Origin of the sequence: Nonomuraea monospora, from assembly GCF_039531895.1 — a bacterium.
Classification (GTDB): Bacteria; Actinomycetota; Actinomycetes; order Streptosporangiales; family Streptosporangiaceae; genus Nonomuraea; species Nonomuraea monospora.
In genome coordinates this window covers 1-56007 of sequence record NZ_BAAAQX010000020.1, presented here as the reverse complement: position 1 = coordinate 56007, position 56007 = coordinate 1, and the positions used below count along the sequence as shown (strand labels likewise).

The following is a 56007-nucleotide window of genomic DNA, read 5'->3' as shown; positions in this document are numbered from 1 at the left end:
GAGCCCGACGCGCGGGCGCTGGCCGTGCGCGCGGCGGGCGAGAGCGTGGTGTGGCTGTCGGAGCAGGACGGCGAGGACTTCATGCGCGCCGTCGGGCACGCCGCCGTCGCGCTCGACGAGCCGCCGCTCATCGAGGTCGTGCCGGGGTCGTACGACCTGCCGGGGGCGCGGGTGCTCGACCTGGTCGCGGTGATGGACCGGCTGCGCACCGAATGCCCGTGGGACCGCAAGCAGACGCACGAGACGCTCGTGCCGTACCTGCTGGAAGAGGCCTACGAGGTGCTCGAGACGATCGAGCAGGGCGACTACCCGGCGCTCCGCGAGGAGCTCGGCGACCTGCTGCTGCAGGTCGTCTTCCACGCGCGGGTCGCCGAGGGCTTCGACATGGACGACGTGGCCGCCGGGATCGTCGAGAAGCTCGTCCGCCGCCATCCCCACGTGTTCGGCTCCGTGCGCGCCGAGAGCGCCGACGAGGTCAACGACAACTGGGAAGCGATCAAGGCCGCCGAGCGGGCGGCCAAGGGCCGCGAGTCGGTGCTCGAAGGCGTCCCGATGGGGCAGCCGGCGCTGTCGCTGGCCGCGCAGCTCATGCGCAGGGCCGAGCGGGCCGGGGCACCGGAGTCGCTGTCGGCCGCCATCGGGCAGGGTGTCGCGCGGGAGCTGTTCGACCTGGTCCGGCGGGCCGCCGAGGCCGGGCTGGACGCGGAGGCGGAGCTGCGGGCCGCGGCGCGCTCCTACCGCGACCGGGTCCGTACGTGGGAGTCCACGACCGGCTGAGGCCGTTACCCAGGGGGACTTTTCGGTGGAGCTGAGACGGCTGCACTCGGGGGAGCCGCGGCACGTGGCGGGCTACCGCCTGCTCGGCGGGCTCGGCGACGGCGGGCAGGGCTCCGTCTTCCTCGCCCGCGACCCCTCGGGCACCCGCGTGGCCGTCAAGATGCTGCACATGCGGCTGCTGGGCAACGCCAAGGCCGAGCGGCGCTTCCTGCGGGAGAGCGCCATCGCGGCGGGCGTCGCCGGGTTCTGCACGGCCAGGGTGCTGGACAGCGGGGTCGTCGAAGGGCGCCCGTACATCGTCAGCGAGTTCATCGACGGGCCCTCACTGCACGACCAGGTCGCGAGCGGCGGGGCGCTGGCCGGGGGCGAGCTGGAACGCCTGGCCGTCGGGACCATCACCGCGCTGACCGCCATCCACGGCGCCGGGATCGTGCACCGCGACTTCAAGCCCAGCAACATCCTGATGGGGCCGGACGGGCCGCGGGTGATCGACTTCGGGATCGCCAAGGGCATGGACGCCTCGACGACGTCCAGCAGCGTGGTCGGGACGCCTGGGTTCATGGCGCCCGAGCAGATCGCGGGGGAGAGCATCACGGCGGCGACGGACGTCTTCAGCTGGGCCTCGACGATGGGGTTCGCGGGGACGGGGGAGCCGTTGTTCGGGCGCGACTCGATCCCGGCCGTGATGCACCGCATCCTGAACGCCGAGCCTGATTTGGACGGGGTGGCTGAGCCGCTGCGGTCGGTGTTACGGGCTTGCCTGGCCAAGGAGGCCGGGGTGCGGCCGACGGCGGACGACGTGCTGATGCGCCTGCTGGGACGCCACGCCGCCACCGCGCCCATGCCGCCCGTCGCTGAGCCCGTCCCGGCGAGCACGGCCCCCATGCCCCCGGTGGGCACGGCACCCCTGCCTGCGGTGGGCACGGCTCCCATGCCCGCGGTCGGCGCCGCCTCTTCGCCTGGGAGCGGCGCGGCCTCTTCGCCTGGGAGCGGCGCGGCACCTTTGCCTGGGGGCGGCACCGCACCCATGCCGCCTGTGGGCACGGCCCCCCTCCCCTTGGTGACTGACCCGCCCTCTTACCTCACCGACGACCATGAGGAGCCGCCGGGCCACGACAGGGCCAAGCGGCTGGCCATCGCGGGCATCGGCACGCTGCTGGCCGCAGGGCTGGCGATCGGCCTGCTGTGGCGGGGCTGGGCGGCGTCCGGCGGCGACGACACGCAGCCGCGCACCTCGGCGACCGCGACGTTCGGGGTCGAGCTGGGCCCCGCGTTCGGCCCGGCCGAGGGCGCGAACATCACGGCGATGGCGATCGGGTACCACCGCGGCACCCCCGTGGTCGCCTATGCCGACCGCAAGGACAACTCGATCAACGTGTGGGACGCCAGGGGCGGCAAGCGGCTGGGCAGGCTGGCCGACCCCGGCGAAGGCCCCGTCCTCTCGCTGGGACTGGCCCTGGTCGGCGGCAAGCAGACCGTTGTCTGGACCGGCGCCGACGGCCGCCTGCGGCGCTGGGAGATCGGCCGGCCGAAGCAGGGCGCCTGGCACAGCGGTTGCGCGTCGGACGCCGTCATGGGCCTGGGCACCTGGCGCGGCCACGCCGTCGCCGTGGTCGGCTGCCCCGACGGCAAGGTCGAGACCATCGACCTGGTCACGGACGACCTCGTCGGCGACGTCCAGAACGTCTCCACGCCCGTCAACGCGGTGGCGTGGCACGAGGGGAACGGCCGGCCGCTCATCGGCACCGACGACGGGGTGCTCGGCGGCGGCCGGCGCGTCATCGCCGAGGGCCGCGTCAGCTCGCTGACCACGCTGGGGAACGACCTGGCCGCCGTCACGTCCGGCACCACCACGGGCCTGTACGACCTGAGCACCGGAGAGCTCGTCCGCTCGCTCGCCACGGGAGGGAAGGCCGTCGGCGGCACCACGGCCGGGGGACGCAGGATGATCGCCGCCGGGGCCGGCGGCGTCAGCGTGTGGAACGCCGACGCCGGCACCCGGCTGGGCCGCCTGCTGGGCGCGGACGCGGAGGTGACGTCACTGGCGGCGGGCGACGGTCTTCTGGTGGCCCAGAGCTCCGGCCGCCTCAAAGCCTGGAGCCTGACGGGCGGCATCTGACGGCGGCACCTCAAGGCCTGGAGCCTGGCGAGCGGCACCTGACCACACCCACCCCGCGCGCAGCCGTACCGATAGGCTCTGATGGCATATCACCTTTCGATTTAGGAGCGCATCCCGTGGCTACCATCGAGGTCGTATACGCTCGCGAGATCCTCGACTCCCGGGGCAACCCCACGGTTGAGGTCGAGGTCGTGCTCGACGACGGCAGCAGCGGCCGCGCGGCCGTGCCGAGCGGAGCGTCCACCGGCCAGTTCGAGGCGGTCGAGCTGCGTGACGGCGGCAAGCGGTACGGCGGCAAGGGCGTGGAGAAGGCCGTTCTCGCCGTGACCGACGAGATCCAAGAGGAGATCAACGGGATCGAGGCCGAGGACCAGCGCATCATTGACCAGATCATGATCGATCTGGACCGCACGCCCAACAAGGCCAAGCTCGGCGCCAACGCCATCCTGGGCGTCTCGCTGGCCGTGGCCAAGGCCGCCGCCGACAGCGCCGACCTGCCGCTGTTCCGCTACCTGGGCGGCCCGAACGCGCACGTGCTCCCCGTACCGATGATGAACATCCTCAACGGCGGCGCCCACGCCGACACGAACGTGGACATCCAGGAGTTCATGATCGCGCCGATCGGCGCGGAGTCGTTCCGCGAGGCGGTGCGCATGGGCACCGAGGTCTACCACGCGCTGAAGGCCGTGCTGAAGGAGAAGGGCTACGCCACGGGCCTGGGCGACGAGGGCGGCTTCGCGCCCAACCTGCCCTCCAACCGCGACGCGCTCGACCTGATCCTGGTCGCGATCGAGAAGGCCGGCTACGTGCCGGGCGAGGACGTGGCGCTGGCGCTCGACGTGGCCGCCTCCGAGTTCCACAAGGACGGCGTCTACACGATCGACGGCAAGGGCCTGTCGGCGCAGGAGCTCATCGCGTTCTACGAGGACCTGGTCGCCAACTACCCGCTCGTCTCCATCGAGGACCCGCTCGACGAGGAGGACTGGGAGGGCTGGAAGGCCATCACCGCCTCGCTCGGCGACAAGGTGCAGCTCGTCGGCGACGACCTGTTCGTGACCAATCCCGAGCGGCTGGAGCGCGGCATCGAGCAGGGCGCGGCCAACGCCCTGCTGGTCAAGGTCAACCAGATCGGCACCCTGTCGGAGACGCTCGACGCGGTCGACCTGGCCCACCGCAGCGGCTACCGCTGCATGATGAGCCACCGCTCCGGCGAGACCGAGGACACGACGATCGCCGACCTCGCGGTGGCGGTCAACTGCGGCCAGATCAAGACCGGCGCGCCGGCCCGTTCCGACCGCGTGGCCAAGTACAACCAGCTTCTGCGCATCGAGGAGCTCCTCGATGACGCCGCCCGCTACGCGGGTCGCGCGGCTTTCCCGCGTTTCCGGCGCTAGTTTCGAGTACGGCTCGCGGCGCCCCGTAATCCGGCCGCGAGCCGTACTTGAGGGGGTGTGCAGCAATTGGCGAAAAGGCCGCAGCTCACCGGGAGGGCCGCCATCCTGGCCGTCGTGGTGTGCGCGATCGCGATGAGCCTGGCCTACCCTGTGCGCGAGTACATCAGCCTGCGCCGCAGCATCTCCGAGCTGCGCGCGGAGAAGGCCAGGGTCGAGGCGGAGAAGCAGGCCTTGCTGGCCCGCGACCGGCAGAGCGACGATCCGAACTGGATCAAGAAGACGGCCAAGGAACGGCTGCACTACTGCGGTCCGGGCGAGAAGTGCTATGTGGTGATGGAGCCCGAGCAGGGCAAGGAACAGACGGCCGTGAAACAGCCGGCCGCGGTGCCGCCATGGTACGAGACGCTCTGGGAGTCGGTGGAGGCCGCCGACAAGGGCACCGGGCGGCGGGCGGTGACAGGGAAGGAAAGTGTTGGACAGTAAGGACGTCAAGGTCGTCGAGAAGCAGCTCGGCCGGCCGCCCAGAGGGCTGCGCGGGGTGGCGCACCGCTGCCCGTGCGGCAACCCCGACGTGGTGGAGACCGCGCCCCGGCTGCCCGACGGCTCGCCCTTCCCGACCCTGTACTACCTGACCTGCCCGAAGGCGGCCTCGGCCATCGGCACGCTGGAGGGCTCGGGCCTGATGCGGGAGATGCAGGCCAGGCTGGCCACCGACCCCGAGCTGGCGGCGGCCTACCGCAAGGCGCACGACGACTACGTCGCCAGGCGCGACGAGGCCGCCGAGCAGGAGGGGCTGGCGCCGCTCCCGCGTGACATGCAGAGCACGGGCGGCATGCCGGAGCGGGTCAAGTGCCTGCACGCGCTCGTGGCGCACGAGCTGGCGGCCCCCGGGGTGAACCCGTTCGGCAGGGAGGCGCTCGACGCCCTCCCCGACTGGTGGAGTGACGGACCATGCGTGTAGCCGCCATCGACTGCGGCACCAACTCCGTACGCCTGCTCATCGCCGACGTCGGCGAGAGCGAGCTGACGGACGTCGAGCGGCGGATGGAGATCGTCCGCCTGGGTGAGGGCGTCGACAGGACGGGCAGGCTCGCGCCTGACGCCCTGGCGCGCACGTTCAAGGCCATGCGCTCCTACCAGGAGCTGATCGAGCGGCACGGCGCCGCCGCCACCCGCGTGGTGGCCACCAGCGCGACGCGCGACGCGGCGAACCGGGACGAGTTCGTGGCGGGCGTGCGCGAGATCTTCGGCGTGGATCCCGAGGTGGTGTCGGGGGCCGAGGAGGCGGAGCTGTCGTTCACGGGCGCGACCAGGGGGCTGCTGCGCCTGTCGCCCGAGACGGAGGTGCCGCAGGGCCCGCTGCCGCCGTACCTGGTGGTGGACATCGGCGGCGGCTCCACCGAGTTCGTGGTCGGCGCCGAGCACGCGCAGGCGGCGCTGTCGGTGGACATCGGCTGCGTCCGCCTGACCGAGCGGCACCTGCGCGACGTGGGCGACCCGGCCCCCGCACAGGCCCTGGAGGCCGTGGTGGCCGACGTCGAGGCGGCGCTCGACCGGGTGGAGGCCGAGGTCCCGGTGCGCGATGCGCACACGCTCGTGGGCCTGGCCGGCTCGGTGACGACGATCGCGGGCATCGCGCTCGACCTGCCGGAATACGACTCCGAACGCATCCACCACTCGCGGATCTCGGCCGAGCAGGTGCACGAGGTGACGCGGCGGCTGCTGGCGATGACCCATGGTGAGCGCGCCGAGGTGCCGGTGATGCATCCGGGCAGGGTTGACGTGATTGGCGCGGGTGCGCTAATTCTTGACCGGATCGTCCGCCGTTTCGCGTTTTCCCAGGTCGTGGTGAGCGAACACGACATCCTCGACGGAATCGCGTGGTCTCTCGCCTCGGCCACCTGAAGAAATCCGGACATTTCCGATCTGCGGGTCGTGTTGAGGGCGCATTCAGTATTGTGATTAGGTAAAGGGGCATTACGGGGGCTTTGCCATATCGCTGTGCGCGAAAGGCGCCGGCGTGGCGACCGTTCCCGAGCGCGTCTCTTCCCTCACGGAATGGAGCACTCTCACATGATGTCTGTTGGGTTAGCACGTAGGGCGGCCGCGTTCGGCGCGTCGGCTGTGGTGCTGGCCGGCCTGTCCGCGGGTCTGATGTCCAGCCCCGCCCAGGCGGCTACCAAGGCGGCGCCCAAGGTCTCGGTGTCCGCGCCGAAGGCCACGCCGGGCGACTATGAAGGTTCCTGCCCGACCAAGGTCAACTTCTCGGCCCAGATCAAGGTGCCCGTCAAGGGCAAGACGGAGCTGGCGTACCGGTGGCTCCACGGCGACGGGTCCAAGAGCAAGGTCAGCGTGATCAAGCTCAAGGGCAAGGGCGTCAAGACGGTGACGGTCAAGCAGGCCATCACCTTCAAGGAGAACGTCAAGGGCTGGGAGGCCGTTCAGGTCCTCGGGCCGAAGAAGGTCACCTCCAAGAAGGGGTACTTCTCCGTCTCCTGCAAGAAGCCGCAGGATGATGTGCGTACGCATCTGGACGTGTCGGTTTCGGCTCGCGCTTGGGCCAGCCCCAGCTCGTACGCCGGCCGGTGCGACACCTACGGTGACAAGATCGACTTCACCGGTGTGATCAAGACCGACCGTCCCTCGTGGGTGCGGTACCGCTGGGTCCTCAACGGCGAAGTGGTCGACTACGGCAAGATCAAGGTCCGCGACGCGCGTAAGGTCGGCTTCGGCATCAACCCGCGTCACAGCCAGCGTGGCTGGGCGCAGCTTCAGGTGCTGAGCCCCGACTCCACGTCCTCGAACCGCGCCTACTACAAGGTCTGGTGCAAGGACGAGCGCAAGGACGACCACCGCGACGACCACAAGTCTCCTGAGGCGCCCGACACCAAGGTGTCCGCGTCCGCTTCGGTGACGAACAGCGCGAGCTGTGCACTCACCTCGACGGGCTCCATCACCTCGACGGGTGCGGGCAAGGTCCGCTACCAATGGTCGCTGAACGGCACTGCGGTCAAGAGTGGCGAGGTCTCTTTCGACGGCAAGGGAACGAAGTCCGTCGACGGCCTTTCCCTCACGCTGACCGGTGACGCGACCAAGGGCGGCACCGTGAAGCTCCTGGTCGTGGGTCCGGGCAACAGCGACGTCGCGAGCCAGTCCTACGCGGCGTGCGAGACTCCTGCCCCCTCGGAGTCCGCGTCGTCGTCGGCCGCCTGAGCGATGTGCAGTTGATCGACTGAACCGGATGGCTCCTTCGGGGCCATCCGGTTTCTTGTTGCCGCTATTACGCTTAGCACAGTAGTATGCTTAGCGTGGACAGTAGCCAACTCCTCAAAGGCGTCCTGGACCTGGCAGTCCTCGCCGTACTCAACGACAGGGACGGCTATGGCTACGACGTAGTCCGCAGGCTCAGGGAAGCCGGCCTGCAGGACGTCGGCGACGCCTCCGTCTACGGCACGCTGCGCCGCCTGTTCAAGGCAGGCGCCCTGACCTCATACGTGGTGCCCTCCGACGAGGGCCCGCACCGCAAGTACTACGGGCTCAACGACGTCGGCAGGGAGATGTACGCCGCCTCGGCCAAGACCTGGGCCGCCTTCTCGGCCACCATGGCAGCCCTGCTCAAGGAGGGACAATCATGACCCCCGCACAGTACGCGCAGGCCGTACGGGATGCTCTGTCCGATCATCCCGAGCGCGAGGAGTTGCTGGAGGACCTCGACGACCACCTGGCGGAGATCGCAGCGGAGGCGGAGTCGCCGCTGGAGGATCGGCTGGGGCCGCCCGGGGTGTACGCCGAGGAGCTGGCCTCCGCCTACGGGGAGCGGCCTGGGGGCGCCGGGAAGCGCCGCGTGGGGCCTCGCGGGTGGATCCTGGGGGTGCATGCCCGGCTGATGGGAAACGGGCCTTATAGGGGCTTCACGTGCTTCCTGCCGGAGTTGCGGCCGGGCTGGTGGGTCTTGCGGGGCTATGTGCTGGCCATGGTGCCGGTGTCCATGACGGGGGAGGCGGCGCTGGTGCCGATGACGCCGCCCGCGTGGGTCGTCGTCGCGGCCGGGATCTGGGCGTCGGTGTGGTTCGGGCGGCGTGGCAGGGGGTGGGTGGTCGCGTCGGCGGCGGTGGCGGCGAACGTGGTGGCGGCGCTGGCGTTGTTCGCGGGCATGGCGGAGGCGGGGCGGGTGACGGCGGCACCTGAGTCCTCGGTCGCCAGTCGCACGTCCGCATCCGAGGCGGCGCCGGAGTCGTTCGCTGTGAGCCGCACGCCCGCGCCGGAGTCGTTCGCTGTGAGCCGCACGCCCGCGCCGGAGTCCGGGCGCTGATCGGGCACCATCGGTGTCATGAGCTTCGTACCTCCTGGCACCGGCTGGCCCGACGACCCCGCGACCCCTGACACCCCGGTCGCGCTGGACCCCGCCGACGTCAGGCGGCTGGCCGCGGAGAGCTGGACCCTGGCGGAGCTGACGGCGCGGCAGTCGGTCTGCCGGGCGTGCCCGCGCCTGGTGGAGTGGCGCGAGGAGGTGGCCGAGGTGAAGCGGCGCATGTTCGCGGACGAGACGTACTGGGGCCGTCCCGTTCCCGGCTGGGGCGCGGAGGAACCGCGGATCCTGCTGGTGGGGCTGGCGCCGGCGGCGCACGGGGGCAACAGGACGGGGCGGATCTTCACGGGCGACCGCAGCGGCGACTGGCTGTTCGCCTCGCTGCACCGTTGCGGGCTGGCGGCGCAGGAGACGAGCACGTACGCGGGCGACGGGCAGGAACTGCTCGGCACGCGGGTGGTGGCGTCGGTGCGGTGCGCGCCGCCCGCGAACAAGCCGCTGCCGGAGGAGAAGGCCGCGTGCTTCCCGTGGATGGCGCGAGAGGTGAGCCTGGTGGCGCCGTACGTGCGGGTGGTCGTGGCGCTCGGCGGGTTCGCCTGGCAGGCGATGTGGCCGGCGCTCAGGGAGGCGGGGTACGCGCTGCCGCGCAGCCGCCCGCCGTTCGGTCACGGGGCGGAGGTCGAGGTCGCGTACGGCGAGCGGCCGGTGACGCTGATCGGCTGCTACCACCCGAGCCAGCAGAACACCTTCACCGGCCGCGTCACCGCCCACATGCTGGACGAGATCTTCGAAAGGGCCAGGTCACTGGCTGTGTGACGCGTCCCACCACGTCTGGATTGGCTTCGCCGACGGCGCTTGACGTAGGCTTGTGAATGCTTTCACAAGCACTCCACGAGGGATGGGGCCTCAGGATGAACCAGCACATCTTGATCGTCGGCGGCGGATACGTCGGCCTTTACACAGCGCTGCGGCTGCAGCGCAAGCTCCACCGTGAGCTGCGCGGCGGCGAAGCCCGCATCACGATCATCGACCCCCAGTCCTACATGACCTACCAGCCGTTCCTGCCGGAGGCGGCGGCGGGCAACCTGTCGCCGCGCCACATGGTGGCCCCGCTGCGCCGGGTGCTGCCCAAGGTGCACATCCTGAACGGCACGGTGACGAAGGTCGACCACGCCGGCCGCACCGTCACCTTCCAGCCCGCCGAGGGCGAGCCGCGGCAGGTGGCCTACGACGTGATCGTCATGGCGGCCGGCTCGATCTCGCGCACGCTGCCCATCCCCGGCCTGACCGACATCGGCATCGGGTTCAAGACCGTCGGCGAGGCCATCGCGCTGCGCAACCGGGTGCTGCACCTGCTCGACGTGGCCGAGTCCACCGACGATCCGGAGGTGCGGCGCAGGGCGCTGACGTTCGTGGTGGTCGGGGCCGGCTTCGCGGGCGTCGAGGCGCTGGCCGAGCTGGAGGACATGGCCAAGGACTCGACGCGCTACTACCGCAACATCAAGCCGTCCGACATCCGCTGGGTGCTGGTGGAGGCCACGAACCGGGTGCTGCCCGAGGTCGGCCCCGAGATGGGCAAGTGGACGCTGGAGCAGCTCCGCGAGCGCGGCATCGACGTCCGGCTCGACACCCGGCTGGAGTCCTGCGAGGGCGGGCACGTGGTGCTGTCGGACGGCGAGGAGTTCGACGCGGAGACGCTCGTGTGGACCGCCGGCGTCAAGCCCAGCCCCGTGGTGAACGACAGCGACCTGCCGCTGGACGAGCGCGGCCGGATCAAGGCCACGGCCATGCTCACCGTGGCGGGCACGCCCGGCGCCTTCACGGCCGGCGACGCCGCCGGGGTGCCGGACGTGACGAACCCCGGGCAGTACTGCGCGCCGAACGCCCAGCACGCGGTGCGCCAGGCCAAGGTGCTGGCCGACAACATCGTCCGCCACCTGCGTGGGCAGGAACTGGTCGAATACCGCCACAAGTATGTCGGATCGGTGGCCGGTCTCGGCCTGCATCAGGGCGTCGCCAATGTCTATGGCGTCAAGCTTCGCGGATTCCCTGCGTGGTTCATGCACCGGACTTACCATCTGTCGCGGGTGCCGACGCTGAACCGCAAGGTCCGTGTCGTCGTCGATTGGACCCTGGCCCTGTTCTTCAAGCGCGAGACGATCTCTCTGGGTGAGATGGAGCACCCGCGTGAGGGCTTCAGGGCCGCGGTGGCGACGACTCGCCGCTAGCCCAGGTACGGCAACGCCCCGGCGAACCTTTGCCGGGGCGTTCTCGGCGCCCCTGGTCGCAAGCGGAAGGGGTACCACGGGTGGGTCTTTCAGCGGTGACCGTGCTCGGCGTCGACCGGCCCGGCGTGATCGCCGCAGTCACCGGTTCGCTCGCCGACTGCGGGGCGAACATCCAGGACTCGACCATGACGTTGCTCGGCGGCCACGTCGCGATGATGCTGCTCGTCTCGGGCGAACTGGACTCCGCGGAGCTCATGAAGCGGCTGGGGGCGCCCGACCTGGTGGTGACGGCCTCGGCCATCGAGGCGCACCGGCACTTCTGCGCGGAGGGCGATGGCCTCGGCTATGTCCTGACCGTGCACGGCCCCGACCGGCCTGGCATCATCTCCGCCATCAGCGCGGTGCTCGCCGCGGACGGCGGCAACATCACCGGCATGAGCACCAGGCTCACCGGCCGCCTCTACGTGCTGATCGCCGACGTGGAGCTGCCCAAGCAGGTGGACGTGGCCGCGCTCATGCGCAGGCTGGCGGCCGTCGGCGCGACCCTCGACTCGGACATCACCTTCCGGCCTGTCGAACCGGACTTGCTGTGACCGGGCCAGGGGGTACGGCCCGCGAGGTGCTCGGCGCCCCGCACCCCCTCCTGTCCGCCGTGGCAGAGCCGGTGGACCCCACCGCCCCCGAAGTGGTCGCCGCCGCGGCCGATCTGCTGGCGACCCTGCGCCGCGCGCCCGCCACGACCGGGCTGGCGGCCCCCCAGATCGGCCTGAGCCTGCGGCTGATCGCCTTTGACGCCCGGCGCCACCCCCGGAGTAGGTCCTGGGCCGGAGAGCTCGTCGTGGCCAATCCACGGCTCGCCAGCGCGGCCCACTGGGACGACGGCCGCGAGGGGTGCGCGTCCATCACCGGACTCACCGCGGACGTACGCCGCGCGACGCGTATCACCGTACATGGGCATTTGCCAGGCACGGGCGAGGCCGTCACCATCGAAGCGGATGCCATCGAGGCTCGGTGCATTCAGCACCAACTCGACCATCTGGACGGTCTACTCTTCTTGGACAGAGTCCCGGGAGTGCTATCACTTCACCGCAGACTTCACACTTGTGACGCCTGATGCGAAGTTGTGCTCCTCGGAAGCATGGTCCGTTTCGTATGATTGCGGCGCCCCCGTAGCCCAATGGCAGAGGCAAACCCCTTAAAAGGGTTGACGTGCGGGTTCGAATCCCGCCGGGGGCACTTGCCAACTTATAGGCAATTTAGGTCTCTGACCTGGAGCTTTACCGCGACCGTCGGATGCCCCCTACCAGGGCACTCGCGGCCGATATCGAGTTGTTATGGAGTTGTCCTGTGATCGGACGCTCACTGCTGGTGAGAGCCGGGTCCCCCGATGCGTGGGCCGCCGTTCGCCCGCTCGAAAACTTTTCGTGCCATGACTGATATTGACAAGTCGCCGGTTTTCTTTCCGTGAATGGCTGACTACGCTTTACAACCGGGTTTTCGTCAGCGGAAAGGCCGGGCGCCCGGCGGAGGCGGTCCGGCGCGCTCCCATGGCCCTGCGGGACGAGCCGTGCGAAGATTTCCGTGTCGCCCGGTGACCTGGGGAACTCGGGGGCGGGCACGTTCGTTGTGATCGGAGCCGAAGTCCCGAATGAACATCGATCTGAGCGTCAGTTGACCAAGGTGCCGGCGAGCCCCGTAGGCTCAGCGGCACAGGAGGCAGCGATGGAGAGCAAGAACCCCGTATTCAGCAGGTCGCGGCAGCAGGCCGCGGCGGGCTGGGCCGGCCCCACCCCGTCCCCCGACCAGCTGCAGAACATGTACGACCAGCCGTCGTACGCACCACCGTCCCGGCCGGCGTACCGGACCATGACGCTTGACGACGTCGTGGTCCGAGGGTTCATGACCCTCGGGGCGCTCGTCCTGGCCGCCGCCGCGGCCTGGTACCTGAACGTCCCGCCCGCGGTGGCCATCGGCGCCGCCGTGGTCGCGCTGGTGCTGGGCCTGATCGCCTCCTTCACGATGAGCACCAACCCGGCGCTCATCCTGGGGTACGCGGTCGCCGAGGGTGTGTTCCTCGGCAAGATCAGCTCCGTTTTCGAGGGCATGGTCAGCGGCATCGTGATGCAGGCGGTGCTGGGCACCGCCTTCGCCTTCGGCGCGGTGCTGGCCGTCTACGCCCTGCGCATCGTCCGGGTGACACCCAAGCTGGTGAAGTTCGTGATCGCCGCGGCGATCGCGGCCGTCGGGCTCATGCTCGTCAACCTGCTCGTCGGCCTGTTCAACGAAGGCGTCGGTGTCGGCCTGCGCACCGACACCCCGCTCGGCTGGATCTTCAGCATCGCGATGATCCTGCTCGGCTGCTTCTTCCTCCTGCTCGACTTCGACTCGATCGAGCAGGGCGTCAAGCAGGGCGCCCCGGCCAAGTTCGCCTGGCAGTGCGCGTTCGGCCTCACGCTGAGCCTGGTGTGGATCTACCTGGAGGTGCTGCGCTTCGTCAGCTACTTCAGCAGTAGCGACTAGTTCAGGAGATCGCGACCCCGTCGCGACCCTGTCGCGACAGAGCTGTGACATCGGAGGGCCTCGCCGTTCAGGCGGGGCCCTCTCGCTCTGCGACCGAAAATCTACCTGCCGTCACAGAATGATGCCGGACTTGGGGCTTGCCATTCGCGTGTCCGTGTTGCAGTGTCGAGCAAAGGACCTTAATCCGCGGAGGTGCCCATGTCCTTGAACCACTCACCGGAGACGCAGACGAAGCTCATCGCAAGGGTCCCGACGATCACGGGACGCGAACTCCCCGAGTGGTTCCAAGCCATCGACAACGGCCCGAGCTTCCTACGGTGCGACGAGCGGGCCAACTGGCTTGCCGACGAGCACGGGCTGACCCACGGCTACGCCGCCGCCATCGTCCACGAGCACGAGCGGCACCGCCGTAACCGCATGGGCTTCATCTAAGCCCAACCATCCCCGCGCCCGTGCCCCAAGCGCGGGCGCGTCATCATGGGGTCATGGATCTCGACAAGGCACTCGGCTTTCTCCGCGACAATCACCGCGCGGTCCTGCTGACCAGGCATCGCGACGGGCGTCCGCAGATGTCCCCGATCACGGTGGGGGTGCAGGACGGTCGCGTGGTCATCAGCAGCAGGGAGACGGCGGCCAAGGTCCGCAACGCGCTGCGCGACCCCCAGGTGTCGCTGTGCGCGTTCACGGACGGGTTCTTCGGGGAGTGGATCCAGGTCGACGGCACGGCGGAGATCGTCCACCTGCCCGAGGCGATGGACCTGCTCGTGACCTACTACCGCGACATCTCGGGCGAGCACCCCGACTGGGACGAGTACCGCGACGCCATGGTCAGCGATCGTCGCGTCATCATGCGCATCACGCCGACCCGTGTGGGGCCCACCCGGCACGGGTAGCGAAGGTGCGGTGAGCCGCGGCGCGGACCCCGGCCGCGGCTCATCGCGCCACCTGTGTTGACGTCAGCTCAGGCGCTCGATGACCATCGCCATGCCCTGGCCGCCGCCCACGCACATCGTCTCCAGGCCGATGCTCTTGTCGTGGTGCTGCAGGCTGTTGATCAGCGTGGAGGTGATCCTGGCGCCGGTCATGCCGAACGGGTGCCCGAGCGCGATGGCGCCGCCGTTGACGTTCAGCCGGTCGAGGTCGATGCCCAGCTCCTTGTAGGAGGGGATCACCTGGGCCGCGAACGCCTCGTTGATCTCCACCAGGTCGATGTCGTCGATCGCCATCCCAGCCCTGGCCAGCGCCATCTTCGACGCCTCCACGGGGCCGAGCCCCATGATCTCGGGCGACAGGCCGGAGACGCCGGTGGAGACGATCCTGGCCAGCGGCGTGATGCCCAGCTCCGCCGCCTTGACGTCGCTCATCACCACGACCGCCGCCGCCCCGTCGTTCAGCGGGCAGCAGTTGCCCGCCGTGACGGTGCCGTCAGGGCGGAAGACCGGCTGCAGGGTGGAGACCTTCTCGTACGTGGTGCCCGCCCGCGGCCCGTCGTCCTTGGACGCCACGCTGCCGTCGGGCAGCGTCACCGGCGTGATGTCCTTCTGCCAGAAACCGTCGGCCAGCGCCTTCTCCGCCAGGTTCTGCGAGCGCACGCCGAACTCGTCCTGCTCCTGACGCGAGACGCCCTTGATCTGGGCCACGTTCTCGGCCGTCTGACCCATCGCGATGTAGACGTCGGGGACGGAGTCGTCCTCGCGCGGGTCGTGCCAGGTCTTGCCGCCCTCGGCGTAGCCCTTGGTGCGGTCCCTGGCCTCGAGGAAGAGCGGGTTGTGCGTCTCCGGCAGCGAGTCGGAGTTGCCCTTGGCGAAGCGCGAGACGGTCTCGACGCCCGCCGAGACGAAGACGTCGCCCTCGCCGGCCTTGATCGCGTGGAAGGCCATCCTCGTGGTCTGCAGCGAGGAGGAGCAGTAGCGGGTCACTGTGGTGCCGGGGACGTTGTCGAGCCCCAGCATCACCGCCACCACCCTGGCCATGTTGAAGCCCTGCTCACCGCCGGGCAGGCCGCAGCCCAGCATGATGTCCTCGATCGAGGCGGGGTCGAGCTGGGGCACCTTGGCCAGCGCCGCCTTGATCATTTGAACGGTCAGGTCGTCGGGGCGGATGTCCTTGAGCGAACCCTTGAAGGCTCGCCCGATGGGGGAACGCGCGGTTGCGACGATTACTGCCTCGGGCATGGCCCCTCCTTTGTCGGCGCTAATAGTAGAACTATATTCCAGTTCTTTGCGCAAGGCCCGGCACCCCCGGGGTTGGCGGGGTGCGTCGCCGTACCTCGGTGCGGTCCTTCGAGGGGGAGAGCGGGGGGCGTGCTGGGTGCGGCGGCGGCCCGAGCGCGCGGTGGCCTCGGGACGCCACACCCCGCAGCGTCGCGCGCGAGGCGGCGGTGGAGCGCGTGTGCGGCGGTGGCGGGATGCGGGGCTGCGGGCGGTGGCGGGATGCGGGCGCGGAGCGGTCAAGCGGGGCGCGTGCGGGCGCTGGCGGGGCGCGGGCGCGGCGCGGTCAGGGGGCGCGCGAGGGGGTGGCGGGCGCGGGGCGTTCAGGTGGCGCGCCCGCCGGGGGTGCCGGGGTGCGGGCGCGGCGCGGTTGGGTGGCGCGCCTGCCGGACGTGGTGCGACCGGCTTACCCGTACATCCCCGGCGCCGTGGCCGTGTGGTCGTTGATGGCGTGCAGGCCGCCCTTCTCGTCCCGCCACAGCCGCCACCCGTCCTGGCTGCCGGTGAACCACGGCGGCGGCACCGACACGGGCGAGACCCGCTTGCCGGTGCCCAGCTCGTACTCACAGAGGGCGGCAGTCGAGTAAAAGCCGGGCGGCTGCCCGCGCAGCGGCAGCGGCTTGGGGTCGGTGACGCAGAAGGACCAGCCGCGCTCCTCCTCCACCGGCACCGACCGCCCCGAGGGGACGTCGAAGGCCGTGCCCTTGGCGTTGTGCTTGAGGAAGCCGAGCTTGTCCATGCGGTCGGGGAAGGCCAGCCACCAGCCGGAGCCGGGCACGTCGGCGGAGCTGATCTGGCCGACCACGCGCCCGGTGGCCGGGTCGAGGCGGGCGAACCCGCCGTAGACGCCCTGCTGGTCGACCGGCCGGACGACGGGGGCGAAGCCGGGGTTGCCGCTCGGGTAGACGCGTACGACCGAGGGCCGCATCCAGTTGATCGTCCCGTCGGCGACCCCCACGGAGAACAGCCCGAAGGTGGAGACCTTCTTGGTGCGCGGGTTCGTGTACGGCGCGACATACCCCACCAGATCGCCGCCCGACGCGCCGAACGCCCACCCGCCCGACAGGTCGGTGCCGGGCCCGAGCGCCTGCTCGATGGGCTGCTGCCACTGCAGCTTGCCGGTCTTGGCCTCGTACGACTCGATCATGGGGTTGGCGGCCATCCTGAGCAGCACGACCCGGCTCTGGTCCGACCACTCCACCTCGGAGATGCCGGGCAGTTGCCACAACTGCCTGCCGGTCATGGGGTCGAGCACCACCATGCGAGCCTTGGCCAGGGCGGTGTGCTCGGACAGGCAGACGTACGGCCCGCAGCGCTGGGGCCCGAACGTGGAGTGGATCGGCCGCGTCCACTTCTGCGCCCCCGAGCGGGCGTCGCGGGCGATGAGCGTGGCGTTCCAGCGGCCCTTCCTGCCCGGGTCGAGCGCGACGACCACGCTCTGCTTGGCGGGGGTCTCGACGATCGCGGGGGCGGAGACGCCCATGCCGGGCAGGCGGCCGGCCATGGCGGCGGGGTGGGCCCAGAGCCGCTTGCCGTCGCGCAGGCCGACGGCGACGGTCTCCAGGGCGCCGTCGGGCTTCATGGCGGTGACGGCGACGACCCCGCCGGCGACCGCCGTCCGGCTGACGGCGTTGACCTGGGCGTTGTGCCAGGTCGGGAACTTCGAGGTGGCCGCGTCGCTGCCGGAGCAGGCGGTGGCGGCGAGGGTTCCGGCGAGAGCGATGGACGTTTTCCAGAGGGGCCGGAGCACGGGCAATTCACTCCAAAGAGAATGGGGGAGTGACGGCTCCGGCGCGGAGAGTGACCGGTTCGAGGCGTGCGGCCGTCAGGTGTCGTTGACTGCCTCGCCGAGTCGGCGGCGGAACAACGTCGCCCACTTCCCGTGCAGGCCCGTCGCCCGCCCGTCGACCCGGGTCGCGGTGACCTCGGTGCCGGGCTCCTCCGCGGCCGTAGCCGCCGCGAGGTAGATCGGTTGCAGAGCTTCGTCGCGTGCGGGCCGCGGCTCAGGCCACAGCCCCAACGCAGCGCACACTGACGGTAGCACCGCGTAAGCGGCCTGCGCGTAACCTCGGTCAGATGGATGGAAACGATCCGGTCCGAACATTTCTGCCGGATTTGTATCGAACTCCGGGCCCAGGACGTCGGCGAACGCCACCGTACGGCCGCCCGCGTCCACCACCGCCACCGTCTGCGCCGCCGCGAGCTGACGGCTCCACCGCCGCGTCACCCAGCGCAGCGGCTGCGCGATGGGCCGCACCGTGCCGAGGTCGGGGCAGGTGCCCACGATCACCTCGACGCCGGCGTCCCGCAGCCGCCGCACGGCCTTGGTCAGATGCCGTACGGCGATCGCGGGCGGCGTCTGCGTGATGATGTCGTTGGCCCCCACGAAGATCACCGTGACGTCGGGCCGCATGGCGAGGGCCACGTCCACCTGCTCGTCCAGCTCCGCCGAGGGCGCGCCGGACTTGCCCGCCACCACCAGGCGCACCGGCCGCTCGGCGACGGCGGCCAGGCCGTTGGCCAGCAGCACGGCGGGGGTCTTGGCGGGGTCGGTGACGCCCAGGCCCACGGAGGTGGAGTCGCCCAGCATGGCCATCTTGATCGGCTCCGCGGCGAACTCGCCGTACACGCCGTCGGAGGGCGGCCCGTCCAGGCCGTGTGGCTGGCCGATCGCCTTGCGGGCGAGCAGTCCCTCCGCGATCAGCAGGCCGTAGGCCGTGGCTCCCAGAGCCGTCAGCCCGCCGCCTCCGAGTGCCGCCGCTGTCGCGATCCTCCGCGCCGCGCGCGCCATACCAGCTGCCCAGACCACGTACGTGCCTCCTCGGTCCAACTCGGCGGTAGCGTTTCTCCTAGTAACTAGCCGAGGGCCTGCCACCCCCACTGGATCTCGGCCGTTGGCAAGCTGACCAAGCTTCGGTGAAGAAGGTGAAAACCTCGGTGCGCGTTTACGATTCCCTCGTCGACCTCATGGGGAACACTCCGCTCGTCCGGCTGCACAAAGTCAACGCGGGAGTGTCTGGCCAGTTGCTGGCCAAGGTCGAGTACTTCAACCCGGGCGGATCGGTCAAAGACCGCATCGCGGTTCGCATGATCGAGGCCGCGGAGAAATCCGGCGAGCTGCGTCCCGGTGGCGTGATCGTCGAGCCGACCTCCGGCAACACCGGGGTGGGGCTGGCCATCGTGGCCCAGCGGAAGGGCTACCGATGCCTGTTCGTGGTGCCCGACAAGGTGGCCCAGGACAAGATCGCGGTGCTGCGGGCGTACGGGGCCGAGGTCGTGGTCTGCCCGACCGCCGTCTCGCCCGACCACCCCGACTCCTACTACTCGGTCTCCGACCGGCTGGCCCGCGAGGTGCCCGGCGCCTGGAAGCCCGACCAGTACTCCAACGTCAACAACCCCGACTCCCACTACCACTCCACCGGCCCCGAGCTGTGGGAGCAGACCGACGGCAGGATCACGCACTTCGTGGCGGGCATCGGCACCGGCGGCACGATCAGCGGCACCGGGCGCTACCTCAAGGAGGTCTCCGGCGGGCGCGTGCGGATCATCGGGGCCGACCCCGAGGGCTCGGTCTACTCCGGCGGGTCCGGCCGCCCGTACCTCGTGGAAGGGGTCGGCGAGGACATCTGGCCGGCCACGTACGACACCGAGATCTGCGACGAGATCATCGCGGTGTCCGACAAGGACTCCTTCAACATGACGCGCCGCCTGGCGCGCGAGGAGGGGCTGCTGGTCGGCGGGTCGTGCGGGATGGCGGTCGTGGCGGCGCTGCAGGTCGCGGCCAAGGCGGCGCCCGAGGACCTGGTGGTCGTGCTGCTGCCCGACGGCGGGCGCGGCTACCTGTCGAAGATCTTCAACGACGACTGGATGGCCGACTACGGCTTCCTGACCACCGGCACCGACGAGGGGCTGGTCGGCGACGTGCTGGCGCGCAAGGGGCCCGGGCTGCCGGAGTTCGTGCACGCGCATCCGCACGAGTCGGTCGGCACGGCCATCGCGATCATGCGCGAGTACTCGGTGTCCCAGCTTCCCGTCATGAAGGAGGAGCCGCCGGTCATGGCGGCCGAGGTGATCGGCTCCATCGTCGAGCGCGACCTCCTCGAAGCCCTCTACCACGGCAGGCTCTCCTCCGACGATCCGATCTCCGATCACATGTCCGCGCCGCTACCCACGATCGGCAATGGTGAACCTGTGGCGCGTGCGGTGGAAGCGCTGGAGAAGGCGGATGCGGCGGTTGTGCTGGAAGACGGCAAGCCCGCCGGGCTGATCACCCGGCAGGACCTGCTCGCCTTCCTCGCCAACCACTAAGGCTTCTTGACGCTCTCGATCACGGTGCCGAGGCCCTCGCCGCCCCGGCCCTCGGCGTCCGCGCGCTCGAAGAGCCGCAGCAGCGCCTCAGGCACCGTGGTCTCCACCCCCGCCGCCGCCAGCGCCTCCACCGCGTGGCCGAGGCCGACGGCCTGCATGTGCAGCGAGTTCTCCCCACCCGGGTGGACGCCCGCCGCCGTCTCCTCCGCGAGGATCTTGGCGTAGCCCATCGGCCCGTCACCGCCGAGCTGGGTGAACAACTCCCGCGCGAACGGCAGGAACTCCAGCGGGGACACCCCAGCCGTGCCCAGCAGGGCCATCGCGTGCATGTGGCTGGTCAGGCTGGACCAGAAGATCAGCAGCAGCGACTGGTAGTACAGCATCGCCAGCCCGGGATCCGTCCCCACGTAGGTGACCCCGCCGAGCGCCTCCAGCGTCGCCCTGTGCCGGTCCAGCACGTCCTCCGGGCCGCTGTAGAAGCTGTACGCGCCCGGCTGCCCGATCCCGGGCGGCGGCACCATGATGCCCGCCGTGATCAGCGTGCCGCCGCGCTCCGCCACCCACCGCGCCGCCTCGCGCAGCTCGTCGGGCGCGCCGGAGCTGAGGTTGACCACCACCTTCCCGTCCAGCCCCGCGTCGCCGAGGCTGTCGTACATGGCCTGGTAGCTGATCTGGCTGACCACCAGGAGATCGCCGTCCGCGGCCGACGCCGCCCGCCCCGCACCCTGGGCGACCAGCGGGTCTGCCTTGCTCGCCGTACGGTTCCACACCTTGACCCGATGCCCCGCGGCCAGGAACGTCTCCGCCATCTTCGCGCCCATCGGGCCGAGCCCCACAACTGTCACTTCGCTCATGTGCTCCAGCCTCGGGCGGGGCGCTTCGGAAATCCTTCGGGTCCGCTGCGGGTTGCTCCTGGTGTGGTGCTTATCGGGGTGCTCGGGCCGCTGGAGGTCCGTACGGACGACGGCTCGCCCGTACGGGTGGCCGAGGCCAAGGTGCGGGCCCTGCTGGCCGCGCTGCTCGCGTACGGCGGCGGGCCCGTCTCCGCCGACCGGCTGATCGACGACCTGTGGGGGCGGCCGACCCCGCTCGGCACCCTCCAGGCCCGCGTCTCCCAGCTCCGCCGCGCGCTCGGCGGGCCCGGCACGATCCTGCTCGAACCGGCCGGATACCGGCTGGCGGGCTTCGACAGCGACGCCGGGCGGTTCCGCGCGCTCGTCGCCCGGCGGTCCCCCGACCCCGTCGTGCGGGCGGCCGAGCTGGAGGAGGCGCTCGGGCTGTGGCGCGGAGCCGCCTACGCCGACTTCACCGGCTTCGGCTTCGCCCGCGCCGAAGCCGACCGGCTCTGCGACCTGCGGCTGTCGGCGCTGGAGGAGCAGGCCGAGGTGCGGCTCGCGCTGGGCGAGCCCGTGGAGCTGGGTGACCTGGTGGCGCGGCATCCGCTGCGCGAACGGCTCGTGGCCGCGCACATGACGGCGCTGTACCGGGGCGGGCGGCAGGGGGAGGCGCTGGCGGCGTACCAGGGGCTGCGGGAGCGGCTGGCCGAGGAGCTGGGAGTGGATCCCGCGCCCGAGACGGCTTCCTTGTACGAGGCGCTGCTGCGGCAGGAGCCTGGGCTCGGGCCGCCCGCCGCGCCGCCCACCAACCTGCCCGCGCCTGTGACCTCGTTGATCGGGCGGGAGGGCGAGCTGGCCGGGGTTCGTGCTGAGCTGGGCGGGGCGCGACTGGTGACGCTCACGGGGCCGGGCGGCGTGGGCAAGACGCGGCTCGCGCTGGCAGCCGCCGCCGAGGTGGCGCGCGGCTTCTCGGATGGCGGGGTGGCGCGCGGCTCTGAGAGTGGGGCGGCGGGGGATGGGGTGTGGCTGGTCGAGCTGGCCGGGGCGGTGGATCCGGCGGAGGCGGTGGCGGCCGTGCTCGGGGTGCGCGACGACGCGACCGTCCCGCTGCCGGACCGGCTGGCCGGGGTGGTGGCGGGCAAGCGCGTGCTGCTCGTGCTCGACAACTGCGAGCACCTGGTCCGCGCGGTGGCCACGCTGGTGTCGGGCCTGCTGCGGGCCGCTCCAGGGCTGCGCGTGCTGGCCACCAGCCAGGAGCCGCTGGGGGTGACGGGCGAGCGCGTACGGGTGGTGCCGCCGCTGCCCGAGCCCGAGGCCGTCCGGCTGTTCACGGCCCGCGCGAACGTCGAGCCCAGCGAGACGGTGGCCACCATCTGCCGGCGGCTCGACGGCATCCCCCTGGCGTTGGAGCTGGCCGCCACCCGGGTGCGGGCGCTCGGCGTGGAGGAGCTGGCCGACCGGCTCGACGACCGTTTCCGGCTGCTCAGCGCCGGGATGCGGGACGCCCCCGCACGGCAGCGCACGCTCCGGGCGATGATCGACTGGAGCTGGGAGCTGCTGCCGGACGAGGAACGGGTGGTGCTGCGGCGGCTGGCCGTGCACGCCGGCGGCTGCACGCTGGAGGCGGCGGAGGAGATCTGCGCCGAGCCGGGGCTGGACGTGCTCGACCTGCTGGCCCGGCTGGTGGACCGGTCGCTGGTGGTACGGGTGCCGTCAGGGGGCGGGTCGCAGCGGTACCGGCTGCTGGAGTCGGTGGCCGCGTACTGCCAGGAGCGGCTGGCCGAGGCCGGGGAGCGTGGGCTGGTCGAGGAGCGGCACGCGCGGTACTACACGGCGCTGGCCGAGCGTGCCGAGGTGAAGGGGCCACGGCAGCGGGAGTGGCTGGCCCGGCTCGACGCGGAGAGCGCCAACCTGCGGCTCGCGTTGACGGGGCCGGAGCCGTTGCGGCTGGTCAACGCGTTGAGCTGGTACTGGATCCTGCGGGGACGGCTGCGGGAGGCCAGGCGCGCCCTGCGCGGCGCTCTCGGTGGCCAACTGGGGACGGCAGGTGAGGCGGCCGGGGTGTCGGTGGCTGGAGGCGAGGCTGCCAGGGCGTCCGTCTGGCTGGCGGCCGTTGAGCTGCTGATCGGCGGGCCCGCGACGCCGGTGCGCAGGGACGAGCTGGACCCGGCAGGGGCGGCGCTGGCCGATTGGCTGCTGAGCCACGTGCGCTGGGCGTACGGCGACCGGCGGGCGCACGAGGCGGCGGCGGATCGGGCGCTGGCGGCGTTCGAGGCGCTGGGCGACCGGTGGGGTGTTGCGGCGGCCCTGTGCCTGCGGGCCAAGCTGGCCGTCGGGCGCGGCGACCTGGCGGCGATGGAACGCGACGGGGAGCGGGGGCTGGCGCTGTTCAGGGAGCTGGGCGACGGGTGGGGGCAGATCGAGGCCATGGACGTGCTGGACCGGGTGGCCGAGGTGCGCGGCGACTACGCGAGGTGCGGGCGGCTGCGGGAGGAGGGGCTGCGGCTGGCCGAGGAGCTGGGGTTCGAGGTGTCGTTCAAGCTGGCTGCCCTGGGCCGGATCGCGCTGCTCAGCGGGGACTATGAGCTGGCCGACGACTATCACGAGCGGGCCAGGGTGGTGGCGGTCGAGCAGTCGTCCATGCCCGCCGAGGAGAACGCGCTCCTCGGGCTGGCCATGAGCGCCCGGCGGCGGGGGCGGTTCGAGGAGGCGGAGTCGTACCTGCTGCCGGTGCTGGAGTGGCTGCGGCAGGTGCGGGGGACGCCCGGGATCGCGTTCATCATGGCGGAGCTGGGCTTCGCCGCCGAGCAGCGCGGCGACGCGGAGGCGGCGCTGGCCCGGCACCGCGAGGGGTACGCCGCCGCGCGGGCCAGCGGCGATCCCCGGGCGGTGGCGCTGGCGCTGGAGGGGCTGGCCGGGGCCCTGTCGTTGTGCGGCGGGGAGTGGCCGGTCGAGGCGGGGCGGCTGCTGGGGGCGGCGACGGCGCTGCGGCGGTCGGTGGGGGCGCCGCTGCCGCCGGGCGAGCGCCTGGACGTGGAACGGGCCTCGGGGCGGCTGCGGGCGGCGCTCGGGGAGGAGCGCTTCGAGCGGGCGCTGACCTCGGGAGACGACGCCCTCAACCGAGTGCTGGCCTCGGGGGAGGACGCCCTCGGACGTGCACTGGCCTCAGGGGAGGACGCGCTCGGACGGGCGCTGGCGGGCTGGCAGGGGGCGGCGGGGTCAGGGAAGCGGGAACTCGGCGATCACTTCCCAGGCGCCCTGGTCGGACGGGCCCGCGTAGAGCCGGCCGCCCAGCGCCTCCACCCGCTCGGCCATCCCGACCAGCCCGAACCCGCCGCCGAGCCGCGACACCCGCGGATCTGACCCCGACCCGTAGTTGCGCACCCGCAGCACCACCACCCGCTCGTGACGCCGCAGGTCGGCCTCCACCCAGGCCGTGCGGGCGGCGTGCTTGCGGATGTTCGTCAGCGCCTCCTGCAGCACCCGATGCAGGGTGGTCATGACCTCGGGCGGCAGTGTGCGGTCGTCGAGCCCGGCGCCGATCTCGAACGCCACCTTGGGCCCGTCAGCCGAGAACCGGTCGGCCAGCATCCGCAGGTCGGCGAGCGTGGTGCCGGGTCTGCGGTCGGCGTCGTCCTCGGTGCGCAGCACGGCGACCATGCGCCGCATCGAGGTCAGCGCCTCGGACCCGGCGGTCGCGATCGCGTCCAGCGCGGGGGCCACCGCGTCGGGTCTGGTCTCGGCGACCGTGCGGGCGGCCTGGGCCTGCACGACGATGCCGGTGATGTGGTGGGCGACCAGGTCGTGCAGCTCCCTGGCCAGCTCCAGGCGCTCCGCCCGACGTACGGAGTGGACGGCCTCCGTACGGCGTTCTTGCTGGAAGCGCAGGTAGCCGCCGATCCCGGCGGCCGTGGACCAGCCCGCGAACAGCAGGAACGCCGACGCCAGCCCCGAGCTCTGGTAGTCGCGCGCGCTCGCCTCGGTCATCAGCACGACCAGGGCCACGCAGGCCAGCACGGCCGCCCGCCGTACCGGTTCGATGTGCCGCAGCACCCCGATGGTCAGGACGAGCAGCGAGCCCGTCTCCGCGATGCCGGGCGCGGCCTGGAAGCCGATGCCGCCGATCAGCAGCGAGGTGCCGAGCGACAGGACCAGCATCAGGCCGAACCCCTCGATCCGGTACCTGCGCCGCAGCGCCACGGCCACGATGCCGCACACGCTGCAGGCCAGCACGAGCCACTGGAAGCCGCTGACGACCGCGGCGAGCAGAAGGTCGAGCATCAGGAGCATGGCCAGCCAGCCGTACATCGCGATCTCGCTCAGCCGGCGTAGCCAGTACAGGATGCGCTTCGAGTCCCCCACGGCGTCGAGCCTAAGCCGCAAGTCGGACATGTCGTATCAACCGTTCGGCCGAGTGGGCCCGGCGGAGACCAGCCCTTCAGCGGAGGCGGCGGGCGGGCGGTGCACCGATGCTGGATGTGTCGGAAGGGGAGAGACATGGTTGCCATCGGGTTCGCGCTGCTGGGGGTCGGGCTGGTCGTGGGGGTGCTGCTCGCGCTCGCCGACCCGGTGCTGCTCTCCCGGATCAACGGGGAGCGGGCCGAGGGCGGCAGCGGCCGGTTCGTCCAGGCGGACGTGGTACGGCTCCCGCCCCGGTCAGGCGGGGACCGTCAGGAGCCCAGGGCGGCCTGATCGACCCGGCTCGCGCGGGCATGGAGCGCGAGCTGAGCACGGGGGTTTCGTGGGGACGGGCTCCCGTGCGCGGCCCGCGACCCGGTGGGGACCGGATCGCGGGCCGTCCGCCTTCGTACGGCCTGTGGATCGTGGGCCGGCCGCGCGAATACGGCCTGTAACGTGGCCTGTATGAGCAACGGTTTTGAGACGCTGGCCATCCACGCAGGTCAGGAGCCCGACCCGCTGACAGGCGCGGTCGTGCCACCGATCTACGCCACGTCCACCTACAAGCAGGACGGCGTGGGCGGCCTGCGTTCCGGATATGAGTACAGCCGCTCGGCGAACCCCACCAGGACCGCGCTCGAGTCCGCGCTGGCCGCCGTGGAGGGCGGGGCGCGGGGGCTGGCGTTCGCGTCGGGGCTGGCCGCCGAGGACACGCTGCTGCGTACGGTGTGCAAGCCGCAGGACCACGTGATCATCCCGAACGACGCGTACGGCGGCACCTACCGGCTGTTCGCCAAGGTGCACGAGCGCTGGGGCCTGCACTACGACCCCGTCCCGCTGCACGACCTCGACGCCGTGGCCGCCGCCATGACGCAGAAGACCAAGGTCGTCTGGGTCGAGACGCCCACCAACCCGCTGCTCGGCATCGCCGACATCGCGGCGCTGGCGCAGCTCGCCCACGACAACGGGTCGCTGCTGGTCGTCGACAACACGTTCGCCTCGCCGTACCTGCAGCAGCCGCTCGCCCTGGGCGCCGACGTGGTCGTGCACTCCACCACCAAGTACGTCGGCGGGCACTCCGACGTGGTGGGCGGCGCGCTGGTGGCCGCCGACGCCGGGCTCGGCGAGGAGCTGACCTACCACCAGAACGCGATGGGCGCGGTGGCCGGGCCGTTCGACGCGTGGCTGACGCTGCGGGGGCTCAAGACGCTCGGCGTACGCATGGACCGGCACTGCGACAACGCCGAGCGCGTCGTCGACCTGCTGCTCGCCCACCCGCGCGTGACCGAGGTGCTCTACCCGGGCCTGCCCGACCACGCGGGGCACGAGGTGGCGGCCAAGCAGATGCGCAGGTTCGGCGGCATGGTGTCGTTCCGCGTGGCCGGGGGCGAGGCGGAGGCCGTCGCGGTGTGCGACAGGGCCGAGCTGTTCACGCTGGGCGAGTCGCTCGGCGGGGTCGAGTCGCTGATCGAGCACCCGGGCAGGATGACGCACGCCTCGGCGGCGGGATCACCCCTGGAGGTGCCCGCCGACCTGGTGCGGCTCTCGGTCGGCATCGAGACCGTCGACGACCTGCTGGCCGACCTCACCCAGGCGTTGGGCTGATCGTCACTCGGGCACTGGGCTGATCGTCACTCGGGAACGACCATCAGGAACAGGATCACCAGCCAGATCACGGACAACAGCCCGCTGATCGCGGCGATCCGCCCGTTCTGCACCTTGGCGTCGTCGTCGGCGCTCTCGCTGGAGAGCGCCTGGACGGCGGTGCGCAGATCACGGTCGATGATCACGAGCAGGACGGCGGCCACGATGAACAGCGTCATCGACGCCGTCATGTACCACCGCCCCAGCAACCCGCCACCGAGCACGATGCCGAGCACCAGCCCGAACACGAACACACCCAGGCTCCCGAGGCTGTAAATCCTCGTGATGCGCTGGATGAACTGCAGCGCGGGCACGTTCTTGGTGCGGATGGCGCGCGGCGCGGACATCGTCGCGGCCGTCACCGGACCGATCGTGAAGATCGCGAACCCGATGTGCAGCCAGAGAAGCAGGGACGGCATGGCAGAGAGACTAGTCCCCGACGATCTCGGCAGGGGACTCGACACTCTCTTTGCCGTCCGCAGAACAGCGCATGCAAAGCTCCGTGGTCGTCACCGCGACGACCATCAGCACGATGAGGAGAACCGCGGCAATCATGGTCACCCCTCCTTCCCCGTGTCGGACGTAAATATCGTCCGTAATGACTAGACGGACGTGCAACGGAATAAGTTCGTCGCGGGTATCGTTTCTTGTCGCCGTTTTTTCCTTACCGTCTGGGCACAAGGGGGTGCCGTCCGTGGCCATCAGGCACGTCGAGCCGTACACCGACGAGTGGCTGCAGCAGCCGATCAGCTACGTCCAGCAGGTCGTCGGCCTGCTCGGGGCTGAGGTCGCGGATTGGTGGGAAGGCCCGTGCGATCCCAGGGACGCCACGCTGCGGCTCGCCGACGACACCGCGCTGGTGTGGGACGAGGAGAGCGGCTGGCGGCTGGGCACCTTCGTCTCCGGCGACCGCGGCCGGCACACGGAGCTGACCGGCGTCCGCTACCTGGGGCACGGCCTGCTTCCCCGGCCGGAACGCGTGCCGACTGCGCTGCGCGACGCCCAGGCGGGGGTGGGGGCCAGCTCGGCGTGGCGGCCCTGCTACCGGTCGCACCGGAACTGCCGTGATGGGTTCGACGTGGCTCTGGACTTTTACGCTCTCGCTTAACTGCATGGGCCTGCGCGGAGACGCTTCGCGCGGGGCGGCTCCGGGCTGCTCCTACGGGGGAGCCGAGCTCCCCCGGGCCCCCTTGCCGGGGGCCTTCCGACCCCCGGACCCCCGAGACTTGGCCGGGTTCCGGATGGTTCAGCCTTGAGGCAGCCGACGCGGTGAAGTGAGGCTCCGCCGGCAGGTGGGAGCTTGAGGAAGGCTTCTTGGCGCGAACCAGGCTGTCGGCACGCTCGACCGGGGGCGACCCGGTTCGTGGCCTCTTGGAGCCGCGATCTGCGAGGAGTCACCGCGACGCGGAAGAAAGTCGAGCGCATCGGTTACGGCTCCGGCGTGACGTGTTCGCGGTGGCGCGAGAGGGGCTGCGCGATGCGCGACCTGGTCATGCTGGAGCGCCACCGCCTGAGGTCTCCCCCGCTGCCACGAAGCATGCTACGAACGCCAGCAGCAGGGCGCGAGGACGTCTACCCGGAGGTCGCCGACCAGGTCACGCGGCGGCGGCGTCGAGGACGGCCTTCAGCGAGGCTTCCAGGATGTCCAGGCCGGTGTGCAGCTCGTCCTCGCTGATCGTGAGCGGCGGAGCGATGCGGAAGATGCCGCCCATCCCGGGAAGCTGCACGATGTTCATGTGCAGGCCCCGTTCCAGACAGGCCGCGGTGACCGCCTGCCCCAGCGCGTCCGCCGGAGCCTTGGTGTGCTTGTCCCGCACCAGTTCGAGCCCCTGCAGCAGGCCTCGCCCGCGGATGTCGCCGACGGTCTCGTAGCCGTCGCGCAGGGACAGGAGGCGGGTGGTGAGCTCGTCGCCGAGGAGGGCGGCGCGTTCGACGAGGTGGTCGCGTTCGATGACGTCGAGGACGGTCAGGCCGACGGCGGCGGCGAGCGGGTCGGAGACGTGGGTGGTGTAGAAGAGGAAGCCGCGCTCGTGGCAGGTCTGCTCGATGGCGGTGGTGGTGACGACGGCGGCGACGGGGAGCCCGGCGCCGAGGGTTTTCGAGAGGGTGAGGAGGTCGGGGGTGACGCCGTCGCGTTCGAACGCGTACATGGTGCCGGTGCGGCCGAGGCCGGTCTGCGCCTCGTCCAGGATGAGCAGCATGCCGCGTTCGCCGCACAGCTCCTTGAGGCGGCGCAGGTAGCCGGGGGGAAGGTCGAGGATGCCGCCCGACGACAGGATGGGCTCGATGAGGCAGGCGGCGAGGCTGCCGGACGACTGCTGGTCCACCAGGGCGAAGCCGTAGGCCAGCTCGCTCTCCCAGTCGTGGGAGCCGTCGGGGGAGCGGAACGGCGAGCGGTAGGCGTTCGGGGCGGGCAGCGCGAGGTTGCCTGGCGTCGGCGGGCCGTAGCCGCGCCGGCCGGCCGAGAACGTGGCGGAGGCCGCCCCCTGGGTCATGCCGTGCCAGGAACGGTCGAAGGAGACGATCTCGTAGCGGCCGGTGGCGAGCTTGGCCATTTTGATCGCGGCCTCGTTCGCCTCGGCGCCCGTGGTGAGCAGCAGCATCTTGCTCAGCGAAGGGGACAGGGACGCGGTCAGCCTGTCGGCGAGCCGCAGGAGCGGGGTGCTGAGCATGCCGCTGTAGAGGTGGTCCAGCGACGCCACGGCGGACGAGACCGTGGCCACGATGTCCGGGTGGGCGTGGCCGAGGATGGCGCTCATCTGGCCGGAGGTGAAGTCGAGTATCGGGGTGCCGTCGCGGTCGTAGAGGTACGCGCCGGAGGCACGTTCGATGAGACGCGGGGTGAAGCCGGTGCCGTAGCGGACCAGAAGGCGGTCCGCCTCGTCGAGGAACGTGCTGTCCATCGCCATTCTCCTCGTGCGGGTCAGGTCAGATCGGGCCAGGGGGCGGGCGGGGCCGAGGCGAAGAAGCGGAGCAGGCCCAGGAGCCGGCCGGCCGGAGGGGCGCTCCAGTGGCGTTCGCCGGGGCGGGGGACGGGGTCCGGCAGGCGTCCGAGCGCCCAGATGAGATGGAACCACAGGATGCGGGCCTCCCAGGAGGGTGTGGCCGTTTCGCCGGATTCGCGGCGGTAGCCGTCGAGTACGGCCGGGACGCCGTCGAGCGGGATCTTGGCGAAGTCGACGGCGGGGTCCGCCCACTGGGCGTCGCCCCAGTCCACGATGCCGCTGAGGGTGGCCGTGCCCGGGGAGACGAGGATGTTCTGCGGGGAGACGTCGCCGTGCACCAGGACCGGGGGCGGCGGGTCGGCGGGCAGGTGTGCGCGGAGCCGGTCGAACCAGCCGGTGAGCCAGCGGGCGGTTGCCGCGTCGATCCAGCCCGCGGTGCGGAGGTGCTCGGTGAGCGCCTGGGGGTCCGTGGTGGTGTCCTCCACGGGTACGGCGGGGAGGGGTGGCGCGGTGGCCGGGGAGAGCCGGTGCAGTTTGGCCAGCTCGCGGCCGACCTGGCGCAGGACGCCGGCGGGCGGCGTGCCGTGGGCGAGGTCGGTGCCCGGCAGGCGGGTGAGCACCATGTAGGGCACGTCCACGAGCGAGCGGGTGTCGTCGAAGGCGACCAGCTCCGGCGTCCGCACGCCCGCGCGCAGGGCGGCGGGGATGACGGCGGCCTCCTTGACCAGGTCGGGGAGGAACCGCTCCGCGCGGGGGACGCGCAGGACCAGGTCGTCGCCCAGCAGGAAGACGTGGTTGGCCACCCCCGCGGGGAGCGGGCGCACCTGGGCGGCGGCGACTCCGTGGCGGGCGGCGATGGCGGCCAGGGCCTGGTGATCGACCATGATCGGCCATGCTCGCACGCGGGTCGGGAGCCGTCCCGCCCTTTTCCGGCGGTTACTTGCTGCTGCGGAGGGCCGCCCGTACGGCGGTGTAGATGACCAGCCAGAGAATCGCCAGGGAGATGAGGTAGGTGATTATTTCCGGAAGACCGAGATTCATGATCCCATCTTAGGGCGGATCGCTTGACGATCACTCGAAACGTCGTGGGCTGCATGTCGCTTATGGTGTGTTTTGTGACTGCCAGTCAACGCCGCCGCGACCAGCTCAAGGAATTCCTGCGCGCCAAGCGCGAAGCGCTCACCCCCGCCGACGTCGGCATGCCGGCCGCGGGCCGCCGGCGCACGCCCGGGCTGCGGCGGGAAGAGGTGGCCGTGCTCGCCGGGGTCGGAGTGTCCTGGTACACGTGGCTGGAGCAGGGACGCGACATCAAGGTCTCGGACGCCGTGCTCGACGCGGTCGCCCGCGCGCTGCTGCTCGGCGAGGCGGAGCGCACGCACCTGTACGTGCTCGCCGGGCTGAACCCGCCCGACCCCGCCGGTCAGCCGGGCATGCCGGTCAACGACCAGCTCAGGGCCGTGCTGGACGCGTGGATGCCCAACCCGGCGCACGTGCTCGACCGGCACTACAACCTGGTGGCCATGAACGACGCGTCCCGCTGGGTGTTCGGCTACGACGAGGACGTGAGCAACTGCATGGTCGCGTTCTTCACCCACCCGATCTACCGGGGGCGGTTCACCTCGTGGCACGAGTTCGCGCCCGACATGGTGGCCGACTTCCGCGCCGGAGCGGCCCGGTACCCGGACGACCCGGTCTTCGGGCGGATCGTCGAGGAACTGCTCGCGACCAGCCCGGACTTCGCCGAGCTGTGGGCGCGGCCCGAGGTGCGCTCCCGCTCGCAGGGGATGAAGGAGCTCACCCATCCCGAGGTGGGTGAGCTTGTCTTCGAGTACTCGCTGTTCCGGCTGCCGGACCGGGCGGACCTGAACGTGGTGCTGCACACCCCGCACCCCGACACCGGCACCAAGGAGAAGGTGGAGAGCCTGGTGGCCGTACACCCAGGATGAGCTGACACTGCCTGTCCTGGCGCCGTCCCAGCACGATGGACGGCATGAAGGCAATCACCATTCCCCGCTTCGGCGACGCGGACGTTCTCAGGCTCGACGAGGTCGAGGTGCCCGAGCCGGGGCCCGGGCAGGTCTCCATCGACGTGGCGTACGCGGGCGCCAACTTCGCCGAGATCCTCTACCGGCAGGGGCTCGCGGACGTGCCGCTGCCGTTCGTGCCCGGGATCGAGGTGTCCGGCCGCGTCCGGGCGCTCGGCCCCGGGGTGGAGGGGCTGCGGGTGGGGCAGCCGGTCGCCGCGCTGACGATCGTGGACAGCGGCGGGTACGCCGAGGTGGCGGTCACCTCCGCCGAGCTGGTGGCCCCGCTGGACGGGTACGACCTGGAGCTGGGCCTGGCGGCGGCGCTGCCGTCCAACAGCACCACGGCGTTCCTGGTGCTCGACCGGGTGGCCCGCATCGAGCCGGGGGAGAGCGTGCTCGTGCACGCCGCCGCCGGGGGCCTCGGCAGCCAGCTCGGCCAGGCCGCCCGCCTGCTGGGTGCGGGCCGCGTGGTGGGCACGGTGGGCAACGCCGCCAAGATCGAGACAGCTCTGGGGTACGGCTACGACGAGGTGGTGCTGCGCGAGCAGGCGGCCGGGGCCGGACGGTTCGACGTGGTCGTGGACCTGGTCGGCGGAGCCGCCCGTCGTGGCAGCCTGGACCTGCTCGCGCCGATGGGCCGGATGGTGGTGCTGGGCAACGCCTCCGGCGCGGAGGACGTCGGCATCCCGGCCAACGAGCTGTGGCTGACCAACAAGACGGTGTCCGGGTTCAACCTGGCCGCGTTCTCCGCCGCCTTTCCCGAGGTCGCCGGGCAGGCGCTGCGCAGGGCGGTGGCCGGGGGCGCGAGCGGGGAGCTGCGGGTGGGGGTCGAGACGCTGCGGCTGGAGCAGGCCGCCGAGGCGCACCGCCGCATCGAGTCGGGACGCACCACCGGCAAGCTGGTGCTCGAAGTCGGTTGACCTTGACCCAAGGTCAGGGCGCACGCTGAACAAGTGACCGCTTCCACCTGGACCGGCATGGTGCCGGTCGACGACACCGCGCTGGCCGTCACCGACACCGGCGGCCCCGGCCCGTGCGTGCTCTACCTCAACGGCCAGTTCGCGAGCCAGCGGTATTGGCGGCGCGTCGTCGCCGAACTCGGCGGCGGCTACCGGCATCTCACCTACGACATGCGGGCCCGCGGCCGGTCGAGGCGTTCGGCCGCTGCCGCCTCGTTCGAGACGCACGTCCACGACGTGGGGGTCGTTCTGGCGGCGAGGGGCGTGGTGCGGCCGATCCTGGTGGGGTGGTCGTACGGCGCGCCGGTCGCGTTGCACTGGGCCAGCCGGAACCCGGATCGGGTCGCGGGGGTGGTGTCCGTGGACGGGGCCTATCCGTATGACTTCTCCTACGCGGAGGAGCGGATCCGGCGGTTGTGGCGGCGGTCGCGTTGGCTGCTGCCGTTGTTGTCCCTGATGGGCATGGCCGGGAAGATGTCCGCCTCTGAGCATGCGGAGAGCAACATCGAGCTGAATGGGGTCTATGCCGCGCTCGATCCCGTTCTCGACAGTGTGACGTGTCCGGTTCGGTACGTGGTCGCCACGGGGGCGAGCCTTGGGGGTGGGCGGGCCGAGATGGAGGAGATGCGGGCCAGCCTCGGGCCGGTGCTGGCCCGCAACCCGAACGTCAAGGTCAGCGCGAAGGTCGCCGCCAACCACGGCAACCTGCTGCGCAAGGACTTCCGCGCGGTCGCCGACGCGGTCCGCGAGCTGGCCGGAACCACGCGATCTTCGGACCGGTGGAGCACATGACGACCCGCGCGAGCATCGGGCTGGCGGCGCGCGTGGCGACCCGGGCGGGCATCGGGCTGGCGGCGCGCGTGGCGACCCGGGCGGGCATCGGGCGGGTGAAGGGCGTGGCGACGCGCGCGGGCATCGGGCGGGTGAAGCGCGTGGCGACCTGCGCGAGTATCGGGCGGGTGAAGGGGGTGGCGACCTGCGCACTCAACGGGCGGGTGAAGCGCGTGGCGACCTGCGCGAGTATCGGGCGGGTGAAGGGCGTGGCGACTCGCGGGCTCAACAGGTGGATGGAGCACGTGGTGATCCCGCGATCATCGGGTCGGCGGGGCGCATGACGGTCGGCGTCACCATCGGCCAGGCGGCGGCGTTCGCCGGTGTGACGGTGAAGGCCGTGCGGCACTACCACAAGCACGGCCTCCTCGACGAGCCCCGCCGCGACACCTCTGGCTACCGCCGCTACGGCCCGGCGAACCTGCTGCGGCTGGTCCAGATCAGGACGCTGGCCGCCGCGGGCGTCCCGCTGGCCGAGATCGGGACGATGCTCGACGCCACCCCCGACCGGTTCGCCGCCGCGCTCGCCGACGCGGAACGACGCCTCGACGACCGCATCGACGAGCTGATCGCCCGCCGCGACACGCTGCGCAGGCTCGCCACCGGCGACCGCGCCCTGCTGCCCGCCCGCGTGGTCGAGGCGCTGGACGAGGTGGCCGCCGAGTTCGGCTTCACCGAGGCGGACGTGACCATGGCCAGGGAGGGCCTGGTGCTGGTCAGGGCCCTGGTGCCGGAGGGTTTCGACGACTACGTGGGCAAGGTCGAGCGCGCCCTGCGGGACCCCGCGTACGTCCGCCTGGTCAAAGTGCTGTGGCGGGCCGCCGAGTGGGAGCCGGACGACCCCCGGGTGGACGAGCTGGCCACCGCCATGGCCGACTACTTCGTCGACCACCCCGACCTGCTGCCGGTCCCGGCCGGGCTCGAGGCCCGCGCTGACGCCGCCGTCCGGTACAACCTGCTCAGCCACTACGGCGAGGAGGAGCGACCGGCCTGGGCCCGGGTCAGGGTGCTGTTCGAGGAGCGGCTGCGCTCGGTCGCGGGCATCGACCTCGCGGCGCGGGGGGAGGCTGAGCCCCCGCCTACCAGCGCTCCACGAGGTGCTCGTGACCGGCCGGAGGCTGAGCCGCCGCCTACCAGCGCTCCACGAGGTGCTCGCGACCGGCCGGCGGTTCGTACGGCTCGGGCCAGAAATCGGTGACCCGGCTGATCAGCCCCTCCCCGGAGAACTCGAACCACACGCAGGCGTCCTGGCGCTCGTCGCCGACGCGGGTGTCGAGCCAGGCCGCGGCGTGCCGGCCGTCCGCGACGACCCGCCGGACCGTCAGATGCCAGTCGCCGGGATAGTCCATGTTGAACCGGAGGAAGGCGGACCTGCCGCGGATGCGCTCCCGGGTCTGCGGCATCTCGTACACCACGTCCTCGGCGAGCAGGGCGGCGAACGCCTCCCAGTCGCGCCGCTCGGCGCTCTCGACGTAGGCGTGCGCGGTCTGGCGGCTCACGGAGGTCTCGTCGTCCATGCCGCGGACGTTACAGACGGGCACCGACAGGCTGACGCAGCACCAGGAGGAGGTGCTCGTCCTCGTCGTGTAACACCGTGCCCGCCCGCTCGAACCCGTGCTTCTCCAGCAGCCGCACCGACGCCAGGTTGGCGTGGAAGGGGTCGGCGTACAGCGGCCTGTTCCGCTCCTGGGCGAGGAAGAGCCCCAGGGCCCGGGTGCCGATGCCGCGGCCCCAGAACGCCCTGCCGAACCAGTAGCCGATGAACCGCCGATCGCCCTCCCACCAGGCCACCAGGTTGCCCGCCAGCTCGTCGCCCACCATGACGGCCTGCACGAACCCGGTCGGGTCGCCGAGGACGCGGGTCTTCCAGTGGTGCATGAACGCCTCCCGCTCGCGCGGCGGGAACCGGGAGCGCCGTACGGCCTCCGGGTCGTGCTCGTACTCCAGGAGCACCTCCAGGTCGGCCTCCGTGACGTCTCTGAGCCGCACATCGTCGTCCATGACCGGGGAGTCTGCCACCCGCCACCGACAATTCCGCGCCGCCGCTCACCCGGCCGGCGGGTCCCCTGGCCGGACCAGGCCCGATTCGTACGCGTACCGGACGACCTGGGCCCGATCCCGCAGCGCCAGCTTGGCCAGCAGCCGGTTGAGGTGCGTGCTCACCGTCGCCTCCGCGATCGACAGCTCCCTGGCGATCTCGGCGTTCGACAACCCGTGCGCCACCAGCCGCAGCACCTGCTCCTCGCGCGCCGTCAGCCCGGACGGCGGCGGCGACGGCTCGGGGGGTGGGGCGGCGCGGCGGTAGGCGTCCACGACACGTCCGGTCACGGCGGGGTCGATGAGCATCTCGCCCCTGGCGGCGCTGCGGATGGCGGCGAACAGGTGCTCGGGCGGCGCGCCCTTGAGCAGGAAGCCGCTGACCCCGGCGTGCAGCGAGACGTCGAGGTTCTCGTCCGTGTCGTACATCGTCAGCATGATCACCCGGGGCGGGCTGGGCGCGGACAGGATGCGGCGGGCGGCGGCCAGGCCGTTCATGCGGGGCATGGCGATGTCGAGGAGGGCGACGTCGGGGCGGCGGCGCAGGGCCAGCTCGACCGCCTGCTCGCCGTCGGACGCCTCGGCGAGCACGCGCAGGTCGGGCTGGGTCTCGATCATCAGGCGCAGTCCCGCGCGGATCATGGCCTGGTCGTCGGCGATCAGGATGCTGATCGCCGCAGCGTCGTCGTCAGGCCAGGTCAAAGGCGCAGCGTCGTCGTCAGGCCAGGTCAAAGGCGCGGCGTCGTCGTCGGGCCCGGCCAAGGGAGGGGCGTCGTCGGGTTCGGGCGAAGGTGCGGCACCGCCGTCAGGGCCGGTCACAGGTGCAGCACCGCTTCCACGTGGAAGCCGCGCGGTGGCCGTGGCCCCGCCGTGAGCGTGCCCTGGAAGAGCGCCGCGCGTTCCCGCATGCCGATCAGCCCGTGACCGCCCTCGGCGGACGCCGCGCGCGGGTGCCCCTCCACAGGCCCCTCGTCCGCGATCTCCAGCCGCAGCTCACGCGGCCGGTAGGCGACGGTCACCACCGCCCGCGTCGGCCCCGCATGCTTGAGCGTGTTCGTCAGCGACTCCTGCACGATGCGGTACGCCGACAGGTCGAGCCCCGCCGACAGCGGCACCGGCTCGCCGAGCACCTCCAGCGTCACGGCGAGCCCGGCCGAGCCGAACTGCTCCAGGAGGTCGTCCAGCCGGTCGAGGCCGGGCTGCGGGGTGAGCCGGTCGAGCTCGGGCCCGCGCAGCAGCCCCACCATGCGCCGCAGCTCGACCAGCGCCTCGTGGCCCGCCTGCTCGACCGTGGTGAGGGCCTCGCGCTCGCGCCGCTGGTCGTCGCGCAGCATCAGCCGTACGCCGCCGCTCTGCATGGTCATCACGCTGACGCTGTGCGCGACGATGTCGTGCAGCTCGCGGGCGAGCCGGGCGCGTTCCTCGGCGACGGCCTCGCGGGCGAGCAGCTCCCCGCGTTCGGCGGCCTGTACGGCGAGCACCCGGTGTCGCCGCACGGCCAGCCCCGCGCCCGCCGCGATCGCGGTCATGACCAGGGCCACGGCGTAGTCGCCCGGCCCGGCGGCGGGTGAGGAGGTGGCCATCATGGCGGCCACGTACGCCCCGGTCGCGGCCACGCCGACGCCGGTCTTCACGCTGCGCCCCGGCACCTCGGACAGCAGCGTGAACAGCAGCACGAGCTGCGTGTAGAACTGCCAGGCGGCCGGCAGCTCGCGGGTGAGGGCGAACGCGGCGACGTTGGCGGCCGAGTACACGATCAGGATGCCGAACGGGGCGCGCCGCCTGTACAGCACCCCGCCGGCCGCCAGGAGCCCGGCGGCCACCCAGAACGGCAGGTGCTCGCGCGCCGGAGCCATCGACCGCCCGCTGAGCTCCTCCGCGAGCGCGAACAGGGCCACGACCACGGCTACCAGCCAGTCGATCGGCGCGGGGAGACGGGAGCGGAGCATGAGCAGAGGGTAGCCGCCGGGACGAAATCCACCTGGAGGGGGATGCCGGGTCAAAGGCTGCTTTGACGACCGGAGGCGGGCCGTCCCCGTACGGTCCTGCGCATGCTCACCAACGCCAGCGCCTTCCGCCGCGTCGCGGCCGGCGCGTGCCTCGTCCTCGCCCCGCTCTGCCTGCTCCTCGGCATGGTCACCGACCCCACAGAGCCGGGCCCCTACGACCCCCTCGTCTACGCCGAGAACCCGGGAGCCGTCGGCGTCAGCGCCACGCTCCTGCACTACGCCTGGGTGCTGTTCGTGCCCGGCGTGATCGGGCTGGTCCACCTGGTCCGCCGCAAGGGCGTGGTGCTGGCCAACCTGGCGGGCGCGGTGACGGTCATCGGACTGATCAACTTCTCGTCCCTGATGATCTCGGACTTCTTCGACATCGTGCTCTACGGGTCGCTGCCGGCGGACCAGGCGCACAAGCTCATGGAGGAGGCCGCGCAGCCGGCGATGATCGCCGCCTGGCAGCTTCCCGGCATGATCGGCTCCTTCCTGGGCCTGGTGCTGGTCGCGGTGGCCTACGCCCGCTCGGGCCGGGCGGGCTGGTGGTTCCCGGCCGGCGTGCTCGGCGGGATCGCCGTCTGGCTCTACGGCGCGAGCCAGTGGAACGAGGTGCTGGGCTTCGGCGGCCCGGTCATCCTGCTGCTGGTCTTCGGGTACGTCGGGGTGTCGATCATCCGGATGACGGACGCCGAGTGGTCGGGCGAGGCCGAGGAGCCCCGGCTCAGCGGGCTCGGCGCAGGCGGAGGAAGTCGCTGACCACGTACTCGCCGAGCCGATCCGCGCTCGGCGAGAAGACCCGGCCGCCGTTCCTGCGGGCCACCTCGTCCACGAACTCCTTGAGCCGGTCGTCCGCCGCCAGCATGAAGACGTTGATCGTCGCCCGCCGCCTGGTCATCTTGTCCACCTCGGCCAGCGTCAGCTCCAGCGTCTCGTGCGACGGCGGCCACTCGAAGGCCGACCGGCCGTTGCGCATGAGGTGCGCCGTGGGCTCGCCGTCGGTGACCACCAGCACCACCGGCTCGAAGTCGGGGTGGCGGTCGAGGTGGCGGCCGGCGATGAGCAGGGCGTGGTGCAGGTTCGTGCCTTGGACCATGTCCCAGTCGAGGCCAGCCAGCTCGTCGGGCTGCAGCACCCTGGCGTAGTTGGAGAAGCCGATGATCTGCACGGCGTCCTGCGGGAACTTGGAGGCCACCAGCGCTTGCAGGGCCAGCGCCGTCTGTTTGGCGGCGGCCCAGGTGCCGCGCAGCGCCATCGAGTACGACAGGTCCACCAGCAGGCAGACGGCCGCGGCGCTGCGCCGCTCGGTCTCGGCCACCTCGAAGTCGTCGACCGACAGCCGCACCCCGACGCGGTCGCCCAGCGTGATGCCGCCGCTGCGGACGCCGTTCACCAGCGTGCGCACCACGTCGATCGGCTGCTCGTCGCCGAACCGCCACGGCCGCGTCGAGCCGGTCAGCTCGCCGGCCGAGCCCGCGTCGTGCTGGTCGTGGTCGCCGCGCCGGCCCGCGTCGAGCGAGGAGAACACCCTGCGCAGCGCGGTCTCGCCCAGGCGGCGCACGGCCTTCGGGGTGAGCTCCAGCTTGCCGCGGCGGCGCAGCAGGTAGCCCTGCTCCTCCAGCTCGCGCTCGATGCGCTTGAGCGCCTCCAGGTCGTCCACCGCGGAGCGGCCGAGCGCACGCCGTACGGCGGCCTCGTCGATGTCGTCGAGCCGCGCGCCCGGGTAGTCCTGGCGCAGGGCGGTCTCCAGTTGCGTGAGGTCGGCCAGCTCCTCCAGCGCCGTCACGGCGTCGCCCATGCCCAGCGGCTCCTCGCCGGTGAGGCGTTCAGGGGCGTTCCAGGCCAGGTCGGGGCGGCGGGAGTAGAGGGCCTCGCCGAGGCGGCGCATCTGGTCGGACAGGCCCGCCTGGTCGAGGGTCTGGTTGATGAGGTTGCTCAGCTCCTCGCGCTGGCGCGGGGTCATCGAGGCCAGCATGCGCTGCGTGGCGGCGGCGCGGCGGGCCAGGATGTCGACGAGCTCCTCCAGGTTGCGCGGCTTCTCGGGGAACAGGTCGCCGTGCTTGTCCATGAAGGCGTCGAAGTCGGCCTGGGTGTGCTCGCCCCTGGCGTCCTTGTCGAGCATGTCGTTCAGATCCGACATCATCTGCCGGATGCGTTCCATCGCCTGCGGGTCGGGGTTGGCCAGCGCGTCGCGCAGGCCCTTGAACTGGCTGTCCAGGACCTCCCTGCGCAGCAGGTCGCGCAGCTCCTCGAAGGTCTGGCGGGCCGCTGACGAGCGCCAGTCGTACGTGCTCAGCTCCTGGATCGCGCTGGCCGTGTCCTCCGGCAGCCCGTCGAGCCCCGCCTCCCGCAGCCGCGCGTCGTCCGACGGATCGGGGAACAGCTCGGCCCGCTCCTGCCCGATCGCCTTGTCCAGCAGGGCCCTGGCGCGCTCCAGCGTGCCGTCGAGCCGCCCGCGCTCGCGCAGGTCGCGGCGGCGCTTGCGGACCTCCCTGAGCATGTCGTCGAGCCCGCGCCGCTCCTGAGCGCCGGGCAGGCCGCGCTTGAGCAGGTCGCGCAGGGCGTGGACCGGCGTCGAGCCCGACAGGATGGCGTCGCCCATCTCGTCGAGCGCCGCCCTGACGTCGTACGGAGGAGCCAGGGGGTCGGGGCCGTCGTGGTACTCGCCATAGCGAAAGGCCATCACAAACCCACGCTAACCCGAGAAACCCCCCAGCGGGCCGTTTCAGGCGTCGCCGAAGACCTCCCACACCTCGTTCAGCGAGTTCACGCCCGGGGTGTAGTCGACCTTCACCAGGACCGGGTACTTGACGCCCTTGAGCGCCTTGGTGAGGTCCGTCCACGCGCACTGCTTCTTGCCGAGGCCGTTCTTGTCGGCGTTGACCGGCCTGCCGGTGAGCCAGCCGTCGCCGCACCTGGCCGTCGTGCGGTGGAAGGCCGTCGTGTACGTGTAACCGAGCTTGATCGTCTTGCCGCCGGTGGCGAACAGGACGGTGGTGTCGTTGACGCGCTTGATCGTGCCGCGGGCCGTGCGCGGGGTGCCCCAGTCGCCGACCAGGATCTCGTTCACCCTGGTCGCCTTGCCGCCCGCGTGCTCGACGCGCACGGCCACCGGGCCGCGTCCGAGCTGGTCGGCCAGGTGGGCAGGCTTGCACTTCGTCCGGCCCAGGCCCTTGGCGTCCACGGCCACCCGGCCCTCGGTCTCCTTCAGGTCGCACGCCACCGTGACCCGCCCGTAGGCGGCCCTGGTGTAGTCGAGGTGCAGCTCCTTGGCCTTGGGCAGGCTCTTGAGCGTGTACGTCACCCGGCTGTCCCTGGCGGCGGTCTTCGGCACGATCCGCAGGTGCCCCTTGCCGTCGGCCCAGGCGAAGCCGTACACGGCGGTGGCGGGCGCGCTCGGGAAAGCGGCGGTGGACGTGCTCAGGGGAGCGGCGGCGGCGGGCGCGCTCAGGGAGACGACGGCGGCGGCGGTGGTGGCGAAGGCGACGAGCAGGCGCATGAACGGTCTCCCCCGAACAAAGTGATGAGTTCCACCACTATGACGCGGGAGACCGCTCACTTGTTCACGTGCGATAAACAGTTACGCCGTCAAGGTCTTCCTTGGACAGCCGCCGCATCAGGTAAAGCCCCTCCAGCGCGAACTCCAGGGCCGCCGCCGCGTGGCCGGGCGACTCCTCGCCCGCGCCCATGCCCAGCCGCGACATGACCTTCGCCAGCCCCGGAACGGGGCCGATGCGGTGCAGCAGCTCCCCGGCGGGCACCAGCTCGCCGGACTCCACCTGGTTGCCCTCGGCGAACTTGTCGGTCAGCGCCGACAGGTCCATGCCGCCCAGCCGGCTCCTGAACGTCTCGGCCGTGGCCCGGCGCAGCAGGTGGGCCAGGATCTCGGTCTCCCTGCCTTCCTCGCTGACCTCGAACTCCACCTTGCCCCGCAGGCTGTGCACCACGCACGCCAGGTCGACCACGCGCGTGACCGCCTGCTCCTCGGCGGTGATCGCCGCCCGGCGCACGGCCGAGGCGGCCGCGGTCTCGGCCGCGGCGATGGCGAAGCGGGCCGACACGCCGGAACGGGCGTCCACGGCGGTCGACTCGCGGACCAGCCGGGTGAAGCGGGCGATCACCTCGACCAGGTGCTCGGGCACGTCGGCGCCGATGTCCGGCACGGACTCCTGGCGGATGAGCGCGAGCTCGTGCTCGACGGTCAGCGGGTAGTGGGTGCGGATCTCGGCGCCGAACCGGTCCTTCAGCGGCGTGATGATCCGGCCGCGGTTGGTGTAGTCCTCGGGGTTGGCGCTGGCGATGAGCAGGATGTCGAGAGGCAGCCGCAGGTTGTAGCCGCGTACCTGGATGTCGCGCTCCTCCAGCACGTTGAGCAGCGACACCTGGATGCGCTCGGCCAGGTCGGGCAGCTCGTTGACCGAGAAGACGCCCCGGTTGGTGCGCGGCACCAGGCCGTAGTGGACCGTCTCGGGGTCGCCCAGCGTGCGCCCCTCGGCGATCTTGATGGGGTCGACGTCACCGATCAGGTCGCCCACGGAGGTGTCGGGCGTGGCGAGCTTCTCGCCGTAGCGCTCGTCGCGGTGCTTCCACGCCACAGGCAGCTCGTCGCCCAGCTCGCGCGCCAGCTTCTGGCAGCGCGTGCAGACCGGCGCGTACGGGTGGTCGTTGATCTCGCAGCCGTCGACCACCGGCGTCCATTCGTCGAGCAGACCGGTGACGGTGCGGATGAGCCGGGTCTTGCCCTGGCCGCGCTCGCCGAGAAGGACCAGGTCGTGCCCGGCGAGCAGGGCCCGCTCCAGGTGTGGCAGGACGGAGTCGTCGAAGCCGATGATGCCGGGGAAGCGCGGCTCGTTCGCGCGCAGCCTGGCCAGCAGGTTCTCCCGGATCTCGGCCTTGACGGTGCGATGAACGTGGCCGCTCTCTCGCAACTCGCGGAGAATACGTGGCTGATGCACGGGATCGAGACTACGTCCCCTGAGAGGAATGTGGCAGAGACTTTCGCATCTGGCGGAGATTTCGGATCTTGACTATTGCGTGACGGTTCGTGTGCGTGCTTGTCCCTTTAGTGGGGAGAATCGGGCCTAGGACACTTGGACATGTCGAGGGAGGCGAGATCCGTGGCCTTGATGACAAGCCGCTTCGCCGACGGCCTCGCCGTGGGATCCGACCTGGTGGAGGCGGCCGAACACGCCGTCGGCCAGGCGCTGTCGAGGCTCAGCGGCCAGGCCGACCTGGTCTGCTTCTTCATCTGCGGCGACGATCCCGACGACGTCGCCAGGGCCGGGCAGGCAGCCATGAAGCTCGCGCCCGAGGCGCACGTGATCGGCTGCAGCGCCACTGGGGTGATCGGCGACGGCCAAGGGGTGGAGCTGACGCCCGCCGTGAGCGCGTGGGCGGCGACCCTGGAGGGGGCGCGGCTGACCACGTTCGCGTTGGAGACGCTGGCGGCGGACGACCGCTTCGTGGTCGTCGGGCTGCCGGAACGCGGCGGCGACGATCATGTGGCGATCCTGCTGGCCGACCCGTACAGCTTTCCGACGGACGCGTTCGTGGAGCGCTCGGTCGACGTGCTCGGCGAGCTGCCGCTGATCGGCGGGCTGGCCAACGGGCTGCAGGGACGGGGATCCGTACGGTTGTTCGCCGACGGCGAGATCTACACCGAGGGCGCCATCGGCGTGCTGCTGAGCGGGCCCATCAAGGTCAGCACGGTGGTCAGCCAGGGCTGCCGGCCGATCGGGCCGAGCATGGTGGTCACCGCGTCCGAGGACAACCTGCTGCTGGAGCTGGCCGGGCAACCGGCGCTGGCCCGGCTGGAGGACATCGTCAGCGAATTGGACGAGGACGACCGCGAGCTGGTCGCGTCCGGGCTGCAGATCGGGCTGGCCATGGACGAGTACGCCGAGCGCCACGAACGCGGCGACTTCCTCATCAGGGGGGTCATCGGCATCGACCCCGACCGCGAGGCCGTGGCCATCGGCGACATCGTCGAGGTCGGCAGGACCGTGCGCTTCCAGGTCCGTGACGCCGCCACCGCCGACGAGGACCTGTACGACCTGCTCGACGCCCACCGCGAGGAGCTCGGCAAGGTGGACGGCGCGCTGCTGTTCTCCTGCAACGGGCGGGGGTCGGCGATGTTCGGCACGGCCGACCACGACCCCGTCGCGCTGCGCGACACGCTGGGGCCCATCGGCGTGGCCGGCTTCTTCGCGGCCGGGGAGGTGGGGCCGGTGGCCGGGCACAACCACGTGCACGGGTTCACGGCGTCCGTCCTGGTGTTCTCCAGCGCCGCGGGCGGCCCGTGATCCTGGCCGTCGACGTCGGCGGCACCAAGATGGCGGCCGGACTCGTCGGCCGCGACGGCACGGTGACGGACGTCAGACGCGCCGCCACGCCGCAGGGCGCCGGCCCCGAGACCCTGTGGCGGACGCTCGCCGGCCTCCTCACCCCGCTCGCCGGCCGCTTCGACGCGGTGGGGGTCGGTTGCGGCGGGCCGCTGAGCTGGCCTGACGGGGAGGTGTCGCCGCTCAACATCCCGGGCTGGCGCGGCTTCCCGCTGCGCGCCCGGCTCGCCGCGCTGTTCCCTTCGTCGCCGGTACGGCTGCACAACGACGCCGTCTGCCTGGCCGTGGCCGAGCACTGGGCGGGGGCGGGGCAGGGGAGTGACGACATGCTGGGGATGGTGGTGTCCACCGGTGTCGGTGGGGGGTTGATCCTGGGTGGGCGGCTTCATCACGGGCGTACCGGGAACGCGGGGCACATCGGGCACGTGGTGGTCGAGCCGGTGGGCGGGCCCCGGTGCGGGTGTGGGGGGCACGGGTGCCTGGAGGCCGTCGCCCGGGGGCCCGCGGTGGTCGCCTGGGCCCTACGGCAGGGCTGGGTGCCCGGCGCCGCCGAGGCTGCGGCGGTGCAGGATTCCGGCGTGTCCGGTGAAGGCGTGCCGAGCGCGGGCGTGTCAGGCGCGAGCGTGCCCGGGGCGAGCGTGCCCGGGGCGAGCGTGCCCGGGGCGAGCGTGTCTGGCGCGAGCGTGCCCGGGGCGAGCATGCCCAGCGCGAGCATGCCCAGTGCGGGCGTGTCAGGCGCGAGTGTGCCTGCTGAGGGCGCGCCCAGGGCGGTCGTGCGGGACGCGGCGGGGAGCGGCGCGTATCGGGAGGATCGGCCCGTTACGGCGCGTCAGTTGGCGGCGGACGCCCGCGCGGGCGACCCCATCGCGACCCTGGCCATGCACCGCGCCGGCCGAGCCCTCGGCATCGCGATGGCCTCCGCCACCCACCTGTGCGACCTGGACGTCATCACCCTGGGCGGCGGCCTGTCCCAAGCGGGCGAGCCCCTGTTCGGGCCCCTGGAGGAGGCCCTGCGGGAACACGCCAGGATGGGTTTCGCCCGCCGGGTCAAGGTCCTGCCCGCCGCCCTCGGCCAGGAGGCCGGCCTGGTAGGCGCCGCCGCCCTGCACCTGGCGGGCGACACGTACTGGCCGGCCCGGAACGACTGACGCGAAAGGGCGGGCGTCAGCCGGTCTTGCTGTCCAGCCCCGGCCCCTCCTCCGTACCGGTGTCGAAGCCCTCACCCTGCCCCGGCAGCGGCATGGCGGTCGGCTCACACGGCGCCACAGCACCCTGGACGATCTCCAGCGAGGTGGCGAACGGCGGCTGGTCGTCACCGTCAGCGCTCTTGGAGACGGTCAGCACCAACGTGGACCCCTCCGGCACCTGCCCCTTCTCGATGCGGAAGGCGATCCCGTCCCCTTCACGCCCGATGCTCCCCGCGAACTGCCCGGCGCCGCCGCCGGGCGCCCCGCGCGGCGCCCGGCAGGTCTGCCCCTGCGGCAGGTAGTCCACCACGGCGGGAACCCCGGCCTCGGCCAGCTCGGCCTCCAGCCCGTCCGGGTCGGTGAAGGCGTGGATCAGCACGCCCACCCCGCCGTCGGCGCCCTTGGTCACCGCGTACGCCGGGCCGCCCAGCACGCCCGTCGTCGTCGCCACCACCACGGCGGTGGCGACCCCCGCCACCGCGGCGGCCAGCCCCCAAGAACGGCGCCTGCGAGCCGGTGTCACTGTCGTCATCGTGTCCTCCGCCTTCCTCGTCGCGATCTCTTCCTTGAGTGCACCGAGAAGGCGATCTTCGAAGTCGCTCATGCCTGTCCTTCCAGATACACGGCCGAGGGCGAGGTGAAGTGTCCGAGGGCACGCCTGGCCCTGTGCAGCCGGACTCGCGCGGTGACCTGCCTGATGCCCAGCGCCGCGGCGGCCTCGGTGACGGTGAGCTGGTCGATCGCGACGAGCTCCAGCACTGCGCGCTCACCCTCCGGCAGGCCTGCCATGGCCTCCAGGGCGCTGCGCATCCGGCGCTCGGCGTCGATCCGCTCCTCCATCCTGGCCAGGTCGTCGTCGTCCATCAGGCGGCGTCCGGCCAGGCGGCCGGTCGCCCGCGCCTCCCGCGCGGCCCTGCGGTACTGGGCCGACACGACGTTGCGCGCGATGCCGTACAGCCAGGCGATCTCGCTGCCCCGCCCTGGCCGGTACGTGTCCGCCGAGTCCAGAACCGCCAGGAAGATGTCGGCCGTGAGGTCGGCGGCGAGGTGAGGGTCGCTCACCCGCCGGACCACGAACTTCAGCACGGCATCGACGTGGCGGCGATAGAAGGCCTCGAAGGCCACAGGGTCATCGTTGAGGCGCACTGGCCTCGCTCCCTTCGTCGTTCGCCCTTGCACCCCGTACTTGGCTCGGGCGGCGGGGAGCGTTTCCGGGAGGGTCAGGAAGGCTTGCGCGGCTGGAAGAGCCAGGCGTCGAAGAGCGCGTCGAGGTTCTTGCCGGACAGCCGCTCGGCGAGCGCGACGAACTGCTCCGTCGTCACGTGACCGTAGCGGTGCTCGGCGGTCCACGCCTTGAGCAGGGTGAAGAACACCGGGTCGCCGATGGCTCTGCGCAGGGCGTGCAGGGTCATGCCGCCGCGCGTGTAGACGGACTGGTTGAACAGGTCGTCGGGCTTGGCGCGGCCCGGGGGATATTTCCACATCGGGTCGGTGGCGGGCCGGCTCTGGAGGTCCTTGAACGTGGCCTCGGCGGTCCTGGTGCCCTTGTGCTCGGCCCACAGCCACTCCGCGTAGGTGGCGAAGCCCTCGTTCAGCCAGAGGTCCTTCCAGCGCCTGATGGTCAGGCTGTTGCCGAACCACTGGTGCGCCAGCTCGTGCGCGATGATCGTCTCGTCGGGCTGGAAGCCGCCGTACAGCGGCTTGGTCTGGTTCTCCAGCGCGTAGCCGGCGGAGTAGTCGTCGACGACGCCGCCGGTGGAGGAGAACGGGTAGGGGCCGAACACCGTCGCCCAGTAGTCGGTGATCTGCCCGGACAGGGTGTAGAGCGAGTCGAGCGAGCTCTTGAAGCGGGGGTCGGCGGCGGCCAGGTTCGGGATGCCGGCGGCGGTGCTGCCCTGGCGCAGGTCGAACTTGCCGAGCGTGGCCGTGGCCAGGTAGGTGGCCATGGGGTGGCGCTCGCGCCAGCGGTAGGTGGTCTTGCCGCCCGAGGTGGTGGGCTGCCCGGTCATCTCGCCGTTGGCCAGGGCGGTCACCCCCGCGGGCACGGTGATCGTGAAGTCGAAGGTGGCCTTGTCGGCGGGGTGGTCGTTGCCGGGGAACCAGGTCTTGGAGCCGTTGGGCTCGGAGGCCACGAAGGCGCCGTCGGGGGTGGGGATGAAGCCGTAGGTGCCCAGGTTGGCGTTGTCGTTGGCCGGCTTGGGCAGCCCGGTGTAGGTGACCCTGACGGTGAAGGGGGCCTGGTCGGCGATGGCCCGCGCGGGCCGCACGGTCAGCTCGTCGCCTTTCCTGGTGAACGTGGCGGGCGCGTCGTTCACGGCCACCTCGCGCACGTCGAGCCCGGTCAGGTCGAGGTTGAAGCTGGACAGCTCCTGGGTGGCGGACGCGCTGATCGTGGTGACGCCGTCGAGCCGCTTGGTGGCGGGCGTGTAGTCGACGACCAGGTCGTAGTGGGAGACGTCGTAGCCGCCGTTGCCGTCGCGCGGGAAGTCGGCGTCGCCGATGCCGGGCGCGCCCGCACGGCGGTCGGCGGCGCTCTGCCCGGCGGCGGGAGGGGTCGGCTCGTCGGCGGGTGAGCAGGCCAGCACGCTGATGAGCGTCGCGAGCATGGCCACCCCGCGCCTGTTGACACGCATGAGCGTACGAGCCCCCTTCACTTCGTGACCGCAATATTACGCTGAGTCAGGCGTTGACGACGACCGTCCTGGCGGCCTTGTCGTGTACGGCCTGTTTGCGGGGGTCGAAGAGGATCCAGCCGAGATCCACCAGGGGGCCGACGCAGCACAGCCATCCGAGCACGGTGAAGACGGCCTGCCTGACGGCTGCCTGCCCCACCCCTATCCTCCCGCCGTACTCGGACACGACACGGAGACCGAACAGCTTCTTGCCCAGAGTCTGACCGTTCCAGAAGGCGTGCAGCAGCCAGAAGTAGAGGAACGCCACCAGGCCGGCGAGGAAGGTGTGCTCGACGGGATAGCGCTCCCAGCCGCCCCTGCTCTCGTTCCAGGCGTACTCGAAGCCCGTCCAGTTGAACGGAGCGGTGGCGACGTTGATGATGAGCCAGTCGAGGACGCCGGCGAACAACCGCCGCCAGCGTCCCGCCAACCCCGGTGGCGGCAGTCCCATGATGTCTGGATGACCACCACCAAGTCGGGACAAACTAAAGGTTGCCCCTGCGTTCCTGCTCCCGCTCGATCGCCTCGAACAGCGCCTTGAAGTTGCCCTTGCCGAACCCGAGCGAGCCGTGCCGCTCGATCAGCTCGAAGAAGACCGTCGGCCGGTCCTGCACGGGCTGGGTGAAGATCTGCAGCAGGTAGCCGTCCTCGTCGCGGTCCACGAGGATGCCGCGCCTCTTCAGCTCCTCGATCGGCGCCCGCACCTGCCCGATGCGCGCGCGCAGCTCGGGGTCGTCGTAGTACGAGTCGGGCGTCTGGAGGAAGCTCACCCCGGCGGCCCGCATGTGGTCCACCGTGGTCATGATGTCGTTGGTGGCCAGCGCGATGTGCTGCACGCCGGGGCCGCGGTAGAACTCCAGGTACTCGTCGATCTGCGACTTCCTGCGGCTGACGGCAGGCTCGTTGAGCGGGAACTTGACCTTGCGCGTGCCGTCGGCCACGACCTTCGACATGAGCGCGGAGTACTCGGTGGCGATGTCGTCGCCGATGAACTCGGCCATGTTCGTGAAGCCCATCACCTCGCGGTAGAACTCCACCCACTCGTCCATCTTGCCCAGCTCGACGTTGCCGACGCAGTGGTCCACTGCCTGGAAGAGCCGCCCGTGCTTCGTCGCCGGCGGCGCGACCAGCGGCTCGGCGGCCGTGTAGCCGGGCAGGTAGGGGCCGCCGTAGTTGGACCTGTCGACCAGGGTGTGCCGGGTCTCGCCGTACGTGGCGATGGCCGCGAGCACCACCTTGCCGTGCTCGTCCTCCACCGTGTACGGCTCCGCCAGCCCCCTGGCCCCGTGGGCGACGGCGTAGGCGTAACCCGCCTCCACGTCGGGCACCTCGATGGCCAGGTCGATGACCCCGTCGCCGTGCTCCGCCACGTGCCGCGCCAGATCCGTGCCCGGCCTGATCGAGGCCCGCAGCTCGAAGGTGGCGCTGCCCGAGGTCAGCACGTACGCGGCCATGTCAGGGCTGCCGTTCTCCGGCCCCCTGTAGGCCGCGAGCCGCATCCCGAACGCGGTCGAGTAGTAGTGGGCCGCCTGCCTGGCGTTGCCCACGGCGAACACCACGGCGTCCATGCCGTTGACCGGAAAGACATCACTCATACCGTTAACTGTTGATTTCCCTGGACGAGTTGCGCAACAGTTACTTCATTGAGTGCACAATCTGCCTACTCTTCCGCCGGTGACTCGGGTATTTCTGTACAGCATGACGATCGACGCGCTGGACTCCCGGCTCATCGCCCTGCTGACCGCCGAGCCCCGGCTGGGCGTACTGGAGTGCTCACGGCGGCTCGGCGTGGCCCGCGGCACGGTCCAGGCCCGGCTCGACCGGCTCGTGGACAGAGGGGTGATCACGGGCTTCGGGCCCGACGTGTCGCCCGCCGCGCTCGGCTACGACGTGACCGCGTTCGTCAGCATGGAGATCAGGCAGGTGGCCGGGCACGACCCGGTGGCCGACAGCCTGGCCCGCATTCCCGAGGTGCTGGAAGTGCACACGATCACCGGTGACAGTGATCTTTTGTGCCGTGTGGTCGCCAGAACGAACGCCGATTTGCAGCGGGTGATCGACCGGATCGTCGATGTCCAGGGCGTACTCCGGACAAATTCGATCATCGCGCTCGACACGCCGGTTCCCTACCGAGTGTTGCCTTTGGTCGCCGATGTTCCGCGTCGGGAGTCGCGTTAGACGTACCATCGCAGAGTGGACCAGGCACTATTGTCGATCGTTTACCCTTACCATTCGCCCAGCTTGCGGGGGTTGGGCGAAACTTGACGAGGGGGGTCGAGGGTGCGGAGCGGCGGTGGTAACGGAATGCGGAAGCGACGGCGGATTCTCCGGGTGCTCCTGGTTTCAATCGGCACGGGAATCGTCGTACTGGCCGGGCTTTTCGCCATTGCCTGGGCTTTGACTCCCATTCCGGATACGACACAGAAGCAGGCCACCGCGCAGGGCTCGGTGATCTATTACCGCGACGGTAAAAGCGTGCTCGCCAGGCAAGGCATCGACCGCAGGAAGGTCGAGCTGGACAGGGTGCCCGAGCACGTGCGCGACGCCGTCATCGCCGCCGAGAACCGCTCGTTCTACGAGGACGCCGGCGTCTCCCTCAAGGGCACCGGGCGCGCCGTCTGGTCCACCCTCACCGGTCAGCAGCTCCAGGGCGGCTCCACCATCACCCAGCAGCTCGTCCGCAACTACTACAGCGGGCTGAGCCAGGAACGCTCCGTCACCAGGAAGTTCAAAGAGATCCTCATCGCGATGAAGGTCGACCAGTCCAAGTCCAAGGACTGGGTGCTGGAGCAGTACCTGAACACGATCTACTTCGGCCGCGGCGCCAACGGCATCCAGTCGGCCGCCCGCGCCTACTTCGGCAAGGACGTCGAGGACCTGAGCGTGGCCGAGGGCGCGTACCTGGCGGCCGTCATCCAGCAGCCCAGCCGCTTCGCCGACCCCAAGGGCACCGACCTCGCCGCGGCCAAGGAGCGCTGGCAGTCCGTCATCACCGCCATGGCCCAGACCGGCGTGCTGACGACCGAGCAGGTGGCCGCCCAGCGGTTCCCCTCGCTGGAGACGCCGAAGAAGCCGTTCGAGCTCAAGGGCCAGGCCCAGTACATGCTGGAGCAGGTCACCGCCGAGCTGAACCGGCGCGGCTACACCGACGAGGACATCAACAGCGGCGGCCTCAAGATCGTCACGACGTTCGACAAGAAGCTCATGCAGGCCGCCCAGCGGGCGGTGGAGGACACCCTGCCGGACAGCACGCCCAAGAAGGTGCGCACCGGCCTGGCCGCCGTCGATCCCGCCACGGGCGAGGTCGTCGCCTTCTACGGCGGCAAGCCGTCGCAGTCCAAGTACTACGACAGCGCGTTCTCGGCCAAGGTGATGGCCGGATCGACGTTCAAGCCGTACACGCTGGCCGCCGCGCTGAACAACGGCTTCGACCTGTCCACCAGGGTCGACGGCAACTCGCCGCTGCGCGTGGCGTCGGCGTCCCAGGCCATCCCCAACGACGGCGACCGCTCCTACGGCCAGATCAACCTGATCAGCGCCACCCAGAACTCCGTCAACACCGCCTTCGTGGACCTCGGCCAGAAGGTCGGCCTCGACAAGGTCGCCGCCACCGCCGAGGCGGCCGGCATCCCCGCCGCCCAGCTCGACAAACAGAAGGAGGCCGCCTCCTTCCCGCTCGGCGTCTCCTCCGTCAGCGCCGTCCAGAACGCCTCCGGCTTCTCCACCTTCGCCAACAAGGGCGTGCACGTGGAGGCGCACGTCGTCAGGTCGGTCACCGACGCCGAGGGCCGCAAGGAGGTGGTCAAGGCCGTCAGGACCGAGGTGGTCGGCGAGCAGGCCGCCGCCGACACGATCTACGCGATGCAGCAGGTCGTCAAGTACGGCACCGGCACCGCCGCCCGCCTCTACGACCGCCCCGTGGCCGGCAAGACGGGCACCACCGACGACTCCAGGTCCGTCTGGTTCAACGGCTTCACACCGCAGCTCGCGGTGGCCGTGGACATGTTCCGCGACGACAACGCCACCGTCTCCATCCCCGGCTACGGCACGCAGTTCGGCGGGCAGCTCCCCGCGCAGATCTGGCGGGCGTTCATGACCGAGGCGATGGAGGGCAAGCCCGTCGAGGAGTTCCCCGAGCCGTCGGAGTACGGCTGGTCGTCCGACTACTCCGAGCCCGAGCGCGACAGCGACGGGCCCGGCCCGCAGTACAGCCCGCCGCCCAGCCAGGACGACTGGGACCAGCCGGAGCCCGACCTCAGCCAGCCGCCCTTCACCGGTCCGCCCGAGACGGAGGGGCCGGAGGACGGCGGGCCCGACGAGCAGCCCGAGCAGCCGTCCCCGCCGGACACGGAGGTCCCCGACCAGCCGTCGGTGCAGGAGACCGGCGATGAGGACGGCAGGAACGGCCGCACGCAGCAGGCGGGCCAGGTCGGCCAGGCCGGCCGCTGAGGCGTCCGCAAGCCCGCCGGTCGGCCTGGCGGTTTTGCCCGGCCGGTCGGCGTCGCGGCCGGTCAGCCTTGTAGTTCGGCGCGCAGCTCCTCGACCGTCGTCACCGGCATCCGGCAGGTGAACCCCCTGCACACGTACGCGGCCGGCGCCTCACCGACCGGCCCGCGCCCCTCCAGCAGGGCAGGAAAGGCGCTCTCCCGCGGCACCAGCGGATCACCGCTGCCCCGGTCGCCGGTGTCACCCCGGCCCAGCGCCACCACCAGCCCCGGCGCGTCCGCGAGCAACGCCTCCCGGTGCAGCGCCGCCGTACGCGGATCGTCGGCGGGCCCGACGACGGCCACCTCCACGGGCCCCGACAGCGCCGCCCGAGCCACGGCCAGCCCCCACCCCGCGAACCTGGCGTGCCCGGCCGCCAGCACCGACACCGTGCCCAGCGCGGCGTGCGCGGCCTCACGGTGCCGGGTGGAGCCGGTCAGCGCGCCGTACGACAGCAGCGCCCCCGCGGCCGCGTACTGGCCGGAGGGGGTGGCGTTGTCGGTGGGGTCCTGCGGGCGCTGGAAGAGCCGCTCGGCGTCGTCGGCGGTGTCGTAGAAGCCGCCGGCCCCGTCGGAGAAGCGGTCGAGCACGGTGTCGAGCAGCGAGCCCGCCAGCCGCAGCCAGCGCGCCTCGCCCGTCACGCCGTACAGGGAGATCAGGCCCTCGGCCAGGTTGGCGTAGTCCTCCAGCACGCCGGCGTTGGCGCCCGCCCTGCCGTCCCTGGAGGTGCGCAGCAGCCTGCCGTCCGCCATGTGCGTGTCCGCCAGCAGCTCGGCCGCCTCCGTGGCCGCCGTCACCAGGTCGGGGCGCTCGAACACCACGCCGGTCTCCGCCAGCGCGGCGATGGCCAGGCCGTTCCACGAGGCCACGACCTTGTCGTCGCGCCCGGGACGCACCCGGTGCTCCCTGGCGGCCAGCAACCGCGACCGCACGTCCGCGTAGCGCTCCGGGTCTTCGGGGTCGCGCAGGAGCTGCAGCACGGAGGCGCCGTGCTCGAACGTGCCCGCGGGCGTCACCTCGAACAGCCCGGCCGCCCACCGGCCGTCGTCCTCGCCGAGCACCTCGCGCAGCTCCGCGGGCGTCCAGACGTAGAACTTGCCCTCCACGCCCTCGCTGTCGGCGTCGAGCGCCGACGCGAAGCCGCCCTCGGGCGTGCGCAGCTCGCGCAGCAGCCAGCCGGCCGTCTCCAGCGCCACCCGCCGGGCCAGCTCGCCGCCGCCCGCCTTCCACCAGTGCGTGTAGACGCGCAGCAGCAGAGCGTTGTCGTAGAGCATCTTCTCGAAGTGCGGCACGACCCACCGCGCGTCCACGCTGTAGCGCGCGAACCCGCCGCCGAGCTGGTCGTACATGCCGCCGCGGGCCATCGCCTCCAGCGTCCTGCCGCTCATCTCGCGCTCACCCGAGCGCAGCAGGAACTCCAGCACCATCGACGGCGGGAACTTGGGCGCCCCGCCGAACCCGCCGTTCGCCGCGTCGAACGACTCCCGCAGATTGCGCGTGGCCTCCAGCAGCGTCTCCTCGCCCGGCAGCGGGCCGCTCGGCAGCGTGGTGTGCGTGTTGAGCGCCTCCACCACCTTCGCGCCCTGCTTCAACACCGACTCCCTGTCGCCCGTCCACACGTTGTGGACCTCGGTGAGCAGGCGCTGGAAGTTGGGGCGCGGGAAGTAGGTGCCGCAGTAGAACGGATGGCCCTCCGGCGTCGCGAACACCGTCATCGGCCAGCCGCCCTGGTGGGTCATGGCCTGCGTGGCGCCCATGTAGACGGCGTCCACGTCGGGTCGTTCCTCGCGGTCGACCTTGATGTTGACGAAGTGCTCGTTCATCAGGCGCGCGGTCTCGGCGTCCTCGAAGCTCTCATGGGCCATGACGTGGCACCAGTGGATGTCAAGAAGCGAGTAACCAATGGCAGGATGAGTACCCCACACTGATCAACAGGGGTACGTCCCGCCTACTCGCTTCTTGCATCGCCTCCTCTCCCCACGGCCACCAATCAACAGGATTGCCGGCGTGCTGGAGGAGGTAGGGAGAAGTCTCTCTACCAAGCCTGTTCATGCGATCAGGCTCTCACACCACCGGTCAGAACAGCACGATGCGGGTTGGAGGTTTCGGCGTTGGATTCACCGACCTGCGGTTGGGGAGAGGTGCGCGAGCTGCCGAGGCCGGAAACGTACCTGCTCGGTCGGTGGGAGGAACGGAACTGGCGTAATGTCCCCGGGCCGTTCTACGGCGCAGCGACCGACACGTGCTGGTCAGGCCGCGCCATCGCCCCTGCGCACGTGCTCTACGACGACGAGGGGGGTCAGGAGTTCATCTACCGGCAGCCGCTCACGGAGCCGGAGGCGCATCAGGTTCTCCTCGCCGCCTGGAGCGACCCGATGTCCGGCTACGCGCGCGACGGTGACGAACACTGGACCGCGGCGAGCGTGCGGGAGTGGTGGCGAGAACGCCGACGCCTCCTGGAGTGGATCGACCAGGCCACCGCCAAGTGGTCCGTGAGCACCCGGGCCGACGAGCGCGAGGCGGTCACGGGGCTTCGCGATTACGCGGCCTATATGGCCGGCGCCTTGCCGCTCGATCTTCGCCGCTATCTGTTCGGGCTGGATCAGGGACGCGTCCCCGGCGATGGGGACATGCTTCCAGAGCTCTGATGCCCTCAGAACAGCACGATCCGGGTGAGCAGCACCTGCTGGTTTTTCTGTCTATCCGGTATTCGGCGATGCCGATGGGTCGGCGAGCGTGTCAGCCACGACCTCCGAAGGGACTACAGGCCTCACTCACTGCGCGCCGCGCTCTTGTCGCCGGCGTAGGACCTCGTCCATGGTCGTGGTCGGCAGAGTTCCGGCTTCGGCAGCCGCTCGGATGCGGTCACGGTCGGGGTCGGTGTCGAGCATCGCCCGCCCCCACCATGCGTTGAGGACGCTGTCCAACTCGGCTCCCTGCTGGGCTTCAAGGAGTTCGGCGAAGAACTGCGCCCGGAGGCTGCCCCGAAGCGCGCTGGAGATCCCGCCGATGGTCCTCGGCACTCTCGGATGTTCCGCAGTGCCACCGTGAACCGGCTGAGCGCTCATGACACCCACTTTCACGTTCATCAGCCTTCGACGAGAACCTGACTACCCGCATGAATCCCATGGCAGCGGTTCATCAGGACCTCCACCGCCCACCCTAGGTGGCTGGTGTTTTTTGATCTCTCTCGCGTAAGTCTGGCCTGGTGTGCCAGGGTGATCGGTGTTGGTCACCGGGCGTGGGGATGGGATCGAGCGATGGCAGTGGGCCAGACTCCGATGCAGCCGGGGTTGCTGTCTTCCACGGTGAGTTTTGTCGAGGGGCGTATCGCGCCGAACTCGATCTACGCGGTGCTGCACCGTGAGTGCCGGACGTTGTTCCCGGATGAGATGTTCGCCGACCTGTTCGCCGGTGATGGCCGCAGGTCGGTGCCGCCGATGATCGTGGCGGTGGTGATGGTGCTGCAGCGGCTGGAGGGGTTGTCGGATCGGGAGGCGGTGGATCGGTTCGCCTTCGATGTGCGGTGGAAGTACGCCGCCGGCGGGCTGGACTTCGATCATCCGGGGTTCGTGCACACCGTTTTGGTGGACATGCGGGCCCGGCTGGCCGCCTCCGATCGGCCGGATCGGATCTTCGAGCGGACGGTGGAGGTGGCCTCCCAGGCCGGGTTGATCGGGCGGCGGCGGGTGCTGGATTCGGCGCCGATCTATGACGCGGTGGCCACCCAGGACACCGTCACGCTGATCCGGTCGGCGATCCGGGGCCTGCTGCGCGCCTGCGATCGGG

General features: G+C 71.2%; 54 protein-coding genes, 1 tRNA gene and 4 pseudogenes (1 of these 59 only partly in view). 36 read left to right on the top strand and 23 right to left on the bottom strand.

Translation table 11 applies throughout. The annotated features are described in order from the left end of the window. The 17 genes from ABD331_RS33390 to ABD331_RS33310 all read left to right on the top strand — a co-directional run. Nucleotides 1-777, top strand: the 3' portion of a protein-coding gene (locus ABD331_RS33390) for a nucleoside triphosphate pyrophosphohydrolase (RefSeq protein ID WP_344483590.1). The gene continues 159 nt to the left of window position 1, outside the view; only the last 777 of its 936 coding nucleotides appear in the window; its start codon lies off the left edge, out of view; it ends in the stop codon at nt 775-777. Nucleotides 778-802: 25 nt separating this feature from the next. After that, nucleotides 803-2896 carry a protein kinase domain-containing protein gene (locus tag ABD331_RS33385; RefSeq protein WP_344483587.1) on the top strand — a complete coding sequence of 698 codons (2094 nt, stop codon included), beginning with the start codon at nt 803-805 and terminating at the stop codon, nt 2894-2896. Nucleotides 2897-3012: 116 nt separating this feature from the next. Then, nucleotides 3013-4290, top strand: a complete 1278-nt coding sequence (eno, locus tag ABD331_RS33380; protein ID WP_344483584.1) for a phosphopyruvate hydratase — start codon at nt 3013-3015, stop codon at nt 4288-4290. Between the two features lie 66 nt (nt 4291-4356). Beyond that, entirely contained in the window at nt 4357-4773 is a 417-nt protein-coding gene (locus ABD331_RS33375) for an FtsB family cell division protein (protein WP_344483581.1), read from the top strand. Beyond that, complete coding sequence (locus ABD331_RS33370; RefSeq protein WP_344483968.1) at nt 4763-5251, top strand: DUF501 domain-containing protein; 489 nt, start codon at nt 4763-4765, stop codon at nt 5249-5251. The genes ABD331_RS33375 and ABD331_RS33370 overlap by 11 nt, the downstream gene beginning before the upstream one ends. Continuing rightward, complete coding sequence (locus ABD331_RS33365) at nt 5242-6195, top strand: Ppx/GppA phosphatase family protein (RefSeq protein ID WP_344483578.1); 954 nt, start codon at nt 5242-5244, stop codon at nt 6193-6195. The genes ABD331_RS33370 and ABD331_RS33365 overlap by 10 nt, the downstream gene beginning before the upstream one ends. Nucleotides 6196-6366: 171 nt before the next feature. Next, nucleotides 6367-7503 carry a hypothetical protein gene (locus tag ABD331_RS33360; RefSeq protein ID WP_344483575.1) on the top strand — a complete coding sequence of 379 codons (1137 nt, stop codon included), beginning with the start codon at nt 6367-6369 and terminating at the stop codon, nt 7501-7503. 95 nt (nt 7504-7598) lie between these two features. After that, on the top strand, nt 7599-7925 hold the full coding sequence (locus ABD331_RS33355; protein WP_344483572.1) for a PadR family transcriptional regulator: 327 nt from the start codon (nt 7599-7601) through the stop codon (nt 7923-7925). Further along, nucleotides 7922-8602: a hypothetical protein gene (locus ABD331_RS33350; RefSeq protein ID WP_344483569.1), complete on the top strand. Its 681-nt coding sequence runs from the start codon at nt 7922-7924 to the stop codon at nt 8600-8602. Before ABD331_RS33355 ends, ABD331_RS33350 begins: the two co-directional genes overlap by 4 nt. 18 nt (nt 8603-8620) lie before the next feature. Beyond that, a complete protein-coding gene (locus tag ABD331_RS33345; RefSeq protein ID WP_344483567.1) occupies nt 8621-9415 on the top strand; it encodes a uracil-DNA glycosylase in 795 nt (264 codons plus the stop codon). A 95-nt stretch (nt 9416-9510) separates the two neighbouring features. Continuing rightward, the gene (locus tag ABD331_RS33340; RefSeq protein ID WP_344483564.1) at nt 9511-10827 is read left to right on the top strand and encodes an NAD(P)/FAD-dependent oxidoreductase; all 1317 of its coding nucleotides are present in this window, start codon (nt 9511-9513) and stop codon (nt 10825-10827) included. An 80-nt stretch (nt 10828-10907) separates the two neighbouring features. Continuing rightward, nucleotides 10908-11420, top strand: coding sequence for a glycine cleavage system transcriptional repressor (locus ABD331_RS33335; RefSeq protein ID WP_344483561.1), 513 nt, complete (start codon nt 10908-10910; stop codon nt 11418-11420). Beyond that, complete coding sequence (locus tag ABD331_RS33330; protein ID WP_148437134.1) at nt 11417-11941, top strand: peptide deformylase; 525 nt, start codon at nt 11417-11419, stop codon at nt 11939-11941. Before ABD331_RS33335 ends, ABD331_RS33330 begins: the two co-directional genes overlap by 4 nt. A 49-nt stretch (nt 11942-11990) precedes the next feature. Continuing rightward, nucleotides 11991-12063, top strand: a tRNA-Leu gene (locus tag ABD331_RS33325). A gap of 486 nt (nt 12064-12549) precedes the next feature. Further along, nucleotides 12550-13347 carry a Bax inhibitor-1/YccA family protein gene (locus ABD331_RS33320; protein ID WP_344483557.1) on the top strand — a complete coding sequence of 266 codons (798 nt, stop codon included), beginning with the start codon at nt 12550-12552 and terminating at the stop codon, nt 13345-13347. 198 nt (nt 13348-13545) lie between these two features. Then, on the top strand, nt 13546-13779 hold the full coding sequence (locus ABD331_RS33315; RefSeq protein ID WP_080045101.1) for a DUF4287 domain-containing protein: 234 nt from the start codon (nt 13546-13548) through the stop codon (nt 13777-13779). 53 nt (nt 13780-13832) lie between these two features. Then, entirely contained in the window at nt 13833-14240 is a 408-nt protein-coding gene (locus ABD331_RS33310; protein ID WP_344483548.1) for a PPOX class F420-dependent oxidoreductase, read from the top strand. 63 nt (nt 14241-14303) lie between these two features. Here ABD331_RS33310 and ABD331_RS33305 read toward each other — a convergent pair whose 3' ends face one another. The 3 genes from ABD331_RS33305 to ABD331_RS33295 form a co-directional block, all read right to left on the bottom strand. Then, the gene (locus tag ABD331_RS33305) at nt 14304-15521 is read right to left on the bottom strand and encodes an acetyl-CoA C-acetyltransferase (RefSeq protein WP_344483545.1); all 1218 of its coding nucleotides are present in this window, start codon (nt 15519-15521) and stop codon (nt 14304-14306) included. Between the two features lie 442 nt (nt 15522-15963). Further along, nucleotides 15964-17307, bottom strand: coding sequence for an outer membrane protein assembly factor BamB family protein (locus ABD331_RS33300; RefSeq protein ID WP_344483542.1), 1344 nt, complete (start codon nt 17305-17307; stop codon nt 15964-15966). Nucleotides 17308-17382: 75 nt separating this feature from the next. Then, the gene (locus ABD331_RS33295; protein ID WP_344483539.1) at nt 17383-18366 is read right to left on the bottom strand and encodes an SGNH/GDSL hydrolase family protein; all 984 of its coding nucleotides are present in this window, start codon (nt 18364-18366) and stop codon (nt 17383-17385) included. A gap of 128 nt (nt 18367-18494) precedes the next feature. Between ABD331_RS33295 and ABD331_RS33290 the strand changes: the two genes are divergently transcribed. After that, nucleotides 18495-19865, top strand: a complete 1371-nt coding sequence (locus ABD331_RS33290) for a cystathionine beta-synthase (protein ID WP_344483536.1) — start codon at nt 18495-18497, stop codon at nt 19863-19865. On the opposite strand, the gene ABD331_RS33285 is transcribed toward ABD331_RS33290, so the two are convergent. Continuing rightward, a complete protein-coding gene (locus ABD331_RS33285; RefSeq protein ID WP_344483533.1) occupies nt 19862-20719 on the bottom strand; it encodes an NAD(P)-dependent oxidoreductase in 858 nt (285 codons plus the stop codon). The genes ABD331_RS33290 and ABD331_RS33285 overlap by 4 nt on opposite strands. 63 nt (nt 20720-20782) lie before the next feature. On the opposite strand from ABD331_RS33285, the gene ABD331_RS33280 reads away from it, so the two are divergent. Next, nucleotides 20783-24064, top strand: coding sequence for an ATP-binding protein (locus ABD331_RS33280; protein WP_344483530.1), 3282 nt, complete (start codon nt 20783-20785; stop codon nt 24062-24064). Here ABD331_RS33280 and ABD331_RS33275 read toward each other — a convergent pair. Further along, nucleotides 23987-24688, bottom strand: a pseudogene (locus ABD331_RS33275) (sensor histidine kinase); the annotation flags it as partial. The gene ABD331_RS33280 and the pseudogene ABD331_RS33275 overlap by 78 nt on opposite strands. A gap of 510 nt (nt 24689-25198) precedes the next feature. On the opposite strand from ABD331_RS33275, the gene ABD331_RS33270 reads away from it, so the two are divergent. Both ABD331_RS33270 and ABD331_RS33265 read left to right on the top strand, forming a co-directional pair. Further along, complete coding sequence (locus ABD331_RS33270) at nt 25199-25393, top strand: hypothetical protein (RefSeq protein WP_344483528.1); 195 nt, start codon at nt 25199-25201, stop codon at nt 25391-25393. A gap of 171 nt (nt 25394-25564) precedes the next feature. Then, entirely contained in the window at nt 25565-26704 is a 1140-nt protein-coding gene (locus ABD331_RS33265; RefSeq protein ID WP_344483525.1) for a cystathionine gamma-synthase, read from the top strand. 26 nt (nt 26705-26730) lie between these two features. On the opposite strand, the gene ABD331_RS33260 is transcribed toward ABD331_RS33265, so the two are convergent. Both ABD331_RS33260 and ABD331_RS33255 read right to left on the bottom strand, forming a co-directional pair. After that, complete coding sequence (locus tag ABD331_RS33260) at nt 26731-27162, bottom strand: DUF2269 family protein (RefSeq protein ID WP_344483522.1); 432 nt, start codon at nt 27160-27162, stop codon at nt 26731-26733. Between the two features lie 10 nt (nt 27163-27172). Continuing rightward, complete coding sequence (locus tag ABD331_RS33255; protein ID WP_344483519.1) at nt 27173-27304, bottom strand: hypothetical protein; 132 nt, start codon at nt 27302-27304, stop codon at nt 27173-27175. Nucleotides 27305-27437: 133 nt separating this feature from the next. Between ABD331_RS33255 and ABD331_RS33250 the strand changes: the two genes are divergently transcribed. Beyond that, nucleotides 27438-27851: a DUF6292 family protein gene (locus ABD331_RS33250; protein WP_344483516.1), complete on the top strand. Its 414-nt coding sequence runs from the start codon at nt 27438-27440 to the stop codon at nt 27849-27851. A 487-nt stretch (nt 27852-28338) separates the two neighbouring features. Here ABD331_RS33250 and ABD331_RS33245 read toward each other — a convergent pair whose 3' ends face one another. Beyond that, a complete protein-coding gene (locus tag ABD331_RS33245; RefSeq protein ID WP_344483513.1) occupies nt 28339-29646 on the bottom strand; it encodes an aspartate aminotransferase family protein in 1308 nt (435 codons plus the stop codon). 20 nt (nt 29647-29666) lie between these two features. Further along, nucleotides 29667-30572, bottom strand: coding sequence for a phosphotransferase family protein (locus ABD331_RS33240; protein ID WP_344483510.1), 906 nt, complete (start codon nt 30570-30572; stop codon nt 29667-29669). Nucleotides 30573-30803: 231 nt separating this feature from the next. On the opposite strand from ABD331_RS33240, the gene ABD331_RS33235 reads away from it, so the two are divergent. From ABD331_RS33235 to ABD331_RS33215, 5 genes are read left to right on the top strand one after another with little or no spacing between them, the layout of a single operon-like run. Then, nucleotides 30804-31634 (top strand): helix-turn-helix transcriptional regulator, encoded by an 831-nt coding sequence (locus ABD331_RS33235; protein ID WP_344483507.1) that lies wholly within the window; start codon nt 30804-30806, stop codon nt 31632-31634. A gap of 44 nt (nt 31635-31678) precedes the next feature. Next, nucleotides 31679-32635, top strand: a complete 957-nt coding sequence (locus ABD331_RS33230) for a quinone oxidoreductase family protein (RefSeq protein WP_344483504.1) — start codon at nt 31679-31681, stop codon at nt 32633-32635. A 33-nt stretch (nt 32636-32668) separates the two neighbouring features. Beyond that, a complete protein-coding gene (locus ABD331_RS33225) occupies nt 32669-33466 on the top strand; it encodes an alpha/beta fold hydrolase (protein WP_344483502.1) in 798 nt (265 codons plus the stop codon). Next, nucleotides 33463-33789: a hypothetical protein gene (locus tag ABD331_RS33220; RefSeq protein WP_344483500.1), complete on the top strand. Its 327-nt coding sequence runs from the start codon at nt 33463-33465 to the stop codon at nt 33787-33789. The genes ABD331_RS33225 and ABD331_RS33220 overlap by 4 nt, the downstream gene beginning before the upstream one ends. Continuing rightward, nucleotides 33786-34703: a MerR family transcriptional regulator gene (locus tag ABD331_RS33215; RefSeq protein WP_344483497.1), complete on the top strand. Its 918-nt coding sequence runs from the start codon at nt 33786-33788 to the stop codon at nt 34701-34703. The genes ABD331_RS33220 and ABD331_RS33215 overlap by 4 nt, the downstream gene beginning before the upstream one ends. Here the strand turns inward: ABD331_RS33215 and ABD331_RS33210 are convergent. The 4 genes from ABD331_RS33210 to ABD331_RS33195 form a co-directional block, all read right to left on the bottom strand. Then, nucleotides 34636-35022 (bottom strand): nuclear transport factor 2 family protein, encoded by a 387-nt coding sequence (locus ABD331_RS33210; protein WP_344483494.1) that lies wholly within the window; start codon nt 35020-35022, stop codon nt 34636-34638. The genes ABD331_RS33215 and ABD331_RS33210 overlap by 68 nt on opposite strands. Nucleotides 35023-35032: 10 nt before the next feature. Beyond that, a complete protein-coding gene (locus ABD331_RS33205; RefSeq protein ID WP_344483491.1) occupies nt 35033-35506 on the bottom strand; it encodes a GNAT family N-acetyltransferase in 474 nt (157 codons plus the stop codon). A gap of 45 nt (nt 35507-35551) precedes the next feature. Then, complete coding sequence (locus ABD331_RS33200; RefSeq protein ID WP_344483489.1) at nt 35552-36244, bottom strand: response regulator; 693 nt, start codon at nt 36242-36244, stop codon at nt 35552-35554. A gap of 113 nt (nt 36245-36357) precedes the next feature. Further along, nucleotides 36358-37491, bottom strand: a complete 1134-nt coding sequence (locus ABD331_RS33195) for a sensor histidine kinase (protein ID WP_344483486.1) — start codon at nt 37489-37491, stop codon at nt 36358-36360. A 102-nt stretch (nt 37492-37593) separates the two neighbouring features. Here ABD331_RS33195 and ABD331_RS33190 point away from each other — a divergent pair, with 102 nt between their 5' ends. Further along, on the top strand, nt 37594-38292 hold the full coding sequence (locus ABD331_RS33190) for a hypothetical protein (protein ID WP_344483484.1): 699 nt from the start codon (nt 37594-37596) through the stop codon (nt 38290-38292). Here ABD331_RS33190 and ABD331_RS33185 read toward each other — a convergent pair. The 3 genes from ABD331_RS33185 to ABD331_RS33175 all read right to left on the bottom strand — a co-directional run bounded on the left by ABD331_RS33185 (nt 38258) and on the right by ABD331_RS33175 (nt 42488). Further along, a complete protein-coding gene (locus tag ABD331_RS33185) occupies nt 38258-40216 on the bottom strand; it encodes a vWA domain-containing protein (RefSeq protein ID WP_344483482.1) in 1959 nt (652 codons plus the stop codon). The genes ABD331_RS33190 and ABD331_RS33185 overlap by 35 nt on opposite strands. A gap of 42 nt (nt 40217-40258) precedes the next feature. Then, complete coding sequence (locus tag ABD331_RS33180) at nt 40259-41032, bottom strand: hypothetical protein (protein ID WP_344483480.1); 774 nt, start codon at nt 41030-41032, stop codon at nt 40259-40261. A gap of 64 nt (nt 41033-41096) precedes the next feature. Further along, complete coding sequence (locus ABD331_RS33175; RefSeq protein ID WP_222871448.1) at nt 41097-42488, bottom strand: sigma 54-interacting transcriptional regulator; 1392 nt, start codon at nt 42486-42488, stop codon at nt 41097-41099. A gap of 171 nt (nt 42489-42659) precedes the next feature. Between ABD331_RS33175 and ABD331_RS33170 the strand changes: the two genes are divergently transcribed. From ABD331_RS33170 to ABD331_RS61050, 4 genes and pseudogenes are all read left to right on the top strand, one after another. Beyond that, complete coding sequence (locus ABD331_RS33170) at nt 42660-43835, top strand: FIST signal transduction protein (RefSeq protein WP_344483965.1); 1176 nt, start codon at nt 42660-42662, stop codon at nt 43833-43835. Then, nucleotides 43832-44392: pseudogene (locus ABD331_RS61060) on the top strand (ROK family protein); the annotation flags it as partial. The gene ABD331_RS33170 and the pseudogene ABD331_RS61060, both read left to right, overlap by 4 nt. Continuing rightward, nucleotides 44337-44567: pseudogene (locus ABD331_RS61055) on the top strand (hypothetical protein); the annotation flags it as partial. The pseudogenes ABD331_RS61060 and ABD331_RS61055, both read left to right, overlap by 56 nt. A 5-nt stretch (nt 44568-44572) precedes the next feature. Continuing rightward, nucleotides 44573-45022: an ROK family protein gene (locus ABD331_RS61050; protein WP_425566097.1), complete on the top strand. Its 450-nt coding sequence runs from the start codon at nt 44573-44575 to the stop codon at nt 45020-45022. Nucleotides 45023-45038: 16 nt separating this feature from the next. Here ABD331_RS61050 and ABD331_RS33160 read toward each other — a convergent pair whose 3' ends face one another. The 5 genes from ABD331_RS33160 to hppD form a co-directional block, all read right to left on the bottom strand. Beyond that, on the bottom strand, nt 45039-45665 hold the full coding sequence (locus ABD331_RS33160; RefSeq protein WP_344483472.1) for a hypothetical protein: 627 nt from the start codon (nt 45663-45665) through the stop codon (nt 45039-45041). Further along, a complete protein-coding gene (locus ABD331_RS33155; RefSeq protein ID WP_344483469.1) occupies nt 45662-46207 on the bottom strand; it encodes an RNA polymerase sigma factor in 546 nt (181 codons plus the stop codon). The genes ABD331_RS33160 and ABD331_RS33155 overlap by 4 nt, the downstream gene beginning before the upstream one ends. A gap of 74 nt (nt 46208-46281) precedes the next feature. Next, nucleotides 46282-47694, bottom strand: coding sequence for a M1 family metallopeptidase (locus ABD331_RS33150; RefSeq protein WP_344483466.1), 1413 nt, complete (start codon nt 47692-47694; stop codon nt 46282-46284). Nucleotides 47695-47740: 46 nt separating this feature from the next. After that, on the bottom strand, nt 47741-48184 hold the full coding sequence (locus tag ABD331_RS33145; protein ID WP_148437108.1) for an RDD family protein: 444 nt from the start codon (nt 48182-48184) through the stop codon (nt 47741-47743). Between the two features lie 34 nt (nt 48185-48218). Then, nucleotides 48219-49328 (bottom strand): 4-hydroxyphenylpyruvate dioxygenase, encoded by a 1110-nt coding sequence (gene hppD / locus ABD331_RS33140; protein ID WP_344483461.1) that lies wholly within the window; start codon nt 49326-49328, stop codon nt 48219-48221. 103 nt (nt 49329-49431) lie between these two features. Between hppD and ABD331_RS33135 the strand changes: the two genes are divergently transcribed. Further along, nucleotides 49432-49911, top strand: coding sequence for an Lrp/AsnC family transcriptional regulator (locus ABD331_RS33135; protein WP_344483458.1), 480 nt, complete (start codon nt 49432-49434; stop codon nt 49909-49911). Between the two features lie 297 nt (nt 49912-50208). Continuing rightward, nucleotides 50209-52182 (top strand): transglycosylase domain-containing protein, encoded by a 1974-nt coding sequence (locus ABD331_RS33130; RefSeq protein WP_344483452.1) that lies wholly within the window; start codon nt 50209-50211, stop codon nt 52180-52182. Nucleotides 52183-52244: 62 nt separating this feature from the next. On the opposite strand, the pseudogene ABD331_RS33125 reads toward ABD331_RS33130, so the two are convergent. Beyond that, nucleotides 52245-54270, bottom strand: a pseudogene (locus tag ABD331_RS33125) (thioredoxin domain-containing protein). 89 nt (nt 54271-54359) lie between these two features. On the opposite strand from ABD331_RS33125, the gene ABD331_RS33120 reads away from it, so the two are divergent. Continuing rightward, complete coding sequence (locus ABD331_RS33120) at nt 54360-54866, top strand: ferredoxin (RefSeq protein ID WP_344483449.1); 507 nt, start codon at nt 54360-54362, stop codon at nt 54864-54866. A 126-nt stretch (nt 54867-54992) separates the two neighbouring features. Here the strand turns inward: ABD331_RS33120 and ABD331_RS33115 are convergent, their stop codons facing one another. Then, nucleotides 54993-55286: a hypothetical protein gene (locus ABD331_RS33115; RefSeq protein ID WP_344483446.1), complete on the bottom strand. Its 294-nt coding sequence runs from the start codon at nt 55284-55286 to the stop codon at nt 54993-54995. Between the two features lie 150 nt (nt 55287-55436). Between ABD331_RS33115 and ABD331_RS33110 the strand changes: the two genes are divergently transcribed. After that, nucleotides 55437-56007: transposase (locus ABD331_RS33110; protein WP_344483444.1), on the top strand; the 571-nt coding region annotated here is incomplete at its 3' end.

Coding starts and splice junctions, on each gene's coding strand:
- ABD331_RS33365 (WP_344483578.1), top strand. CDS start 5,242: ATGCGTGTAGCCGCCATCGACTGCGGCACCAACTCCGTACGCCTGCTC.
- ABD331_RS33360 (WP_344483575.1), top strand. CDS start 6,367: ATGTCTGTTGGGTTAGCACGTAGGGCGGCCGCGTTCGGCGCGTCGGCT.
- ABD331_RS33350 (WP_344483569.1), top strand. CDS start 7,922: ATGACCCCCGCACAGTACGCGCAGGCCGTACGGGATGCTCTGTCCGAT.
- ABD331_RS33345 (WP_344483567.1), top strand. CDS start 8,621: ATGAGCTTCGTACCTCCTGGCACCGGCTGGCCCGACGACCCCGCGACC.
- ABD331_RS33340 (WP_344483564.1), top strand. CDS start 9,511: ATGAACCAGCACATCTTGATCGTCGGCGGCGGATACGTCGGCCTTTAC.
- ABD331_RS33320 (WP_344483557.1), top strand. CDS start 12,550: ATGGAGAGCAAGAACCCCGTATTCAGCAGGTCGCGGCAGCAGGCCGCG.
- ABD331_RS33315 (WP_080045101.1), top strand. CDS start 13,546: ATGTCCTTGAACCACTCACCGGAGACGCAGACGAAGCTCATCGCAAGG.
- ABD331_RS33310 (WP_344483548.1), top strand. CDS start 13,833: ATGGATCTCGACAAGGCACTCGGCTTTCTCCGCGACAATCACCGCGCG.
- ABD331_RS33305 (WP_344483545.1), bottom strand. CDS start 15,521: ATGCCCGAGGCAGTAATCGTCGCAACCGCGCGTTCCCCCATCGGGCGA.
- ABD331_RS33285 (WP_344483533.1), bottom strand. CDS start 20,719: ATGAGCGAAGTGACAGTTGTGGGGCTCGGCCCGATGGGCGCGAAGATG.
- ABD331_RS33270 (WP_344483528.1), top strand. CDS start 25,199: ATGGTTGCCATCGGGTTCGCGCTGCTGGGGGTCGGGCTGGTCGTGGGG.
- ABD331_RS33265 (WP_344483525.1), top strand. CDS start 25,565: ATGAGCAACGGTTTTGAGACGCTGGCCATCCACGCAGGTCAGGAGCCC.
- ABD331_RS33260 (WP_344483522.1), bottom strand. CDS start 27,162: ATGCCGTCCCTGCTTCTCTGGCTGCACATCGGGTTCGCGATCTTCACG.
- ABD331_RS33245 (WP_344483513.1), bottom strand. CDS start 29,646: ATGGACAGCACGTTCCTCGACGAGGCGGACCGCCTTCTGGTCCGCTAC.
- ABD331_RS33240 (WP_344483510.1), bottom strand. CDS start 30,572: ATGGTCGATCACCAGGCCCTGGCCGCCATCGCCGCCCGCCACGGAGTC.
- ABD331_RS33230 (WP_344483504.1), top strand. CDS start 31,679: ATGAAGGCAATCACCATTCCCCGCTTCGGCGACGCGGACGTTCTCAGG.
- ABD331_RS33220 (WP_344483500.1), top strand. CDS start 33,463: ATGACGACCCGCGCGAGCATCGGGCTGGCGGCGCGCGTGGCGACCCGG.
- ABD331_RS33215 (WP_344483497.1), top strand. CDS start 33,786: ATGACGGTCGGCGTCACCATCGGCCAGGCGGCGGCGTTCGCCGGTGTG.
- ABD331_RS33210 (WP_344483494.1), bottom strand. CDS start 35,022: ATGGACGACGAGACCTCCGTGAGCCGCCAGACCGCGCACGCCTACGTC.
- ABD331_RS33205 (WP_344483491.1), bottom strand. CDS start 35,506: ATGGACGACGATGTGCGGCTCAGAGACGTCACGGAGGCCGACCTGGAG.
- ABD331_RS33195 (WP_344483486.1), bottom strand. CDS start 37,491: ATGCTCCGCTCCCGTCTCCCCGCGCCGATCGACTGGCTGGTAGCCGTG.
- ABD331_RS33190 (WP_344483484.1), top strand. CDS start 37,594: ATGCTCACCAACGCCAGCGCCTTCCGCCGCGTCGCGGCCGGCGCGTGC.
- ABD331_RS33185 (WP_344483482.1), bottom strand. CDS start 40,216: ATGGCCTTTCGCTATGGCGAGTACCACGACGGCCCCGACCCCCTGGCT.
- ABD331_RS33180 (WP_344483480.1), bottom strand. CDS start 41,032: ATGCGCCTGCTCGTCGCCTTCGCCACCACCGCCGCCGCCGTCGTCTCC.
- ABD331_RS33170 (WP_344483965.1), top strand. CDS start 42,660: ATGACAAGCCGCTTCGCCGACGGCCTCGCCGTGGGATCCGACCTGGTG.
- ABD331_RS61050 (WP_425566097.1), top strand. CDS start 44,573: ATGCCCAGCGCGAGCATGCCCAGTGCGGGCGTGTCAGGCGCGAGTGTG.
- ABD331_RS33160 (WP_344483472.1), bottom strand. CDS start 45,665: ATGAGCGACTTCGAAGATCGCCTTCTCGGTGCACTCAAGGAAGAGATC.
- ABD331_RS33150 (WP_344483466.1), bottom strand. CDS start 47,694: ATGCGTGTCAACAGGCGCGGGGTGGCCATGCTCGCGACGCTCATCAGC.
- ABD331_RS33145 (WP_148437108.1), bottom strand. CDS start 48,184: ATGGGACTGCCGCCACCGGGGTTGGCGGGACGCTGGCGGCGGTTGTTC.
- hppD (WP_344483461.1), bottom strand. CDS start 49,328: ATGAGTGATGTCTTTCCGGTCAACGGCATGGACGCCGTGGTGTTCGCC.
- ABD331_RS33135 (WP_344483458.1), top strand. CDS start 49,432: ATGACGATCGACGCGCTGGACTCCCGGCTCATCGCCCTGCTGACCGCC.
- ABD331_RS33115 (WP_344483446.1), bottom strand. CDS start 55,286: ATGAGCGCTCAGCCGGTTCACGGTGGCACTGCGGAACATCCGAGAGTG.